The following is a 57,671-nucleotide window of genomic DNA, read 5'->3' as shown; positions in this document are numbered from 1 at the left end:
TTGGAACACTCGCCGGAGGAAGCTGATTGACCATTGAATGTAGCGCTTTGTTCAGTTGACGGGCGGGAATGGGATGCGTCCGTTCTCGATGCGCTACCGCATTCGCGGTCCATCGAAGTGCGCGCCGGCTTTGTATGCATTGGCTGCGGGGTGCCGGCATGCTTTCACCCGGGGCGCAAATCGCGCCCTGCTAGGTTTGTCGCCGACCACCATCCGAATTGCCCTGCTGTAGCCCCTACCTCGGGCGTGTTTCGATTTTTACAGTAGACATGACGCCTCCACAAAGCACACGCGAACTTCAACAGTAGGGATATGGCTTATCGTGCACTTGCAACGGGTGACTTATCCCAAGACCTTACGAAGGAAGAGCAACTGCCTTATCCAGTGGTGTTCCTGGCCCCCTTCGTGGTTGTTGAACCTATACACCTCAATCTCCTTCATTGGGCGGGCACTGGATGAATCCGGAGTGCCCGAGCCGTAGGCATTGAAGCTGGCAAAGACAGTGGACGGCGGACAGATGTCGTCAGTTTGCGCTGCCGAGTACAGCGTCGGCGCCGTTGCCCACTGTCCGAGGTTGACGCCGTCGAAATAGCGAAGGACTTCAAGTACGGGCTCATACCGGTCCCGGTGTCGGGCCAGGAAGGCAGCGATTTCCGGGTAGGGGCCACGCGGCGTGATGTCGATGGCGCGCGGAAGGTCCTGGAGGAACGGGACGTCGGGCAGTGCGGCCACGACGCCGTCGAGCCGGCCGGTCACGAGCCCGGAGACAGCCACTACAATGCCGCCGCCCTGGCTGAGGCCGGCAAGGACGACTCGGGCCGGATCCACCTCGGGGTGGGATTGCGCTGCCTCCACTGCTCGGAAGGCATCCGTATACACACGTCGGTAGTAGTAGTCTTCGCGGCTCCCGATGCCCCGTGTCATGAGGCCGGCATACCCCACGCCGCCGGCAGTCGGATGGGAATCGGCGGTTTCACCGACAGCGAAGCCGTAGCCCTGACCGCGGGTGTCCATAATGAAATGGGCATACCCGGCCTGGGCCCACCTTGTTTCCTGGTTCACCAGTCCGCGCCCGCCGGAGTAGCCGACATATTGGATCACGACAGGCAGCCTGGAACCTGGCTCCCTGGTGGCGGGGAGGTGCAGCCAGCCCTTGATGGCGTCCCCGCCGAATCCTGCGAACGTCACTTCAAAACTGTCGATAACGGAAAGGTAGTTCTCCACCGGCTCAAACCGGGCGTCCAAGGGGTAAGTTCTGGCCTTCGCGATCGTGGCATCCCAGAATTCGCGCAGGTCTTCGGGCATGGTCACGTCGGAGGTGTAGCTGCGCAGTTGGGTCAGCGGGAGATCAAAGAGGGGCATGTGCGTTCTTTTCTATCGTTTTTTGAAATGATTGGCTCAGTGCAGCCTTGAGGCAGTCATGTCAGACTCTTGGCGGGCCTCCATGTAAGTGGATTTCCCTTTTATCCCCCCCGTCGCCGCGGCGTCCAGTAGCAGCTGGTGAGTGGGCTGCTGCCGCATGCCGCCCCGCTACATGTACTCAGGCTCCATCAACGGCCGGCGGACCCGGAGCTTTGTGAAAAAGGCTGTCTATTCGCGGGAACGTTCAACTAACGGGAACTGACGCAGCATCACTTCTTAAGCAGTTGGCCAATCCGGTAGGGAATGAGTTTTTTCAGTAAAAGTGAAGTCATGGTCCGACGGATTCCTGGGCAGTTGCTGATTTCCTGGCCCACCCGAAATAGATCTTCCGCGTTCTGGGCCACTACGCGGATCAGGAGGTCAGCGTCGCCCGCCATCGCGTGAACCTCGATGACTTCTGGGATGCCATTAAGGGCTCGTACTGCGACGTCTAGCGAGGACTGCTCTACTTCAGCCGTTACGAGAGCCATCATCGGCAGCCCCAGCACTTCCGGCGTTATCCTAGTGCTGTTAGGGAGAAGGCAATCACCTGACAGCCTCCGTTCTAGGCGGCTCTGCACAGTGCCTCGAGCCAGTCCCAATCTTCTCGCGAGGAAAAGCATCGGAACGCGAGGGTCATCATCAAGGGCGAGGAACACGGCCTTGTCAGTGCCATCAAATACGTGCATACCACTCCATTTAGTGATCAGCCGGACAGCTGGGGAACGACCAGTGGTTATCCGGAAACATAGTGCCCTTACGGGCCAAGTAGAAGGTAGGTTCCAACGCCGGTAGGAAAAAGCACGCCTCACCGCCGCCAGCCGGAGCCGGGTTAATGTGCCAACTCGGACTATCATTCCGACTTATTAACGGCTCATGCAGCCCTGCGGTCTTTGGGCCGCCGACACGGCTAAACCGGCCCTGGGAGAGACCGGGCCCGGTATCAATCAAGGATCTAGGGCTTTTGCCCCGTCTTTTCCTTTCATCAAGGCCGAACTGGTCATTCGGTAGGACATTTTCCCGTCCAATTGGCGGGGTTCTACCCAGACTTCAAAGCCTTCAGCGGCATTAAAGAGTGCTCTGGTGTCCGCCCCGTCAGCTGCCAGCCATATCAATGAGGAGTCAGGCATTGCGTCATCTACTCTGCCTGACCTGATCAGAATTCCATTTTTGTGGACCTCTACCATGGCACCGACAAGAAGATTCCACTCGTCGTGGCGTTGTTTGGTCATTTCTCATTTCCGCAGATAGCGACGGCGTAATCGGGACGTCGAGGTGATGCCAAAGGATCTAAAGAGACGGCTGCGCTGATCCCTGGCCGGGCTCAGCTAGGTCATTCCCTTGTCACCCCTTTAGGCTGGTAGGCAGCAATCTGCTGCTGCGATGAAGGTCTGTTAGTCCAAGGACCCTGGGCGATACTTCCCGTGGCTCTTGGTGGGAAGGCAACAGCCGGGCGCGAACCGCTTTGACGTTGCGACCCGAAGCGTCGGTCAGCATTCCTGGTTTGAACGAGTGCTCTGCTTTTCATGTTCGGTATGGTTTTCTATGGAAGGCTATTGAAGGCATCGGCGACGGCCTGATTGTGTGACATCGAATAGTCGTACGGGTTGGTTATGTCTGCCTCGCTGGAGCGCGGATGATATCCGAGGGGTCCAGTTGGTTGACAGGTGTCCACTGGGGACTGGTTGCTTCCGGCACCTTCTTATAGCGCTGCGGCGGGTTTTTTGACGGAGTTTCGGATCTTTGCGCGGAGCTCGCGTTCAAAATTGTCGATGTCCCGGAGCTTGTCGAGGACTGCCGCGGAGATTTCGGAAGGGACTACTGCAACTCCGTCACCGTCTGCCGAGATAAGGTCGCCCGGGTTGACGACGACGCCTCCGCAGGCCACTGGGACATTGACCGCCCCTGGCCCGTATTTGGCCGGTCCCGCCGGTGACACGCCTCGGGCCCATAAGGGCAGAGCCATCTCCTCAATGTCAGCCCGGTCCCTCGTTAGTCCGTCGATGATGACACCTGCGATGCCTGTAGCAAGGCAGATTTCAGCGAGGAGATCGCCGAATACTGCCCGTGTTGTTCCCCCCAAGGCGTTGATCACCAGAATATCGCCGGGTTCAGCGTCGTCGAGCGCACGGTGTATAGCAAGGTTGTCACCGTCACGTGTCAGTACAGTCAGTGCAGGTCCCACGCAACGGCCACTGGTCCACTGCGCTGCGATTCCGGAGTCCATGAGATTGAGGCGGTTCATGGCATCGCCGACGTTAGCTGTTGGATATTGCTTGAGAGTTTGGAGAACCTCCAAGGGGCTGGTGGCCGGGCGCGGACCCACCGTCAAGGAGCTGGTAGGGGCGTCGATAAACATAGATCCCTCTCGGACATTCATCTCATTGAAATTTTGATACCAATTGGTAATCAGTTCTTATTTTGCCTCCGCATCGAGCTACAAGCAATAGCCAAGGGCAAGTTGCTTCCGGACGCGACTGATTGCCCATAACATGCGCAGCCGCCGCACGTCCTCAAATGGGATCTCGGAGCCTGAGCACCAGGCGCTGGGGTTATGGTTAGCGGCGCCATTTGGAACGGACACAGGCCCCTGTGCCGAACTGACGATCCTCGGCATGCTGTATGCAAGTGCGTTGGCACTGGGGTCGAGGAACAAGTAGATGACCGCGAAGAGACACTTCTTACTTCGGTGAGCGAGCCGGGCAGGGAATCAAGGAGTGGCGCCGGCCCTTGCCGCTCTCATGTTTCTGGCGTTCCGAAAGCCACACTTGTTTTCATGGTTAGCCAGGTTGCCTTAGATGGCTGATCCCATAGTCGCCGGAGGACGAGGGGAGCAACGATGATGGCGAATTCTTTTGAAAGGAGTACCGAGGGCTGGACCTCAACCCCGACGGGTGAGGCCGCGGGCCCATCGGTAGCGTTACTGCGGGTGAGCGGCCCTCTGGTAGGAACGGAGGGAACCGCTAACTGCGGCCGCGACTAGAACGGTGATCTGACTGGCTGACATTCCGTCGGCCTCATGGAGGTCAAGAATCTCTCGAGGATCCGTAAGCACGTTACACAGGAAGAGCGCGCGCCGCATCGGCACGTCGGCAAGTTTCTGATCGTCCAACAAGTTGGCCAAGGGACGTTCCCAGATCTGGAGTGAGGTCTGTATGACCGGGTCCTTTCGGTCCAATCGCTCCAAATAGCCTGAACGGGAGCGAAGCCGGACGAGAACTTTCCCGTGTTCAAGGACCAGATCGACCCAACGGGATAGCACCGCTTCAAACAGTTTGGGACCTGACAATGGTGAAGTCGCCGAGAATTCCTCGAGCTCCTCCATGAGTTGATGAAGATAAGCGGAGAGCAGCTCATCCAATGACGCGTAATAGCGGTAAGCACTTGTTACGGCCACTTCGGCCCTAGCCGCAATGCTCTGCAGAGACAATGGCCCGGGGTTCTCCCGCACCTCCTCGGCCACGGCTCGCAAGAGCTGCTGCTTGTTTCTTCGGGTATCGCTACGCACAAATGGGTCCTTCAAGCGGGGCCGGAACTGGTCAATAGCCTTCGCGGAACTCCGTGACAGGGCAGCTCCGCCGGGTTTGCTGTCGAACGGGCTAACCCTCCGACGCAGCGGCCTGCAGTCGAACACCGGAACTCTCCATGCTCTCAATCTTGGCACGTGGAGTTCCCGGACGAAGCTGACTGAAGCGTGAAGGACTAATTCATGCCCGTTTATGATTTAGGAACAGTTTAGCAATTGACACTTCAGTTTCAACGACCCTCCCACTACCCTGCGGGTCCCGCCACATCCCAGTCCACAATTGAGCCGGCCGTTGTCATGAACGAAACCTGCAGTGTTCAGGCCTGTCCCTTCTCTGTGCATAGGGACCGGACACCATGACCAATGTCGTGTGAGACGGAACGTCCCTTTCAGGCACGGTGTTCAGTGCCGCAGAACGGTGTTGTCTCGCGCACGACCGCGTGAGTACCGTCACAGCTGCAGGGCCAGGCAGCCCCGTGCGGCAGGACCCGCCGCGGTTTCGGGTCGAGCTGGGCAGAAGAAAGGGTGCGAACGTTGCGTACAGATGAGTTAAGCCATTTCCCAAGTCAGCAGGACTCCGAATTAAGAGGGAACGGCGGCATTATCCAGTTGGTTAGTCCTGGAGGTGATCTGGTAGCCGATCCGGACTTTGCCCAGTGGGTTGAAGACGTCTCTGACGAGCAGGTTTCTTCGTTGTACGAAGACATGGTTGTCATCCGCAGGATCGATACTGAAGCCACCTACCTTCAGCGGCAAGGAGAACTTGCCTTGTGGCCGCCTCTTCTCGGGCAGGAGGCTGCGCAGATTGGATCAGCGCGGGCACTGCGCAGCGACGATTTCGTCTTCCCCAGCTACCGCGAGAATGGCGTCGCGTATTGCAGGGGAGTTGATTACGGGGACATCGTCCGGGTGTGGCGTGGTAACGCCCACTCGGGGTGGGATCCCTATGAACTGAACATGGCAACACCTCAGGTCATCATCGGCGCCCAAACCCTGCACGCCACCGGCTACGCCATGGGCATCAAGAACGACGGCGCCACCTCTGTCGCCGTTACCTACTTCGGCGACGGCGCGACAAGTCAGGGCGATGTCAACGAGGCACTAGTGTTCGCTGCCAGCTACCAAGTGCCTTTGATCTTCTTCTGTCAGAACAACCAGTGGGCGATTTCGGAACCGGTGGGGCTTCAGTCCCAGATTCCCATCGCGTCCCGTGCAAAGGGGTTCGGCATCCCATCACTCCGGGTTGACGGCAACGACGTCCTGGCAGTTATGGCCGCCACACGTGTCGCTCTGCACCGTGCTCGAACCGGCGGCGGCCCGACATTTATCGAGGCAGTCACATATCGCATGGGCCCCCACACCACCGCAGATGACCCAAGCCGTTACCGGGATGCAAACGAACTCGAGATCTGGGCGGCCAAAGACCCGATTGCCCGGGTGAGAGCACTTTTGGAGAACAAAGGGATTTTCACCCCGGAGCTGGAGGCTTCCATCGCCGCCAAGGCTGACGCCGTCGCCAAGGAAATGCGAGAGGCGTGCATCAACATGCCGGACCCATCACCCATGGACGTTTTTGCCCACGTATACAGCGCGCCAAACACCACATTGGAAACGCAAAAGGAACACTACGTCCGTTACCTCGACACGTTCGCGGGCGAGCGGAGTGAGGGGATAAGCCGATGAGCACCATGACCTTTGGCCGAGCCATCAACGCCGGGCTGCGCAGAGCCATGGAGGACGATCCAAAGGTTGTACTCATGGGAGAGGACATCGGCAAACTGGGCGGTGTCTTTCGAGTCACCGATGGATTGCAGAAAGACTTCGGACCTCATCGGGTCATCGATACCCCCCTTGCGGAAGCCGGAATCATGGGCAGCGCCGTTGGCCTCGCCTACCGGGGTTACCGACCAGTTGTTGAAATTCAATTTGACGGGTTCATTTACCCAGCATTCGACCAGATCGTGTGCCAGGTAGCCAAGCTGCACTATCGGACGCAGGGCAAAGTCAGGATGCCGATCACCATCCGGGTTCCCTTCGGCGGGGGGATTGGCTCGCCGGAACATCATTCCGAATCCCCGGAGGCGTACTTCACTCATACGTCGGGCCTGCGGGTGGTCAGCGTGTCCAACCCCCAGGACGCCTATACGATGCTTCGGCAGGCCGTTGCATCGGATGACCCCGTACTCTATTTCGAGCCCAAACGCCGGTATCACGTCAAATGCGAAGTCGACGAAAACATTGGACTTGGAGAAGCACTTCCACTTGGCAGTGCCAGCGTGCGCAACGCCGGCAGCGACGTCACCCTGGTCACGTATGGCCCCCTCGTAAAAACGGCTATGGACGCAGCATTAGCTGCAGCCGACGACGGAATTTCAGTTGAAGTCATAGACCTCCGCTCACTTGCACCGATCGATTTCGCACGCGTTGAGGCTTCGGTGCGGAAGACCGGACGGCTGGTTATTACTCATGAAGCCTCGCGGTCAGGGGGCCTGGGAGCCGAGATCGCCGCGACCATCACCGAACGCTGCTTCAATCACCTTGAGTCAGCGCCGGTCCGGATAACAGGCTTCGACATTCCTTACCCGCCATCAAAGCTGGAATCACACCATCTGCCCGATCTGGACAGGATTCTTGACGGCGTTGACAGGGCCCTTGACCGACCGAACTCTCTGACTGGACTGGGGGGACGAACGCGATGACTATAAAGGAATTTAGGCTCCCGGACCTGGGTGAAGGGCTGACTGAATCGGAGATCCTCCACTGGAAGGTTGCCGTCGGCGATGTCGTCGAACTTAATCAGGTGATCGCCGAGGTCGAGACGGCTAAGGCGGTAGTGGAACTCCCTTCGCCTTACGCCGGAATCATCGCCGTACTCCACGAGCAACCGGGCACGGTTGTTGAGGTTGGGACTCCCATCGTGTCATTCATGCTCCCGGGAGATTCTGACGAAGGTCCGCCATCACGCACTGACGATGACGGACCAGCAAAACGGATCCCGACTCTCGTTGGCTATGGGGCCGAAATTGACAGGGCCGGGCGGCCAACACGCAAACCCCGGAAGTCCTTTCACCCACACTCGAATGCCCCGACCGCTTCTATTACCCCCGAAACCCCAGCTCCGACTTCCGGGGGTTCGGCCAGCCCAGCAGAACGACCCCGCTCCACCCCGCCGGTCCGGAAGCTCGCACGAGATTTAGGCGTGGATCTTGCGTCGATGGTTGGCACCGGGCCGCAGGGCCTGATCACCCGGGCTGACATCGATGCCGCGGCGAAATACGCCGGCCGGCAAGCAGCGGACAGTCAAACAGCCGATATCGAGGCTACGCGGGAAAAGGGACGGGAAACCAGAACGCCCATCAAAGGCGTACGCAAGCACACTGCCTCTGCGATGGTGTCGAGCGCATTTACCGCGCCGCATGTCACTGAGTTCCTGACTATTGATGTCACGACCAGCATGGAGTTGCTGGCGAAGTTGAAGTCCAGCCGTGAGTTTGCAGGCTACAAGCTCACACCGTTGACGCTTGTTGCGAAAGCCGTGCTCGTCGCGTTGCGCCGCAATCCCTCGTTGAACTCCCGATGGGACGAAGCGCGCCAGGAGATCGTCCAGTTCAATTACGTCAACCTGGGCATCGCCGCCGCAACACCACGCGGGCTCACCGTGCCGAACATCAAGGACGCAGACCGCATGGGACTTTTGGAACTCTCCGCTGCCTTGAATCAACTCGCCCAGGCGGCCCGGTCAGGCAAAACGGCTCAGACCGAGCTCTCGGGAGGCACCATCTCCATCACGAACATAGGAGTCTTCGGCATCGACGCCGGGACACCCATTCTGAACCCCGGAGAGGCGGCAATTTTGGCAGTCGGCTCCGTCAGGCGCCAACCATGGGAGCACGTCGGCGCTGTCGCCCTTCGGAGTGTCATGACCTTGAGCCTCTCCTTTGACCATCGGCTAGTCGATGGCGAACAGGGCTCACGATTCCTTTCCGACGTCGGCGCCATTATGTCCGATCCGGCAGTGCTCATCACGATGGTCTAGCCCGCCGCGTACTGGACTGCGGCCGGCACTGATTGCGCTGGACCCCGCGTCGTTCTCCGCACCTGCTGCTCACAGGGCAGGAAGACCATGCACCTTGAAATGGAAAGCTTATGCACACGATAAAGAGCCTGGTGGACACTACCAGCGAGGTCTTTGAAGCCAACAGCGTCGCCCAACGGGCGCTGGCAGGAGAGCTTCAAAAGCGTCTGGCCCAAACGGCGTTGGGTGGGCCGGAGAAGTCGCGTGAACGCCACGTGGGCCGGGGCAAGCTGTTGCCGCGGGAGCGGATCGACCAGTTGCTGGATGAGGGCAGTCCGTTTTTGGAGATCGCTCCGCTTGCGGCGAACGGAATGTATAACGATGAGTCGCCCGGCGCCGGGGTGATTGCCGGCGTTGGACTGGTCCATGGCCGGCAGGTGCTGGTGATCTCCAATGACGCCACCGTTAAGGGCGGCACGTACTACCCGATGACGGTGAAGAAGCACCTCCGGGCCCAGGAGATCGCCCTGGAGAACCGTTTGCCGTGCATCTATCTGGTGGATTCGGGCGGGGCTTTCCTGCCAAAGCAGGACGAGGTTTTCCCGGACAAGGACCACTTCGGGCGAATCTTCTTTAACCAGGCCAGGCTCTCGGCCGCCAAGATCCCGCAGATCGCGTCGGTGATGGGCTCGTGCACGGCAGGGGGTGCCTACGTCCCGGCCATGAGCGACGAAACGGTCATTGTCCGCAACCAGGGGACGATCTTCCTGGGTGGTCCGCCCCTGGTGAAGGCTGCTATCGGCGAAGTCGTCACGGCCGAGGAGCTGGGCGGCGGCGAGGTCCACTCGAGGATTTCCGGCGTCACGGACCATTTGGCCGAGAACGACGAACACGCGCTGCAGATCATCCGCGACATCGTGGCCACACTGCCCCGGCCGGCGGCCCCTGCCTGGGAGGTGGAAACCGCCGTCGAACCCGCTGCCGACCCCGCCGGGCTCTACGGGGCGGTGCCCACGGACGTCAACGCGCAGTATGACGTCCACGAGGTCATAGCCCGCCTTGTTGACGGCAGCAGGTTCCACGAGTTCAAGAAGGAATACGGGACGACGCTGGTCACGGGCTTCGCTAGGCTGCACGGGCACCCCGTGGGGATCGTGGCGAACAACGGGGTGCTGTTCAGTGAGTCTTCGCTCAAGGGCGCCCATTTCATCGAACTCTGCGACCAGCGCGGCATCCCCCTTGTGTTTTTGCAGAACATCTCGGGATTCATGGTGGGCAAGGACTCCGAGCAGGGCGGTATCGCCAAGAACGGCGCCAAGATGGTCACTGCGGTGGCAACGGCTCGGGTGCCCAAGCTGACGGTAGTGATTGGGGGGTCCTTCGGGGCGGGCAACTACTCGATGTGCGGGCGGGCGTACTCGCCGCGGTTTTTGTGGATGTGGCCGGCGTCGCGGATCTCGGTGATGGGCGGGAACCAGGCCTCCAGTGTGTTGGCCACCGTAAAGCGGGACCAGTACGAGGCGGCCGGGCAGGACTGGTCCGTCGAGGACGAGGAAGCGTTTAAGGCCCCGATCCGGCAGCAGTATGAGGACCAGGGCAGCCCGTATTACTCCACCGCCCGCCTCTGGGATGACGGCGTGATCGACCCGGCCGATACCCGTACCGTGCTGGGGCTGGCGCTCGACGTCGTCTCCCGCGCCCCGCTGCCGGAGACCTCCTTCGGCCTTTTCAGGATGTGAGCCCAGCGATGACTGAAGCACCCCAACTGACTCAGCCGGCCGTGAAGCCGGCACTGTTCGGTATCGTCCTGGTGGCGAACCGGGGCGAGATCGCCTGCCGGGTGATCCGGACCCTGCGTGCCCTGGGGATACGTTCGGTCGCCGTGTACAGCGATGCCGACGCCGGTGCCCGGCACGTGCGCGAAGCCGACGTCGCGGTCCGGATCGGTCCGGCCGCGGCGGCAGAGAGCTACCTGAAGATCGAGGCCATCATCCGGGCGTGCCGGGAGACCGGCGCCCAGGCTGTGCACCCCGGCTACGGGTTCCTGAGTGAGAACGTCGACTTCGCGCGTGCCCTCGAAGCCGCGGGAATCGCGTTCATCGGCCCGGGGGTGGAATCCCTAAACGTCATGGGTGACAAGATCCGCTCCAAAAACCACGTGGCCGGCTACGGAGTCCCCGTGGTGCCGGGCATCGCCGAGCCGGGAATGACCGACGCCCAACTGGTCGAGGCCGCGGACGCCGTCGGGTTCCCGCTGCTCATCAAACCCTCCGCCGGCGGCGGAGGGAAAGGGATGCACATCGTGGAACGGCACGGGGATCTGGCGGCCACCCTGGCCACCGCACGGCGCGTTGCCGCGAGTGCGTTCGGGGACGACACGCTGTTCCTGGAGCGGCTGATCCGGACGCCACGGCACATCGAGGTCCAGGTCCTGGCGGACAACCACGGCAACGTGATCCATCTGGGCGAGCGTGAGTGTTCACTGCAACGCCGGCACCAAAAGGTCATCGAGGAGGCACCCTCTCCGCTGCTGGAATCCCTCCCCGACGGCGCCGCGGTGCGCGAACGGATCGGCGAAGCGGCGTGCCAGGCAGCCCGCAGCGTGAACTACAGCGGCGCCGGGACGGTGGAGTTCCTGGTTTCCGACGAGGCTCCGGACGAGTTCTTCTTCATGGAGATGAACACCCGCCTCCAGGTCGAACACCCCGTCACCGAAATGGTCACCGGCGTCGACCTCGTCGAATGGCAGGTCCGGATCGCCGCCGGCGAGCTGCTCACCGTGGCCCAGGCCGACGTCGAACTAACCGGCCACGCCGTCGAAGCCCGCGTCTACGCCGAAATCCCCGAACGGAACTTCCTTCCCTCCACCGGCACCGTCCTGCTGCTGGACGAAAAACCGACTGGGGAGGCAGGCAGCCGCGTCCGGGTGGACTCTGCCCTGCTGCAAGGACTTGAAATTTCCTCCAACTACGATCCCATGGTGTCGAAGGTCATCGCCTGGGGCGAGGACCGCAAAGCGGCGATCCAAACCTTGAATGAGGCCTTAGCGGACTACACCTTGCTGGGCGTAGACACCAACGTCGAATACCTGAGACTGCTGATGAATGACCACGACGTCTGCGCAGGGCGCCTCGACACGGGTCTGATCGAACGGAAAATGCCCGGCTTCACCTTTAGGCACGTCGACGAAGCTGAATTGGCAGCCGCTGCCATCTACATCTGGTCATTCACCCCAGTAGCTTCAGGATCGGGACCGAACAGGAACAGCGCGTGGGGCAACACTGACGGCTGGCGACTCGGCAAACGGGCGCCATGGCGGGTGACCATAAAGACACCCTCCGGCGAATTGGCATCCGTACAGATAACCGGTACCGGGCCATCATCTCCGGTCCAGGTGCGCGTCAACGCAGGCCCCGAACGGACGGCCTCGATGACGACACTGGCAGATGCCAGGCTTCAGCTCACCCTGGACGGTGACGCCTCCACCTACTCGATGATGCCCGGACCCGGTCCCGGCGAGCCCCAAAGTACCTCATCGGGCCGGGCCCGAGCTTTGGAAGCAACCATTGTCCGTCCTGGCCAAATATTCCTTGGCAACGGGGGGTGGGGGTGCCGTTTGGAGATCCTCAGCCGGGAATCGCTGCTGGCACATGTGCTTGCCGCAATAGAGCGGGACGAAGGCAGAGCCGATCCGCAGGTCCGGGCGCCCATGCCCGGAACCGTGGTGTCGGTAGCCGTGACCAACGGAGCAATCGTCACCGAAGGCCAGCTGCTGCTGGCAGTGGAAGCCATGAAGATGGAGCACCAACTTGTGGCACCACTGGCCGGCACCGTCCACCTCACAATCCGCAGCGGTGACCTCGTCAAAGCCGACGAAGTGGTGGCAACAATTCATCCCCTCGATGCCGTTCCGGCCGAGGAACAACCGTCGAATCTGCCAGAGAACCAGACACAACGAACAGACCCCAATAGTGAAACGGAGCAACACCATGCCTGATTTTGAGCTCAGCGAGGAGTACCGGGAACTCAGCAAGACAGTCGGAGAGTTCGCGGACGAGGTCGTGGCCCCGGTCGCCGCCAAGCACGATGAGGAACACAGCTTCCCCTACGAAGTGGTGTCCCAGATGGCCGAGATGGGCCTCTTCGGGTTGCCGTTCCCGGAGGAGTTCGGCGGGATGGGCGGGGACTACTTTGCGCTTGCGCTGGCGTTGGAGCAGTTGGCCCGGGTAGACCAGTCGGTGGCCATCACTTTGGAGGCAGGGGTCTCGCTCGGCGCCATGCCCGTATACCGGTTCGGCACCGAGGCACAGAAGGAGGAATGGCTGCCGCTGCTGTCATCGGGGCAGGCTCTGGCCGGCTTCGGGCTGACGGAACCGGAAGCCGGGTCCGACGCGGGCGGAACCAAGACCCACGCACGGCGTGAGGGTGGAGAGTGGGTCATCAACGGGAACAAGGAGTTCATCACCAATTCCGGGACGGACATCACCCGCCTGGTCACTGTCACCGCCGTCACCGGCCAGAAGGAACGCAAGGACGGCAGCGTCAAAAAGGAGATCTCCACTATCCTGGTACCCACCGACACTCCCGGGTTCAAGGCGGAGAAGGCCTACAACAAGGTGGGCTGGAACGCCTCGGACACCCACCCGCTGACGCTGAAGGACGTCCGGGTCCCGGAGGAAAACCTCCTTGGTGAGGAGGGGCGCGGCTACGCAAATTTCCTCTCCATCCTGGACGAGGGCCGGATCGCCATCGCCGCACTGGCCACGGGGGCGGCGCAGGGCTGCGTTGACCTGTCGGTGAAATACGCCAAGGAACGCAGCGCCTTTGGGCACCACATCGGCAAGTATCAGGCCATCGCGTTCAAGATCGCCCGCATGCAGGCCCGGGCGCATACCGCCCGGCTGGCGTACTACGATGCGGCTTCGAGGATGCTGGCGGGCAAGCCGTTCAAGACGGAGGCGGCCATCGCTAAGATGATCGCAGGCGAGGCGGCGATGGACAATGCGCGGGATGCCACCCAGGTGTTCGGCGGCTATGGCTTCATCAACGAATTCGCCGTGGCGCGCCACTACCGCGACTCCAAGATCCTTGAAGTGGGGGAGGGCACCACGGAGGTCCAGCTGATGCTCATCGCCCGCGAACTCGGCTTGTAGCTGAGGAATGACCACACTCATGGATGAAAGGATCTAAAACCCCGCCGCTGTCCGTTGCCCCAGCAAGCGCATCATTGAACAGCGTGGGCTGTACTTCGATGAACTCGAAGAAGGCGTCGTCTACGCGCACCGGCCCGGGAGGACAGTCACGGAAACGGACAACGTACTGTTCACGACCATGACCATGAACACCCAGGCCCTTCATCTGGATGCGGCATGGAGCGCAGGGCAGCCCTTTGGCCAGCGCCTTATGAATTCTATGTTTACCCTGGCCGCGGTCGTCGGTCAGTCCGTGCCCCAGCTGACGCAAGGCACCATCATCGCCCAACTCGGGCTGACAGACATCGCTTTCCCTCACCCGCTCTACCACGGTGACACGCTCTACACGGAGACGGTTATCCGCGAAAAGCGGCTCTCTGCGTCCCGACCCGGGCAGGGAATCGTGACGATGAAACACGTGGGCCGCAACCAGGACGGGAAGGTCGTTGCCGTCGCGACGAGGAGCAGCCTGATGTGGACCAGAAAAGCGCATATCTTGCAGCAGAGCGAGTAGCATGTCGACAAATCTCCTACCGGGTCCGGCTCTGCTGTTTTGCCCGGCGGACCGGCCCGAACGCTACCAGAAAGCAGCCGAACGGGCAGACGCCGTGATCCTGGACTTGGAGGATGCCGTGGCCCCGGGAGATAAAGAACTCGCCCGCCTGGCTATCCTGAGGCAGGCACCGGGCTCCGCGCTCGACCAAACCGTACGATTGTCCGGGTAAATCCATCGGGACCGGAAGAACTCACCAGGGACCTCGAGTGCCTGGCTCAGACGCCGTACAGTACGGTCATGCTGGCTAAGGCTGAGCAGGCTTCGCGGCTCCGAAGTCTGGAGGGTTACGCCGTCATCGCCCTTTGCGAGACGGCTGCCGGCATTGTCAATGCATGCGAGATTGCGGCTGAGCCTAACGTCGTGGCCTTGATGTGGGGAGCCGAAGATCTGGTTGCATCACTGGGTGGAACGTCAAGCAGGACTGGTCGGGGCCGATATCGTGCCGTCGCCATGCACGCACGGTCATCGGTGCTTCTTGCCGCCGGTGCGGCCGGCAAGGAAGTCATCGATTCCGTCTTTGTTGACATCGCGGACCTCCGTGGATTGGCCTTGGAGGCCGCTGACGCCGTCGCCTCCGGGTTCGGGTCAAAGGCATGTATTCACCCAAGTCAGGTGAGGATCGTACGTGACGCCTATGCACCCACTCCAGAGGAAGTCTTGGCCGCATCGAAGCTGCTCAGGGCAGCAGCGGAGGCAGGCAATGGCGTCCTCAGCTTCAACGGAAAGATGGTTGACGGGCCGATCCTCAAGCATGCTCAGGCAACACTCATCAGGGCAAAGATCATGAAGTAGGCATGGCCCTCGTCGAGTGAACGAGGGCCATGCCTTTCGCGGACAGACCACGCTGGTGCTTCGCTTCTCCCAGTTAGGGGGGCGCAGGGAGAAGACAACCCCGAGGGCTCCGCCTCCGTCGGGGTTGTCAGCGTGCGTTCACTAGCGGGTGACTGAGCCTGTCAGTGAAGCCACGGGGCGCAGAAACAGGGGTTTGGTCAGGAACCAGGCGGCGACCATCACGGTCAGGGAAGCGCCGAAGATCCAGAATCCGGTCCAGTTGTCCTCGTTGCTTGATGCGTACATGTGGTTAAGGTTGCGCAAAGCGCCTGTGGCGAGTACCAGGGCCACATGAACGACGACGAACCCGGCGAAGTAGATCATGACCGGAAAGTGGAGAGCCCGGGCGACTTCTATGGGGTATATCCGATTGAGGTTGCTGAGTTGTTTTGGCCACAGTGGGGACATCCGCAGTCCGGTGAGAAAAGCCAAGGGGGCCGCGATGAAGACGGTGGCGAAATAGGCGAGCAACTGCAGTGCGTTGTAGTTCACCCAGCCGTCATCCGTCGGCCAATCCAAGGCCAGGTACTGCAGCCCCGCTGACAGTGCATTGGGAACGATGTCCCAACTTGTGGGAACGATTCGCTGCCAATGCCCCGTCGAGAACAACAGGATGACGAAGATGATGCCGTTCAGTATCCAAAAAACATCCAAGCTCAGGTGAAGCCACAGGTCGAGACTGATTTTAGTTGGCGTCCTCTTGGTCCGAAAAAAGCCCCTGTTGTTCCTGGTCCAGTTCCCTTTGGGCCGGGTATCGGTCCGTATCTGCCACCCGGTCCTGATGATCAGCACCAGAAAAAAGGTGTTGAGAAAATGCTGCCAACCGAGCCACGCGGGGAAGCCAGTGGGCGATCCTTCTGGAGGCGTTGTGTGCCCTGGGAATTCTTGAAGGAACGAAGCGGTGCCATCAAGGGCCGTGAACCATTTCGCTGCCAGGACGGCGGCAAGGAGCATTAGCAGGGCCGATGCCGCGGTCAAGGCCAGTCTTGTCCATCTTGTCTTCGGCGTTTGCCGATTTTTCGCTGCGCTTGACATGGCCTAGCTTCTCCCTTGTGACCGTGACCGGATGGCCTCCATCAGCTGCGGTACGACGGTAAAGACGTCCCCAACGATTCCAAAGTCAGCCACATCGAAAATTGGTGCGTCCTCGTCGGAGTTGATGGCCACGATTGTTTTTGCCGTCTGCATCCCTGCCCTGTGTTGTATCGCCCCGGAGATTCCAAGGGCGACGTAAAGTTCCGGGGTCACGCTGACTCCGGTCTGCCCGACTTGGGAGCTTTGAGCAACGTAGCCGGCGTCAACGGCCGCACGAGAGGCGCCCACCGCTGCATCGAGCACGTCGGCGAGTTCCTCAACCAAGGCGAAGTTTTCCTTGGAACCCAGGCCCCGACCGCCGGACACAACCTTGTCAGCCGTGCGCAGATCGGGACGGTGCGAGGCGACGACGGGTGTGGATCCTTCGATGACAGCGGATCCTTCCACACTGAGGGTCAAGTGCTGCACAGTAACGTCAGCAGCCACTTCAGGGGCCCTGCCTTCCAGGGCCCCGCGCTGCACTGTGATGATGGGCAGCCCCCTTTCAGCAGTGGATTCCACGGAATACAAGCCGCCGAAGACTGAATGGGTGGCCAGGATCCGTTCGCCATCGACTCGAACTGCGACAGCGTTGGCAAGGAGGGCGCCTTCGGTGCGTGCGACCAGACGTGCGGCTACTTCGCGACCGTCAATTGAGCTGGAGGTCAGCACAGCGGAGGGCCGGAACTGTTGAACAGCCTGCCAGAGAGCTTCAACCTGGGGCGTCAGGAGCAGGGTCGGTTCCGGTACGGTTTGGCCAAGGAAAACGTGCTGCGCTCCGAGGGAGCCCAGCTCCGCGGCTATCCCGGTTGCTTCAAGGGGTGTGGCCAGAACCGCAACGGGGGTGCCCAGTGTGGAAGCCAAGCCGAGCAATTCACCGGCATTTTGGGAGATCTTCCCTGCGGTGGAAAGCTCAACAAGTACTAGTACGTTTGACATTCTTATCCTCCTTTAGAGCAGTCGGCCGGCGGCAAGGTATTCCGCAAGCTCAACACCGGCAGTACCACTGTCAATGATCTTCTTGCCTGCCTGACGGGCCGGGCGCGCTGCAACCGAAACGACCACTGAGCGTGCTGCGGCTGAACGTTCCGCGGGGTCCAGGTCCAGGTCCGCCAGGGACAAGGTCTTCACGGGTTTTCGCTTTGCCGTCAATATGCCTTTGAAATTGGGAAAGCGCGCCTCCGGTGAACACTCAGTCACAGTGATAACTGCAGGCAAGGAAGTGCGGACACTGAGCGTGCCTGATTCAACCTCACGCTGACCTGTGACCGAATCGCCGTGAATGTCCACGGCGCTGATCGAACCGAGAAGAGGAAGTGCAAGGCGTTCAGCCACCATGGCTGGAACCGATCCAGAGCGCCCATCGGTCGACTCGTTTCCGGCCAGGACGAGATCAAACGCAGTCGTTTTCAGAGCGGCCGAAAGCGCTCTCGATGACCATGCGGCATCCGCGCCCGAAAGGTCATCGTCCAGCACATGAATGGCGGAGTCAGCTCCCATGGACAAGGCCTTTCGAAGGGCTTGACTGGCGCCCTGTGGCCCCATGGACAAGGCCACCACTTCAGTTCCTTTGTGGGAATCCTTGTACTGGAGAGCCACTTCCAGGCCGCGCTCGTTGACTTCGTCGATCACGCCTTCGGTTGAGGTTCTGTCGAGAAGGCCGGTTGCAGAATCAAGGTACCTGTCCTCGGACGTATCTGGCACCTGCTTGACGAGAACGATGATCTTCATTGAACAACTCCTTGAGGAACTGGGCCTGTCACGGCAGGCACGTAATGAAACAGCTGGGGGCCTGGGTTGCCCGTCACGCTAGTAATCCGCTTTCCAACAGGCAACAGAGGCGAACGCAGCCAGTCACCGTGCGCGAAATTCAGGGTTCGATGATGGCTTGGTTGAGCATCGTGTTAGGTCGGCGCCAACTAGCCGGATACAAGCAGGGGTCCTGAGCGGGCAAGATCAAGACGCCTGAAAGCCAGTTCCTCAGCGGCCCTTAGGGCTGTGCTGCCGACACGTATCGAACCGACGGGGCACCGGATTAAGCCCTAGCAATGCGGCCCACTTGTTCCACGAGCTCCGTCATTGAGGGCCGGTGCCCGCGGTGAAAGACTATTCCTTCGGGCAGTCCTCGGATTAACGGTTTGTTTTTGGTCACATCGACGGTGATTCGGCCGCCTGCCATGGGTGCATTGCGGATGTGCAGATCGCCGTAGGACTTGGGCAGCGCGGGATCCATCCATACGCCGCCGAGGGAAACGTGCGCGTCATACTGCATCAGGCTCGTTATGAGCAGGATCGGCGCTGTGGCCGCCCAGGCTTGCGGTGAGCATGCCGTTGGGTAGGGGACCGGTGCCTTGAATTGCTCACGGCCGAAACCACAGAATAATTCCGGCAATCGGCCATCGGAGAATTCCGCTGCCTCCAGCAGGGCGGTAGAGATCCGTTGCGCCTCGGCCACAAAGCCGTAGCGTATGAGTCCTTGGGCGATGATTGCGTTGTCATGGGGCCAGACCGAGCCATTGTGGTAGCTGGCCGGGTTATAGGCACCCATGTTGCTGGCGAGGGTGCGCACACCCCAGCCGCTGAACATCTCGGAGGACATCAGCCGTTCGGCCACCAGGGGCGCCTTGTCCTCGTCCACGAGACCGACCCATAGGCAGTGGCCCATATTAGAGGCGCACGCGTCGACCTGCCGCTTCTTCCCATCCAGGGCGATGGCGTAGTATCCGCGGTCAGGCATCCAGAACTGCTCGTTGAACCGTTTCTTGAACTTCGCCCCGCGGTCGGCGAGTTCGTCTCCCAAGGCCATGTCGCCGTCGTCGTACGCCATCCATGCGCGGGACATGTGCGCCTGGTAAACGTAGGCCTGTACTTCGCAGAGCGCGATTGGGGGCTCGGCCAGTGTGCCGTCGGCGAAGTTGATGCCGTCCCAGGAGTCTTTCCAGCCCTGATTGATGAGCCCCCGAGGGTTGAGGCGGTTGTACTCGACGAACCCGTCGCCGTCCTTGTCTCCGTAGTCGCGGATCCAGTCCAATGCCCGGTCCGCGTGAGGGAGCAGGGCGGCGATGGTTTCCTTGGCGAAACCCCACCGGCTAACTGTGCCCAAGACGCAAACGAAAAGGGGGGTGGCGTCGACGCTTCCGTAGTAGACGGACTTGCCGCCCAGGGAAAGCCCACTGGAGACATCGAGCCTTACTTCATGCAAGATCTTGCCCGGTTCCTCCTCGCTCACCGCGTCCACCACCGTACCTTGGCGGTCCGCCAGCGTCTGAAGTGTACCCAAGGCCAGGGAGGGATCCACGGGTGCGGCCATGTGCGAGGCCAGAAGGGAGTCCCGGCCGAACAGGGTCATGAACCAGGGCGCCCCTGCGGCCACCACTACACGGTCTGGATGGTTTGGATCTTCGATGCGAAGGGCACCGAGGTCGTCATAGCTCCGTCGCAGCGTCCGTTCAATGGAGCGGTTTCCCATGCGGACCACGGGAATTTTCGCCACCCATTCCTGTCGGCGGCGGTCACTGGCGGACATGCCTTCTGCATCTAGGCGAATGAACGACGGTGGCGGCGGACTTGTCGCCTCCATGCTCGGCACCGCAGTGACGACGGAGTTCCACTGGCCATGCGGAGCAACCGTGACTCGATAGCTTAGGCCCTCCGATGTGACCTCGGCTCCCGGTGCTTGGATGAGGATGCCCTTCCGAACGTCCTGCCAGGCAGCCATGATGGTCAGTGTGTCGCCGTCTACGTGGCTCGTTTGGTCCCAACGCCGCTGAATTCGTGCCTCCTTGACTTCGAAAAGATCGGCGAAGTCAGCTTCGACCGTCAGGGAGATCACACATTCGGCAGGCTCCTTCGAGAAATTGCGAAGAGTGACCTGCTCTTGAATGCCGGCGCCCACTTCGCGCAGGCGCTCGACGATCAGCGGACTGTCCGCGTGGCCATCCAAACGAGGCACCCGGCCGGCAAACAGGGCCCGATACGGCTCCTTCGTCTCCGCGGCCAGTGGCTCAATGGGCTGGCCATTGATGGTCACGATCCAGAGGGACAGGATCCGAGTGTCCTGAAAAAAGACTCCGTGCGGATGTTCGGGGCGGATATCTCCGTTCGGGTCAGAAATGCAGAACGACGATCCTTCCACCAAAGTGACTGTTCCGGCACTAAGGGGACCAGCCGCCGTGTCAGCATTCCATCCAGCCATCCGGTCCCCTTTATGAGACTGACTCAAGTGCGCACCGGCGCCTGGGAAACACCGCTGCCTGCAAATTGGGCAGCTTCAGGAGGCGCCATTTCTGCTATGGACGCTACTCTTGCTCGTTAGGGGGCGCCAGTGCCGCTTAATCGGGCGGAGATCACCGCCGGCCGCTACCGCGAAATCGGTGGATACTTCTTGTGTCCCCAGATTTCAACACACGCGCTGCTCGACGGCAACAAGCCGGCTGCGTGGACGCTGATGACGTGTCCGTAGTCCCGCCACATCAATAACCGCGTTCCCTCAGTGGGGGAGTGCGGTTGTGGTTGTACGCCCAGCATGGGCATTTGCTTGGAGGTGTGAGTCCTCTAAGATTTTCCGGCCTACGTGACCGACCGGCTAGGTCGAACTACATGAAACCCGGTTCCGCTTCGTTTCACTCGGCCCCAGGGTCCCCAACGCTGCCATTGAATTTTGGCAATCCGGGGAAGGCCGTCGCTACGGGAGTCATCTCTGGGCCTTGCTTGTGTGCCACATCTGCGGCAATATAAGAACAAATTACCAATTGGTATGAGATTTACAATCGGCGCGGTCATGAGAGGCATCCATGTTCCATGACGCACCGCTGAATCGCATGTCGGCTTCTCGATGTACCAGACCACTTTCAACGCGTCTTATCCACTAGGACTAGCCCATGATTCAGAACAGAGGCACCTCGAATGGTCACTTCCGTTGGGGAATCCTGGGCACGGGCCTTATCGCCGGTATCCAGACCAAAGACCTGATCGCCAACGGTTTCACTGTGCAGGCCGTTGGATCCCGAACGCCGGAAGCAAGCCTGGCTTTCAGCGCAAGATTCAACATTCCCACGGCCCACGACAGCTATGAAGCGCTGGTGGCAGACCCAGAAGTTGACGTCATCTACGTGGCGACGCCGCACACGTTCCACCATGCCCATGCCCTTCTCGCATTGAATGCCGGAAAACACGTTTTGGTCGAGAAGCCCTTCACTGTCAACGCCCGCGAAGCACGTGAAATCGTCGACCTGGCCAAAGCCACGGGCTTTGTGGCACTGGAAGCCATGTGGAGCCGCTTCCTCCCCCACATGATCCGACTCCGGGAGATCCTCCAAGAAGGCACCATCGGCGAAGTCCGGAAGATTATCGCCAGCCACAACCAAAACGCGTCCCAAGATCCGTCCCACAGGATGAACGACCATTCTCTGGGCGGCGGAGCCCTGCTTGACCTCGGCATCTACCCCGTCTCGTTCGCTTTCGACATATTCGGGCCTCCTGAAGTTATCCGAGCCAGTTCATCTCTAACGCCAGCAGGTGTAGACCGCCAGACCGCGGCCATCTTCGAGTACTCGGAGGGACAGCAGGCCATAATTGACTGCTCCCTGGATTCCACTGGAACCAATAGCGCCACAGTAATTGGCACTACTGGATGGATTGATATCGAGTCCACTTGGTACAACGCCACGACGTTCACGGTATTTGCCACGGACAAAGGCGTCTTGGAGCGTTTCTCTAGACCGGTCAGGGGCCGCGGAATGCAGTTCCAGGCTGCCGAACTGGAACGTTTGATCTTGGCCGGCGGATCCGCAGCGGCCACCATCCTCCCTCCAGGTGAAACCGTTGCCGTGATGCTGGCCATGGACAGCATTAGAAGGCAAATTGGCCTCCGTTACGAAGCCGATACAGCGCCATCGAATCCGGGCTAGCAAACATGGACGAGAGAATCAGGCATCTTTCGAGGGAAGAAGCAGTTCGAAACAGACCGGCCAGACTTGCAGCGGCACGGCACTCCTCAAGTCCCGGTGCCTCCCGGCACCTTGACCAGAAGGGTCCGCGTTTCGAACTCGAATCGACCCACTGAGTTGGGACTGTGAGCCGCACTCAGGCTGGAAACAAGACGAATGAACGTCACTCTCTTGCGGAAACCCCTATAGACAAACTTGCAAATGAGTTGGGCGTTGCAACTGGCGAACAAGTGCAAATTATCGTGCGGAGATACTTCTCCCGAACTGAAGATACAGAGGAAACTATGACCCGTCCCGTCCACGCGGTACAGCTTTATACGCTGCGAAGCAGTCTCAAAGAAGATCTCGGCGGCACCCTGAAACGCGTTGCAGAGATAGGCTACGAAGCCGTCGAGCTGTACCGGATTGAGGAATACTTTGACGCATACAAATCAGCGTTGGAGAAGACTGGGCTGAGGGCAGTCAGTGCCCATGCCAGCCTGATCGAAGGCGAGGCCCGGGCTGCCATCCAAGCCGCGGTTGGCTTGGGTGTCAGAACGCTCATCGAGCCTCGTATCGCGGCCTCCCGGTGGACAAGTCGGGCAGACATTGAAGACGCAGCCGCTCAACTGAGTGCTGTGGCCGACCAAGCGCGGCAATCCGGCGTCACTGTCGGATACCACAACCATCACGAAGAGTTCGCCGTAGACATCGACGGCACCACGGGACTCGAGATTTTTGCGAATGCCGTGTCCGAAGACGTCGTCCTCGAGGTAGACACCTTCTGGGCAGAAGTCGGCGGCGTTTCGGCGCCGGCACTCCTGAGCAGACTCGGTGACCGGGTCAAGTTTCTCCATGTCAAGGATGGCCTCTACTCAACGAATCTGACGTCGCAAACTGCTCTGGGTGAGGGACAGATGCCCTTGGCTGCCATTCTTGCTGCGGCTCCTAACGCGGCCCGCATTGCAGAACTCGACGACTTTGCCGGTGACATGTTCACGGCCGTAGAAGAGAGCTTCAAGTTCCTCTCGGAGGTGGACCGTTGAGCACCGGACGGGCGGGCGTAGGAATCATTGGCGCCGGAATGATCAGTGGCATGTATCTGGACAACATGAGACAGTTTCCAGACCTTGAACTGAAAGCCATCGCCGATCTGGACCTGGGCCGGGCCGCAGAGAAGGCGCAAGCGTACGGAATGCGCGCGCAATCGGTGGAGGATCTCCTGAGTTCAGATGACATCGAAATCGTCATCAACCTGACAATTCCCGCCGTCCACTTCGAAGTGTCCATGCAGATTCTGGCCAGCGGCAAGCACGTCTGGAGCGAGAAGCCCATAACCCTCAGCCGGGAGGACGCCGCCACACTGCTGCAGGAGGCATTTGATGACTGCTTCGAGCGAAGGATCGACGTCCTTGACGTTGCCGCCGCCATCTCGCGTAGGCCTGGCCTGCGAGCGGTGTGCCGCGATAACCCCGACGGCTGCAAAAACTTGGGCAACAACAATCACGATGAACGGCAGGACGGTTGAGTTGTTGGCTATTTCCTTAAACCAACCGAATGAGTATGGGCCCAGAAAGCCGCCGACGTTGTTCACACTGTTGATCAGCGCGATGCCGCCCGCAGCGGCTGCGCCGGTGAGGTACGAAGTCGGCATCGTCCAGAATTGTGGCTGGGCTGCGAGTGCACCGCTCAGGGCTACGGAAATCATGGCTATCTGCATCACGATGTTTCCGTTGAAGACCAACACCGCCGCAAAGCCGAGCACAGAGATGAGTAGCGGAATCAGGATGTTGCGGAGGCTACCCGGTCTGCGGCTTGCCCACCGCCCTGTCAGATAGATGCCGGCTGCGGCGCATACGAAGGGAACCGCCGAGACAAGCCCGACCTGCAGCGGGCCCACCCCTTTCGTCGCGTCGGACACGATGCTGGGCATCCAATACACCAGCGCCGTGGCACCAAAGCCCAGGAATAGGTAGGTCACGGAGTAGAGCCAGACTTTTCTGTCTACAAGTGACTGGCGGAAGGAGTGTGGGGCTGTAGAGTCGCTTGCCTTGTGGGGTGACAAAGCCTCGTTCAACCAGCGCTGCTCGTCCGAAGAAAGCCACTTGGCGTCGGCCGGGCGGTCCGCAAGTCGCCGAAGGATGATCGGGGCCACGATAACGGCGGCAAAACCTTCGATAAGGAAGACCCACCTCCAGCCTTCCAACCCGATGAGGTCATGAGTCGCTTCGAGCAACCATCCGGTCAGAGGGCTCCCGAGCGCCATTGCGATGGGCACGGAGAGGTAAAAAGCGCTGAGGGCACGGGCTCTGTACTGGCGAGGGAACCACTGTGCCAAATAAAGAAAGACGGCCGGTGCCATGCCGGCCTCGGCAATGCCCAGCACCACCCTCATGACATACAGGTGTTCTGGAATTTGAATCAGGGATCCTGCCATCACGACGACACCCCAAGATGCCATGATTCGTGCAATCCAGCGTCTTGGGCCGAATTTGTGGGCCAGTTTATTACTTGGGATCTCGAAAAAGATCAAACCGATGAAGATGAGACCGCTCGCCAAGCCGAAGGCGACGTCAGTTAGGCCGATGTCGACAGACATCTCCTGCTTGACCATGCCAATGTTGACACGGTCGATGTAGGCCACAAAGTAGCCCAGGATGAGAACGGGTATGAGACGTAACGTGATCTTGCGGATCACTGCGCGTTCGACGTCGGCGGCGCTGCCGGAGACGACTGGTTTAGCCATAGGTGTTATCCAAAGGGGGGTGGGCTGGGCCCTAAGGCCTTCAGCATTTTCGGAACAAGAATTATTGAGAACTAGAGCCCAAATGGGAATAAGTTACCGATCCCGAGTGTGGCATGCGCCACTGGGCGACGTCAATATGTCGGTCCCATCGCGGGTAGCACCGCGGGCCAGGTTTAGGCGGTCGCTGCTGCCACCGCACGGATCAAGATGGGCCGCCCAAAGCCAGCACCGCGGGCCAGTAGCGAAAGCATTGTCAATTGCTAAGCTATTCCTAATTGGGTGATAGACGGTCACAAGTGCGTAGTTCACATCTCACTTCTTTCAAGAAAAACCCGGGGGATATAGCAAGGGACGGCCTGCGGATCGGAGGCAGTTGGATGACGGCAACCGATCGAGCTGTGCGCCCGAAAGCTAAAATTTCTCAGTTTGAAGGGCTAACAGGCGCGTAGCGATACCCGACGAAACAAGCAGCAGCTGCTTCGGAGCTGTCGCCCAACAGGTCAGGGAGAACCCCGAGCCGCTATCCCTGCAGAGCGTTGCAACCAGGGCGGAAGTGGCGGTTACGAGTACCTACCGCTACTTCTATTTGGATGAGCTTCTCTCCGCGTACCTCATCCAGATCATTGAGGAGCTGGAGGAATTCTCGAGAGCCTGTCTACTGTCCGGATCGAGCTGGGGCCACCGGCCTCGGCATGCAGACAAAGTCAGCCTTCCCGGTGTTGTCTCGAGATGTTGGTGTGGCTTCGGTGCTGGTCACGTCCCCAACTACAGATGACCCAGTCCAGCCAACAAGTGCTCCCCGCAGTGCTGCGAGGAGCCGGCTAGTGGTCTGCTGCTGGCTGAAGCCTGCGGTGTCAACGAGATCTACAATTTCGCGGGGATCAAAGAACAGATTCCACAGGAACATTGCTTCTTCACCCGAGGCTTCAATATCGAGTTCCGTGCATGCCTCACTCAGTGGTCGCGCCAACGCCTCTGCCTGGACCGTGAGATAGAAGGTCGCCTGACGAAGGCGTGCGATGTACCCCTCGCCCGAACGGGAGTAGGGCATGCCTCGGCCGTGTTTGAGGACAAGTGCGACCCACTGCGCGCTGACAGCTTCGAGAAGTGTAAGACCGCTGGAGGTCTGTTCAAGGCTGTAGACCAGCAGCTTGTGCCCCACGCTGTAGTTGAATTCGGCAAGCACGTCATCAACTGACGCAAAATGCCGGTAGGCCGTCGCTGTAGATATGTTGGCATGCTTTGCGATATCCGCCATGTTGATGGGCCCGCGTTTGGACGCAAAAAGTGCGCCCGCGGCTTCCACCAGTTCCCTCCGGTTACGCTTGGTGTCACTCCGCATTGGACGGACCCCTTTTGTCGGCAATGTCTGCCCAAATGAACGGGCCAGGATGGAACAACGCGAATCCGTCTGGGTTGCATGTCCTCCCGTGCGCCGGCCCGTCAGGGTTGGACGTGATTACTTCGCCCTCCCCTCTCCCGAGGGCCAGGATGCTGCGAGGCGTTTCGCTACTCACCTTGCGGGGCCTTCCTGATAATTGGAGTGGATACGGACCGGCAGATCCGCCGCCTCCTGCGGTCTTTGACGGACGCTTCGAGTGGCGTGTGCTTTGCCACGGTTGCTTCCAGCTCACTCGGCAGAATACAGGGTCAGGCTCGGCGTCCGGCAAAGGGGCCTGTCCCAACTCGGACAGGCCCCTTTATGTCAGCGTCAAGTTATGCCATTGAATGCCGCAGACCCCTGAGGATCGTTTTGACCGACCACGCTCCGGCCTTTGCGAGACGATGCTCTTCTTGTCAGGTTGGTCGTTTCGCCCACTGAATCCGCGTTCTATATCTCAACGGCTGGGTACTTTCTTCGGCTCTACTCGGGCCATCTGGCCATCTTGTGGACATAGACGAGACTCGGCCGCCGGGTTCGCGCCCGCGGCAGGGCCTCATCAGGGCAGGGCTCTGGAGCCAAATAGGACCCACCTCCTGCTTCAACGTAGGTCAGTCGATTCCTATAGAATGGGGTCCGCAAAGTACTGATCGCCGTCCGCTCACGAACGGAAGATGGGTTTGATTGTCACGCCAGTTCCATCAATGGATAGCACGAAGACGCCGTTGACCAGCGAAAACGCTGCTCCAAGGAGACCCACCTCCTAACTCAACAATGAGCGGCGCAAATTGCAGCCTCATTCTTGGCGGCCTGGTGCTACTGGCAAGGAGCTTTAGGCTTGCCAGGGGAGTCGCGGCAATCGTGGCCCTTGGTGGCCTGGCGGCCTTTGTCATGATGGTGGGGCCGGACGCAAGCGTCCTGAGGGCAGCGGTCATGGGTGCTATCGGCCTCACAGCGCTAAGTAGCGGCCGGCAGGGCAGGAGCCTGGGCTTTCTGTGCCTCGCGGTCACTGGGCTGCTCACCCTGGATCCCTCACTTGGTACGAGTGTGGGGTTCCTCTTGTCCGTCCTCGCTACCCTGGGAATTGTCCTGTTGGCACGGCCTATCGCTTCCTGGGCTCCGTCTTGGGTACCTTCCTGGCTAGCGTCCGCCGTCGCTGTCCCCTTGGCGGCGCAGCTTCTGTGCAGCCCGGTCATCGTAGCCTTGCAACCGCAGTTCTCCAGCTACTCATTGCTGACGAATATCGCAGTTGCTCCGTTTGTCGCACCCGTGACGATCCTGGGAACCATTGCTGTCCCCCTTGTCCCGCTGCTTCCCTGGCTTGCAATTGTTCCGATAGCCGTTGCCGGGGCCAGCGCGGGAATGGTGGCGGCAATCGCCAGGTTCTTCGCCGGGCTTCCCGGAGCGTCCTTGCCGTGGCCGGAAGGTCCCGCTGGAATCGCCACCATGAGTCTCTGGTCTGTTGGGACAGTCCTGCTTGTGTGGCTGGTCTTGCATCCGACGCGGGTGGTCTCCGCCGTACTGTGGTTGCACGGCCGCTTGGTGCTCCTCATAGCCGCAGGGGAGTCGTCTCTTCGTCGCCGATGGACCCGCTGAACGTGGGAGACTGGAATTCTGCAAAACCCTTCTGGAAGGAAGCAACATTGGCTGCTGCCCAGGTCTCCAAGGCTAAAACTTCCGCGGCGAACACCGCCAGCTGGCGGGACGTTACCCCATCCGCGGTAGTGCTCATCACCGGCCCTGAGGAATACCTCGGAATCCGGGCCATGGATCGGATCCGATCGCAAGTGCGTGCCGCAGCGCCGGAAGTGGAAAACAGCAAGCTCAATGCCGGAAGCTACGAGTCCGGTTCCCTCGCAATGGCGGTCACGCCGTCACTGTTCGATGAGGCAAAACTCATCGAGATCGAGGGCCTCGAGTCCATGACCGATGCCTTCCTTGCCGATGCCTTGAAATACGTAGCCCACCCGGAGAACGACGTCGTGTTGGTCCTTCGCCACGGTGGCGGGGTGCGCGGAAAGAAACTCCTGGACGCCATCAAGTCCTCCGGATGGCCGGTGGTGGACTGCCAACCCTTGAAAAAGGACGCCGAGAAAACAGCATTCGTCGTCTCGGAATTCAAGGCAGGCGGCCGCCGCATCGAAGCGGAAGCCGTCCAAGCCCTCGTCAATGCAGTCGGAGCCAGCCTCTCCGAACTCGCTGCGGCATGCAACCAGCTCATCGCGGACGCCACCACCACGGTGGACGCAGCCACCGTCGAACGCTACTACGGTGGCCGCGTGGAAGCCACGGCATTCAAGGTTGCTGACGCCGCCATGGCCGGCAACGGGCCGCAAGCGCTGTCCAGCCTCAGGCATGCCCTCGCCACCGGGGTTGACCCGGTGCCACTGGTAGCCGCCCTCGCCGCGAAGCTCCGCACCCTGGCCAAGGTAGCCGGCGCCCAGGGATCGTCGGCACAGATCGCCAAGCAGCTTGGCATGCAGCCATGGCTCGTGGAACAGGCCCAACGCGACGTTCGCCGTTGGACTCCCGAAGGCCTGATCCGTTCCATCCAGGTCACGGCTGAAGCGGACGCCCAAGTGAAGGGCCTCTCGCGGGATCCTGTGTACGCGGTGGAGCACGCTGTCACCGTCATTGCCACCTCGGCCCGCGGACGCTAGGTCCGCGCGACACCCAGACTGTCGGGCGCTACGCGCAATGCTTGGCGACGCCCGAATACCTGGGTCGATAGGCATTTTCCGCGTCGTCAGTAAGCCCCGCCCGTCCGCCGGCGTGCCTCGAATCTTAAAGACGCGAGGCCGGCACCCAAATGGGTGCCGGCCTCACGTTCAGCTCAGTCGAACTGGATAAACCTTAGAGTGCGTTGACCTTTTTGGAGATCGCCGACTTGCGGTTTGCAGCGTTGTTCTTGTGAATAACGCCCTTGCTGACAGCCTTATCCAGCTTACGGCTAGCAGCAACAAGAGCCTTTGCAGCGGCATCCTTGTCCGTGGACTCAACGGCGGTGGCAACGGCGCGGATGGCCGTCTTCAGCTCAGACTTGACGGCGTTGTTACGCAGGCGAGCCTTCTCGTTGGTGAGGATGCGCTTCTTCTGGGACTTGATATTAGCCACGTGTGTGAACTCTCTTTTTAATGCGGAAAATGGTCTAGAGGGTTTTCAGGTTGGCCATCGACTGAGCGGCGTGGGGATGCCTATGGCAGCCAACCATGAGTGGCCGTCGACCTGCACGGACACACAGCCATAAATATTATCAGACTCGGCCCTTTTCCGGGGATTTCGGGTCTACGCCGAATCGTGTTGCCCGTTGAGCCGACGCGCCACAACTTGGAAAGCGCGCTTGTCGAGGACAGCACCCTCGCGCCGGACGTCCGCCGGATTGATGCGAACCACCCGGTCTACCTTGACCTCGCTGGGCCGGCCTTGGGGGTCCCAGGAACCAGTTCCGATGTCGACGTAGTCATCTGAACGGCGGCCGTTGTCGTGGTCTTTGCTGGTCAGCATCAGCCCGAGCAGCCACGCCCCGTCGTGACCGATCAACAGGACCGGGCGATCCTTGCCTTGGGAATAATCCTCTTCGTACGGAACCCAGGACCACACGATCTCTCCGGGGTCCGGTTTGCCGTCCGGATCGGGGGAGTACCGCGGAGCCACGGCGCCGCGGAAGTCGCCCGGGTAGGGGCGGGAGAGCTGCCCGACGCCGGTGCTTGCGCTCCGGGCTTGGCCCGCCTTCGCCGGGGCCCCGGCCTTCGGGGACCGGTGAGGGGGTGTGCCAGCCGGGGATCCGATGATCCGTCGGAGGTAGCCCAGGGAGCCTCTGAGTAGTCTGCCAAGCAAATGTGTATCGGGTGCAATGGAACTACCGTACTTTCCCTTGCCGTGCCGGGTCGCACAAAACGCCTCGCACACAAGTCGTGCACATACGTCTCCCACATTGCGACGGCGCCCGATCACAGTGCACAAGCCGCGTCATGTTCATGGGAGACTATTAGTTCAGATATGCGGCTTCGGCCGGAATGGTCCAGACCAGTCCGGAGTCCGGCCGTGTGAGTATCGACAGTAAGGACCCTGCGTGTCTCCCATGGCCCGCACCGCACCGGTGCCCGCCGCGACAGATCCGGCCATCATCCGGAACTTCTGCATCATCGCCCACATCGACCACGGTAAATCCACCCTGGCCGACCGCATGTTGCAGTACACCGGCGTCGTTAAGTCCCGCGACATGAAGGCCCAGTATCTGGACCGCATGGATATCGAACGCGAACGTGGCATCACCATCAAGTCCCAGGCTGTGCGCATGCCTTGGGAACTCGACGGCACCAGCTACGCCCTGAACATGATCGATACCCCCGGCCACGTTGACTTCACCTATGAGGTTTCCCGTTCCCTTGCGGCCTGTGAAGGCGCGGTCCTCTTGGTGGATGCCGCCCAGGGCATCGAGGCCCAGACCTTGGCCAACCTCTACCTGGCGATGGAAAACAACCTCACCATCATTCCGGTGCTCAACAAGATCGACCTCCCGGCCGCCCAGCCCGAAAAGTATGCCGCGGAACTCGCCAACCTGATCGGCGGCGATCCCGAGGACGTGCTGCGCGTGTCCGGCAAGACCGGCGTCGGCGTGGAGGCCCTCCTGGACAAGATCGTCCGCGATCTTCCAGCCCCTGTCGGCGACCCGGACGCTCCGGCCCGCGCCATGATCTTCGACTCCGTGTATGACACCTACCGCGGTGTGGTCACCTACGTCCGTGTCGTGGACGGCATGCTGCACCCACGCGAGCGGATCCAGATGATGTCCACCCGCGCCACCCACGAGCTCCTGGAAATCGGTGTCAGCTCTCCGGAACCCACTCCCTCCAAAGGGCTGGGCGTCGGCGAGGTAGGCTACCTGATCACCGGCGTGAAGGACGTCCGCCAGTCGAAGGTCGGCGACACCGTGACCAACCTGGCCAAGCCCGCTTCGGAATCCCTGGCCGGTTACGCCGATGCCAAGCCCATGGTCTTCTCCGGCTTGTACCCCTTGGACGGCACGGACTATCCCGTTCTGCGGGATGCCCTCGAGAAGCTGATGCTCAACGACGCCGCGCTCGTCTACGAGCCGGAGACGTCCGCCGCCCTGGGCTTCGGTTTCCGCGTGGGCTTCCTGGGCCTGCTGCACTTGGAAATCACCCGTGAACGCCTCGAGCGAGAATACAACCTCGACCTCATCTCCACCGCTCCCAACGTTGAGTACGAGGTCACGCTTGAGGACAAACGCGTCCTGCACGTCACCAACCCCAGCGAATACCCCACGGGCAAAATCGCCGAGGTGCGCGAACCAATGGTGTCTGCCACCATCCTGGCTCCCAATGAGTTTGTGGGCGCCATCATGGAGCTGTGCCAGAGCCGCCGCGGGGTCATGGGCGGCATGGACTACCTCTCGGAAGACCGGGTGGAAATCCGGTATCGCCTGCCGCTGGCCGAGATCGTCTTCGACTTCTTCGACATCCTCAAGTCCAAGACCCGCGGCTATGGATCGCTGGACTGGAAGGCCGACGGCGAGCAGGTTGCCGACCTGGTCAAGGTGGACATCATGCTCCAGGGTGAGCAGGTTGACGCTTTCAGCGCTATCACCCACCGGGACAAGGCCTACGCCTACGGCGTCATGATGACAGGCAAGCTGCGCGAGCTCATTCCCCGCCAGCAGTTCGAGGTCCCCATCCAGGCCGCCATCGGCTCCCGGATCATCGCCCGCGAGAGTATCCGCGCCATCCGCAAGGACGTCCTTGCCAAGTGCTACGGCGGTGACATCACCCGTAAGCGCAAACTTCTGGAAAAGCAGAAGGAAGGCAAGAAGCGCATGAAGATGGTGGGCCGCGTGGAAGTTCCACAGGAAGCATTCATCGCAGCGCTGACCACCGACGAATCCAAGGACAAGGCCAAGAAGTAATGCGGCTGTCCGCCCGGAACACTGCGGTACAGGCGGGCACAGAACGGCCCCGGAGGGAGTTCCGTGCCTAGCGTTCTTCCCCTCGGGGATCCTGCACCTGCGGACGGCATCTTGCCTCCGCAGGTGCTCGACGGTGTCGATTCGCGCAAGTTTGGACTGTACGTCCACATACCTTTCTGTGCCGTGCGTTGCGGATACTGCGATTTCAACACCTACACCGCCACTGAGCTTGGCGGCGGCGCCTCCCAGGACGCCTACGCGTCCACTGCCATTTCGGAAGTGGAGTTCGCCGTCCGGGCCATGGAAGCCTCCGGGCTGCCGCAGCGGCCCCTGAGCACGGTGTTCTTCGGCGGCGGCACGCCGACCCTCCTGCCTGCTGAAGATCTCGCACGCATCCTGACGGCCGCCGTCGGGCACTGGGGACTGGAAGCCGGAGCCGAAGTCACCACTGAAGCGAATCCCGACTCCGTGACGCCGGAGTCCCTCCAGCTGCTCGCGGATGCCGGCTTTACGCGGATTTCCTTCGGCATGCAGTCGGCAGTCCCTCACGTGCTCAAGGTCCTGGACCGTACGCACACACCCAGCCGCGTCCCCTTGGTGGTCCAATGGGCGCGCGACGCCGGTCTTGCCGTGAGCCTCGACCTCATCTACGGCACTCCCGGCGAGTCGATGGCTGATTGGCAGATCTCCCTGGAGACTGCCTTGTCCTACAGTCCGGACCACATCAGCGCCTACGCGCTGATTGTGGAAGAAGGCACCAAGCTGGCGGCACAGATCCGGCGCGGCGAGGTTCCCGGGATCGACGACGACGACCACGCCGCGAAGTACGAACTCGCCGATCAGCTGATCAGCGCCGCCGGTCTGGACTGGTACGAGGTCAGCAATTGGTCCCGTACACCCGAACAGGCGTGCAAACACAACCTTGCCTACTGGCGGGGAGACGACTGGTGGGGCATCGGACCCGGTGCGCATTCCCACATGGGCGGCGTCCGCTGGTGGAACGTCAAGCACCCCACCGCCTATGCCAACAGGCTCGGTAGCGGGGCCTCGCCGGCCGCTGGACGGGAAACGCTCGACGCCGGAACCCGGGAAGTGGAACGCATCATGCTGGAGGCGCGCCTCGGCACCGGGCTTCAAGTCGACGCGCTCGACAAGGTGGGCCGCCACGCCGTTGCAGGCCTCATTGCCGACGGCCTGGTTGAACCCGCAGCGGCCTTCCAGGGACGGCTGGTCCTGACCCTCAAGGGCCGGCTACTCGCCGATGCCGTGGTCCGCCGGATCCTTCCGGACTAGCGGCAAGCGTCAGCGCCCGGAGCGGGAGGCTACATAGGCATCCGCCGCGAGGACCGGCTACTTGATCCAGCGCAGGTTGAAGCGGTAGCGGTGCGGCTGACCGTGGTTGACGCGGATTCCGGCCGACACCGAGAAGCAGGTCACTGCGACCCAAATCGCCGTGGCCAAAACCGCGAACAGGTTTCCCACCACCGGGAGCAGGACCAGGATGTTTGCGAGCACGGCGGCAATCGTCGGAGGCAAAGTGAAGTTGAGCGCTTCCTTGGATTCCTGGGCCGTGAACGGGCCACGCTCGCGGAAGATCAGGTAGATCAGGAGCGAAGGCACGCAGCCGAGGATTCCTCCAAAGTGCGCCAGGGTTGCCCACTGCCGGTCTTCCGAGGCGGTCAAGGGCAGCGCGTTGGCAGGAACGCCGTGGTACTGGGACTGGCCCGAGGTGCCGTCCCGATCGTCAGGAGCGTTGTCTGCCACAGTTTCTTCCTTCGAGTGTCTATCGGTGCAGTGTTGCTGTCCCAGAATACTTGCTTGGCACGCAGTCAGCCGACCAACTGCTGTCCCCTACGCAGGTAATTCATCACGGAACGGTCAGGAAATCGATCACTTCCTCCACGCGACCCAGCAGAGACGCCTCCAAATCGGCGTAGCTGTGGACGGCGCCCAGCAGCTTCTGCCAACCCAGTCCGATGTCCTCGGCCGTTTCATGCGGCCAGCCGAACGCCTTCAGGATCCCGGTCTTCCAATCCGTGCCCCGCGCGATGGTCGGCCATTGCTCGATCCCCAACACCTTGGGCCGGATTGCCTGCCAGACGTCCACGTAGGGGTGTCCCACGATCAAGACGTTTCCTGCAGCGCCCGGCAGCGTCATGGCGTCGGCAGCAATCCACGACTCCTTCGAATCCGGGACCAAGTGGTCCACAAGGATCCCGAGACGGCGGCCCGGGCCAGGGGAGAATGCGGCTATTGCCGCCTTGAGATCGTCCACGCCATGCAACGGCTCGACGACGATACCCTCCACCCGGAGATCATCTCCCCACACCTTTTCCACAAGTTCGGCGTCGTGCTTACCTTCCACCCATATCCGGCTCGCCTTGGCGACTTGGGCCCGCTGGCCGGCGACTCGGACGGATCCTGATGCTGTCCTGCCTGCTGGCGCCGCCCCCTTGGCGGCGGCCGGGCGTGGGGCAGGCGGCAGGAGCTTCACGGCTTGTCCCTCTAGCAGGAATCCGAAGCCAAGCCGGAACGACTTGGCTTTTCCCCGCCGATCCTCCAGCACCACAATGTGCATGCCTCCGGACTTCTCCACCCTGGTCACGGCCCCGACCCAGCCGGACTGGACGTCTTCGAGAACCATTCCGCGTTCAACAGGAACCTCAGGCAGTTGCCGTTTGGCAGGCGAGGAGAGGTCTTGCGGGCCCCAATTGTCGTAAGACACGGTCTTCACACCACTTTGCGCTAGGGGATCGGTCACGGTCCGTGGCATTGCGCAGGACCGCGCGGGAATCATGTTCGCCGCGAGCGGTACCAATGCTAACAACGAGGTGGCTCATACTAGACTTGTTAGCACTTGGGCATGTTGAGTGCTAACTGTTGAAATGTTGATTGGAGGTGGGCAGTGAGCGAACCACGCAAGCTTGAAGTGTTACGCGCCATCGTGGAGGACTACGTTCACTCCCGCGAGCCGGTCGGTTCCAAAGCCTTGGTCGAACGGCACCATCTGGGAGTGTCGAGCGCAACCATCCGCAATGACATGGCCCTCTTGGAAGAAGAAGGCCTCATTGCCGCACCGCACACGAGCGCCGGCCGCATTCCCACGGACAAGGGTTATCGCCTGTTCGTCGACCGTATTTCCGAGGTCAAACCACTTTCGGCCGCCGAGCGCCGGGCCATCCACTCCTTGCTTGAGGGACCTGACGACGTCGAGGACATCCTTGAGCGCACCGTCCGGCTCCTCTCGCAACTGACCAACCAGGTCGCCGTCGTGCAGTATCCGCACCTGAGCCGCGCGCGCGTCCGGCACATTGAGTTTGTCCTTTTGGCACCGCGCCAGGTCCTGGTGGTGTTGATCGCCGATTCGGGCAAGGTGGAACAGGGCGTTGTGCACGCAGCGACGGACACCACCGACGACGAACTCATGGCCTTGCGGGCGCGATTCCTTGGAAGCATCGCCGGCTCCCAGCTCGACCTCATGCCGCAAGTGCTGCCATCGGTGGTTGCCCTGTGCCCGCCGGGGCTTCGGAACCTTGCCGGCGCCCTTGCCCACGGCCTGGAAAGGCTTGCCGAGCGGAGCCGCGACGAACGCATGGTCATGGCAGGCACGGCAAACCTGGCCCGCTCCAACGTGGACTTCCCGCTGAGCATCGGTCCGGTCCTCGAAGCGCTTGAGGAACAGGTGGTCATGTTGCGGCTTTTGTCCGACATGGCGGAAGACCCCCGGGGCGTCACGGTGAGCATCGGCCGCGAAAACCCCTACGACGGCCTCTCCGAGGCTTCGGTGGTTGCCACGGGCTACGGTCCGGGCAGCAGTGCCAAGATCGGCATTCTTGGACCCACCCGCATGGACTATCCCAACACCATGGCGGCCGTCCGTGCCGTCGCACGCTACCTTTCCCGCATTCTGGGCGGCTGACGGCCTCGGCTGGAAACCGCCCCGCAAGAAACGCAGTGGAACCGTAAACAAGGAAGAGATACCGACTTTGAGCAGTCACTATGACGTTCTGGGCGTCTCGCCGGAAGCAACCGGCGAGGAGATCAAGAAGGCCTACCGCAAACTCGCACGTAAGCTGCACCCCGATGTGAACCCCGGGGCCGGCGCTGCAGAGGAATTCAAGGCGGTGACCCACGCTTACGAGGTCCTCTCCGACCCACAGAAGCGCCGCGTCTACGACGCCACCGGCAATGAGAACGGGACCGACAACGGTTTCGGCGGCGGCTACGCGGGCCAGGGATTCGCCTTCCAGGACATCTTCGACACCTTCTTCGGCGGAGGAGGTGGCGGCATGCAAGGCCCAGCATCACGCATGCGCCGCGGGCAGGACGCCTTGATCAGTGTCCGCATCGACTTGCGCGAAGCCGTCTTCGGTGTCAACAAAAAGCTCGAAGTGGACACTGCAGTCATCTGTCCCACGTGCGAAGGCTCATGCTGCCGACCGGGCACCCACCCGGAACGCTGCGACATCTGTGGCGGCTCGGGCCAGGTCCAGCGGGCCGTGCGCTCGATCCTCGGCCAGGTCATGACCGCCGCGCCGTGTGGATCGTGCGAAGGTTTCGGCTCGATCATCAAGGATCCTTGCAATGAGTGCAACGGCCAGGGCCGCATCCGTAGCCGCCGTTCGCTGACCGTCAAGGTGCCTGGCGGCGTCGCTACCGGGACCCGCATCCAGCTGTCGTCGCAAGGCGAAGCAGGCCCCGCAGGCGGGCCTCCCGGCGACCTCTACGTGGAGATCCGGGTCAACAGCGATTCCACCTACATCCGGGAAGGCGACGACCTCCACGCCACGCTGAGCGTCCCCATGACCGCCGCGGCACTGGGTACCGAGCTCCAGCTTGAGACTTTCGACGGTCCCCAGGAAATCGACGTCAAGTCCGGCACGCAGTCCGGCGAAGTCATCACCCTGCGCGGGCTGGGCGTCACCCATCTCCGCGGCTACGGCAGGGGAGACCTCAAGGTGCATCTGCACGTTGAGACGCCCGGCAAGCTCGACGCCGCACAGGAAGACCTGCTTCGCCAACTGGCCAAGTTGCGCGGGGAGCAGTTCACCGAAGGCAAGCTTGTGGCCAGTGGAGGTATGTTCGCGAAGCTGCGGGACAAGCTCGGTAACCTGTAGCGGTGAGCAACCCCGTATTCTTCACAGCTGCCGGATCGCTTGACGGGCTCGGCCCTGGCGACTCTTTCATGCTTGACGGCGCCGAAGCCAGGCATGCTGTCACCGTCAAGCGCCTGGAAATCGGCGAAGCCGTCGATATCGCCGACGGTGCCGGCAAACGGCTCACGGGCACGGTGGCCGAATCCGGGCAGGGAACCCTGACGGTCGTTGCCTCCGCCGTCCAGGAGGAACACCAGCCAGCCGTACGGCTCGTGTTGGTCCAGGCCCTCGCGAAGGGCGACCGGGACGAGCTCGCCGTCGAAACGGCTACGGAACTCGGGATCGACGCCGTCGTGCCCTGGCAGGCGGAACGTTCCATCGTGCGCTGGAAGGGTGACCGGGCGGCAAAAGCCCACGCGAAATGGCAATCTGTCGCCACGGCAGCCGCCAAGCAGGCGCGGCGCGCGTGGATTCCCGAGGTGCGTGCCGCCGTCGACGGCTCCGGCCTGGCTGCGGCCGTTGCCGCCGCCGATCTGGCGATCATCCTGCACGAGGACGCGAAACGTCCGCTACGGGAGGTCCTGGAGAAGTGGCACGGCGGGGTTTCCGACGCCGATGCCGGGGCTGGGCGGGAAGTGCTGCTCATTGTCGGCCCGGAGGGCGGCATTTCACCGCGCGAAGTGACGAAGCTCAGCGATGTCGGCGCCGTCACCGCGCTCTTGGGCCACCACGTGCTTCGCTCGTCGACGGCGGGTCCTGCCGCCGTCGTGCTCGCCAGTGACATCCTGGGGCGCTGGTAGCCCGCAGCACGTCCTAGATCAGCGGACGTCCTCAGCGAACGGTGAAAGTACGGGTATCAGTCGCGATGTCCGCGTCGTTGGGTCCCATCAAGGAGACCCGCAATTCGTATCGGCCCGCTCCGAGCCCCACTGTGAAGCTGAAGGTTCCACCCTGTCCCGGAACGGTCGAGGCAGTGACCTGCCCGGCGAGGTACGAGGACTTGTCGCCGTTTGAGTTCTCGCGAAGGATTTGCCAATGCAGCTTCTTCGAGGGGTCCGTGCTTCGGCCGTTGAACTTGACCGGACCGGAAGGCAAGGTCAGGTCCTCCTGCGGGTCGATGATCCACACCGGCGCCACCATGGAGGCGTCGCGGACCATCGGATCGCCGAGTTTGACCTGGCCGAATGCCATGTAGTCCGTGTGCCCGTCAACCAGGATGGTCACCTTGATCTGCTGTCCTGAATCGATCAGGCCCGAACTTGCGGCCGCAGCGGTAGCGGTATAGACGAGTTCCTGGACCGCCCGCTGTGCCATCCCGGCATCGAGATTGGAGTTGAACGCGTCGCGGGAAACATCGACCGTGACCACGTTCTTACCGGAAATCGAGGTCGCCAGGCTGCCAGGGTTCTGCCAGGGAGTGAAGAAATCGTGATCCAGAGGCTTCTGGGACATCATGATCCGCAGCGCCGTGGTGATGGGGTTCTCGTTGCCTGGGTTGTCACGGAATTCGCGGTACAGGAAGGTGTCCGTGTCGCTGCGCCCGATCCAGTACACGGGGATCTTGTTGGAGGCCTGGGTCGTTTCGAGCGGAGCATTGCTGTCGGGGGCCGTCTGCAGGGCAGCGGTCGGGGTGGGGACCGGCGTCGTGGATCCCTGTCCAGTGCGATCGGCAATGCATCCCGACAGGAACAAGGCAGCCGTCAAGGCGGTCACAAGCATCGCGGAACGTTTCCGGATGCGTGTGCCGTGAGGGGTGACGGCTGGCCTGGTGATTTTGGATTCCTGATCGTGTTCGGCCGCTGTAGCGCGGGGGAGTCATGCGCCCGGCGGCCGGGCACAGGGGCATTTTTGCCCATGAATCAGCTTGTCATAGTCTCCGGGGCCCCGGCTGGCGTTTCGATACCCGGGCGGACAACTGCAATCCGATTGATACGAGGTCGATGCCGAGTTGATACCAAAGCGGCACGAATCCGCCGTCCGCAGCCCCGCCGGGCACGGTCCGGACCCATCGCGGAGACTGGCTGGCGTAGGATTGAAAGCAATCCGAGGCCCACGATCCTGCGCCCATCCAGCAGACGGACATCGGAGAAAATCGATGGACATCACCAAGCCGGAGGAGCACAGGCCGCGAGGCCAGCACTATGACAGAATCATTGAACGGGCGGCCCAAGGCCGGCAGCGTTGAGACAGGTCCGGCCGAGTTTCCCCACTCTGTCCCGGGCGCCCGGACGGAAGTTGTCATCTTCGACAACTCGGATCAGATGGTTCAGACCCTTGGCAGCCATGACGAGGCCTTGCGCTACATCGAAGCCCAGTTCCCCGGCGTCGACTTCCACGTGCGCGGCAACGAGCTCTCCTTCAGCGGACCGTCAAGCGACGTTCCCAGGATCATGCGGCTTCTGGAGGAAGTCCGTGGCCTGGTCGGCAAGGGGACAGTCATCACCCCGGACGTGCTCCAGCAGCTTGTTTCCTTGTTGCGGAGCCAATCGCTGCAAAACCCCGTGGAAATCCTGACCCACAACATCCTTTCGAGCCGCGGGCGCACCATTCGGCCCAAGACGCTCAACCAGAAGAACTATGTCGATGCCATTGACGACAACACCGTCATCTTCGGGATCGGCCCTGCGGGCACCGGCAAGACGTACCTGGCGATGGCCAAAGCCGTCCAGGCACTGCAGCTCAAGGAAGTCAGCCGCATCATCCTCACGAGGCCCGCCGTCGAGGCAGGTGAGCGCCTCGGGTTCCTGCCGGGAACGTTGAGCGACAAGATCGACCCCTACCTGCGTCCTTTGTACGATGCTTTGCACGACATGATGGATCCGGAATCGATTCCGCGGCTCATGGCTGCCGGGACCATTGAGGTAGCACCGCTTGCGTACATGCGCGGCCGCACGCTCAACGACGCGTTCATCATCCTCGATGAGGCGCAAAACACCACGGCGGAACAGATGAAGATGTTCCTGACCCGTTTGGGCTTCGGATCCAAGATGGTTGTCACGGGGGATATCACCCAGGTGGATTTGCCCTTCGGCGCCACTTCCGGGCTGCGCATCGTCCAGGAGATCCTCAGCGGGATCGACGGCGTGAACTTCACGATGCTGGACGCTTCCGACGTCGTCAGGCACCGGCTCGTCGCTGACATTGTGTCCGCCTACAGCAAGTGGGACGAAAAGCACCGGGTGCGTGCCCAGCACACGCCCATCCATGACAAACGGGGAGAACACCGATGAGCATCGAGGTCAACAACGAGTCCGGCGTCCAGGTGGACGAGGCACAATTGGTGACGCTTTCGCGCTTCATCTTCGAGCGGCTCTACATTCACCCGCAGGCCGAACTTTCCATCCTCCTGGTGGATGAGCCCGCCATGGAAAAGCTCCACATCGAGCTCATGGACGAACCCGGCGCCACGGACGTCCTGTCTGTTCCGATGGATGAGCTGACTCCAGGTACTCCCGGCAAGCCGGCTCCACAGGGCATGCTGGGCGACATCGCCATCTGCCCGCAGGTAGCCGAGGTTCAAGCGCGCAACGCCGGTCATTCAACGCAGGATGAAATGCTCCTGCTCTGCACGCACGGAATCCTTCACCTCCTCGGTTTCGACCACGCGGAGCCGGAGGAAAAGGAAGAGATGTTCGGCCTGCAGCGTGAGCTGCTGTCCGCGTTCCTCGGCAAGGACGCCCCCATGGAGACCATGCTGTGACCTCGCTCATCCTGGTCGGGATGGCGTTGGTATTCCTCAGTTTCGTCGCCCTGCTGACCGCGGCTGAAGCTGCCTTCACCTTCCTGCCGCGGCACGACGCGGAGCAAGCCATCGTCAAGAGCAGGGGAAATTCGCTTCGCAGTATCCTCGCCCAGCCCGTTGCGCACATTCGCGCACTGCGGTTCTGGCGTGTCTGGTTCGAGATGGCGGCAGCAGTGGCCGTCGCCGTCGTCATGCACAGCCTCCTAGAGAACGTTTGGCTTGCCGGATTGGCGGCTACAGGCATCATGGCCGTCATTGGATTCGTTCTGGTGGGCGTCTCGCCCCGTCAACTCGGACGCGCCCACTCGGGCGGGGTGGTTCGCTACTCGGCACCACTCATCAGGTTCCTGTGCTGGATCCTGGGTCCCATCCCTGGTTGGCTCGTGGCGATCGGCAGTACGGTAGCGCCCGGCGCGCCCAGCGGCGACGAAGCATTCTTCAGCGAGGAAGAATTCCGTGAACTCGTGGACAGGGCCACGGAATCCGACATGATCGAGGACAGCGAGGCCGAACTGATCCAATCGGTCTTCGACTTCGGCGACACCTTGGTGCGCTCGGTGATGGTTCCTCGAACGGACATTGTGAGCATCGAGTCCGGATCCAGCCTGGAGCAGGCCATGGCCTTGTTCCTCCGTTCCGGGTACTCAAGGATCCCCGTCATCGGCGAGAACGCGGACCAGATCCGCGGCATTCTCTATTTGAAGGACGTCGCTGCCGCATTGCACCGCCCCGAACAACCATCAGTACGCCAAGACGTTGACGCCATAGCCCGCGAGGCACGCTTCGTTCCCGAATCGAAGCCTGTCAGCGACCTCCTGAGCGAGCTTCAGCAAGAGTCCACGCACGTCGCCGTCGTCATTGACGAATACGGCGGCACGGCCGGACTGGTGACGCTGGAGGACCTGATTGAGGAAATCGTCGGGGAGATCGTCGATGAGTACGATTCGAACGATGCCGAGGTCACTGACCTTGGTGACGGCACGTACCGCGTCAGTTCGCGGATGAGCATCGACGACCTCGGCGAACTTTTCCACATTGACCTCGACGACGACGAAGTGGACACCGTAGGCGGCCTCCTGGCCAAGACCCTGGGCAAGGTGCCCATCGTCGGCAGCGCGGTGCACGTGGATGGGATCTCCTTGAAAGCCGATAGGCTGGAAGGCCGGCGAAACCGGGTCAGCCATATCATTGCGGCAGCCATTCCAAAAGAAGACACTGACCTTGAAGACCTTCTCGACGAGGCCGACACAACGCAACAGGGAGTTCCACGTGAGCAAGCACAATAAGAAGTTCGACGCCGATCAGGACTTCGGCGGCTTCCACGCAGGATTCTCGGTTCTTGTGGGGCGTCCCAACGCCGGCAAGTCCACCCTCACCAACGCTTTGGTCGGCCAGAAGGTGGCCATCACCTCGGCAAAACCGCAGACCACCAGGCACACGATCCGCGGCATTGTCCATCGGGACGACGCGCAGCTGATCCTCGTCGACACTCCGGGCCTCCACCGCCCGCGCACCCTCCTTGGCAAGAGGCTCAACGATCTCGTCGCGGACACCCTCTCCGAAGTGGACGCCATTGGCTTTTGCTTGCCCGCCAACGAGAAGATCGGACCGGGCGACAAGTACATCGCAGCCCAGCTCGCCGCGGTGGGACGCAAGCCCATCATCGCCCTGGTCACCAAGACCGACCTTGTTGACCGCCAGGCCCTGACCGAGCAACTCCTGGCTGTAGCCGCGTTGGGCCGCGAAGTCCTCGGCGAGCAAGGCTGGGCCGATATCGTTCCGGTTTCAGCGACCGACGGTTTCCAGGTCAATACGGTCGCCGACGTCCTCATCGGCCACATGCCGCCTTCTCCGCCGCTCTACCCGGACGGTGAACTCACCGATGAACCGGAGGCCGTCATGGTCGCCGAACTTATCCGGGAAGCAGCACTGGAAGGCGTCCGCGACGAGCTTCCGCACTCCCTGGCCGTGGTGGTGGAGGAAATCCTGCCCCGCGAGGGCCGCTCCGAAGACAACCCGCTCCTCGACGTGCGGGTCAATTTGTACGTTGAGCGCCCGTCCCAGAAGGCCATCATCATCGGCAAGGCCGGAAGCCGGCTGCGCGAAGTCGGAACGAACGCCCGCAAGGGCATTGAGGCCCTCCTGGGAACCAAGATCTACCTCGACCTGCACGTGAAAGTGGCCAAGGACTGGCAGCGCGACCCGAAGCAACTCGTGAAGCTGGGGTTCTAACCGCTGGGGAATTTCCCAGTTTGGGCCCGTAAAATGGTCCGAATCCCATTTTCCGAGGAAAGGTTGAGCGAGTCGTGCGACGTCGCGATGCACGCGTACAAGAGCCCGGCACCCTTGGTGCCCGCGGCGCTGCACGCCACGGGGAAGCTCCCGGCACCCCCCGCCACATGAATGCTCCGAAGGGCCTCCCGCTCTGGCTCAAGGTCACTGCCGTGACGGTGTCAGTGCTGTTGGTTGCCGGTATCGCTTTCGCCGCCTACTGGGTCATCCGCTTGCAATCGAACATCAGCAAAGCACCGTTGTCGGCGGGCGCCACGAGAACCGAAGCCGCGGCCAACGATGCAACGGACCGCCTGCAGATCCTCATCCTCGGGTCCGACACGAGGGACGGCAAGAACTCGCAATACGGTTCAACGCAGGATTCCACCGGTTACGGCCAGTCAGACGTCATGATGCTGCTGGACATTTCAGCGGACAACAAGAGAGTGAGCCTCACGAGCTTTCCCCGTGACCTCCTGGTGAATGTCCCGTCATGCACTGATCCCAAGACCAATACCGTGTATCAACCCCACTCGAACGTCATGATCAACTCGGCCATGGCAGAAGCCGGGATCGGTTGCGCCGTGGACACAGTCAACAAGCTCACGGGACTGCAAATCGACCACTTCATGATGGCTGACTTCAACGCAGTCAAGGAGCTGTCCAACGCCGTAGGCGGAGTCAACGTGTGCGTGAGCGACGCCGTCTACGACCCCGATTCCGGACTCCGGCTCCCCAAGGGAACATCGAGCGTCCAAGGGGAACAAGCCCTGGCCTTCCTCCGTACCCGCCACGGTTTTGGCGATGGAAGCGACCTCGGCCGTATCCAGGCGCAGCAGGGTTTCCTCTCCTCGCTGACCCGGAAGATCAAGTCTGATGGCACGCTGGGCAATCCGCAGAGCCTGCTGTCCATTGCCGATGCCGTGACAAAGAACCTGACCGTGGACGAAGGCCTGGCGTCCGTCCAGTCGCTCCTGACCATCGGGAGCCGCCTCAAGGACGTTGACTTGTCCAAGGTCGCGTTCGTGTCGGTTCCCACCCAGCCCGCCGCCGTCGATCCCAACAGGCTCGAATTGGTTCAACCGCAGGCCACCCAGCTGTTCGCAGCCATGCGCGCGAACCTCGACCTGACCACCCCGGGGGCTACGGCCGCTCCCTCGGCCAGTCCCTCGCCTGCGGCCTCGGGGGCACCGTCCGGCAGCGCGGCGCCAGCGCCGAGCGCTCCGCCTGTTCCCGCCTATGACAAGGCCCTTCAGACAGTGACCGTTGCCGACGGAACAGGCATCGCATCCCGCGGCCAGGAGATCGCAGCCGCCCTGGTTGGCGGCGGATTCACGAAAGCCGCACACTTCCTCGCGGCTGCCGTTCCCAAGACCGTTGTGTATTACGGGGCAGGCTATGCCGACGTTGCGCCGGATGTCGCGAATCTCCTGGGGATCCCGGCCTCGCAAGTCGAACCATCCAACGGCATCGTGGGAGTCCAGGTCTATATCGGCAGTGACTTCGATTCGGGAACCAAGTACGGAGTTGCCTCCGTACCGGCCGACGTCGTCAAGCAGACCGCAGGCGACGTGAAATGCCAGGCGGTCAACCCGGCACTCGTCGCGAGGTAGCTGCTGCTGCCTACCAGATGCTGACGCGGTCCTCAGGCGACAGCCACATTCCATCCCCGGCTTCCACCGCGAACGCCTCATGGAACGAATCCAGGTTCTTGGCGATGGCATTCGTTCGGAACTCGTTGGGGGAGTGCGGGTCCGTAGCGACGCGCCGGATGGCCTCCTCGGGACGGATGACTTGGCGCCAGCCGGCAGCCCAGGACATGAAGAAGCGCTGCTGTCCGGTGAGGCCTTCAAGGACCGGCGGCTCAGCACCGTCAAGGCTCAAGAGGTAGGCCTTGTAGGCAATGGTCAGGCCGCCGAGATCGCCGATGTTTTCGCCGAGCGTGAGCTTCCCGTTGACCTTGTGCTCAGGGGCGGCGTAGGGGGCAAGGGCGTCGAATTGGGCTACGAGCTTTGCCGCCAGTCCTTCGAAGGCCTTTCGGTCCTCCTCGCTCCACCAATTCCGCAGCGCTCCGCTTCCATCGAACTGGGAGCCCTGGTCGTCGAAGCCGTGGCCGATTTCGTGACCGATGATGGCGCCGATGCCTCCATAGTTGACCGCGTCGTCAGCTTCCGCCGTGAAGAAGGGTGGCTGCAGGATCGCGGCGGGGAAGACAATCTCATTCAGCATCGGGTGGTAGTACGCGTTGACGGTCTGCGGGGTCATGAGCCACTTGTCGAGATCGACCGGCTTGCCGACCTCATCGAGGTGACGGTCGACGTCGGCGTTGTGTGCCCGCTCGACGTTGCCCAAAAGGTCGCTCGGGTCAATCTCGACGGCGGAATAGTCGATCCACTTGTCCGGAAAACCGATCTTGGGCCGGAAGGCCTCAAGTTTTTTCAGCGCTTCCGCCTTGGTGTCTTCGCCCATCCAGTCGAGGGCCGTGATGCTCTCGCGGTAGGCCTCGATCAGCTTGGCAACCAGCGTCTGCATCCTGGCCTTGTAGCCTTCGGGGAAGTGGCGTTCCACGTAGATCTGGCCTACCGCCTCCCCAAGGGCGGCTTCGACGACGGCGACGCCCCGCTTCCACCGGTCCTTGTTCTGTGGAGTGCCGCTCAGGGTGGTGCCGTAGAAATCGAAGTTTGCGTCCACGAACGCCGACGAAAGATAAGGGGCGGCGGCATTGAGCACGCGCAGGGCCAGCCACTCCTGCCACGTGGCAAGGGACTCGGACTCGACAAGGGCGGACGCACCGGTGAAGAAGTCCGGGGTGCTGACCACCAGCTCGGTGTACTTGTCCGCTTCAATGCGGGCCGAATCGAACCATGCGTCAAGGTGTGGAAACAGTTCGCGGCCCTCTTCCGCGGTCTTGAGGTTGTAGGTCTTCTGCGGATCGCGCAGGGTGACGTTGTCCCAGTGGTGCGAAGCAAGGGCCTTCTCAAGGGCGACGACGCGCGCCGCGGCAGTGTCGGCGTCGGGAATGCCCGCCAGGCCGAAGAGTTTGGCGACGTATTTCGCATAGGCGCTGACGATGCCTTCGAACTTCTCGTCCCGGTAATACGATTCGTCGGGAAGGCCCAGGCCGCCCTGGCCGATGTACAACAGGATCCGGTCCGGGTTCCCGGCGTCGGGAGCGGGATAGATCGAGAAGAGGCCGGAAACATCCGAGCGGAACAGGCGCCCCGTCAGGGCCACCACTTCGGCCGGCGACGCCGTGGCACAGACCTCCGCGAGCCGGGCGCGGATAGGCTCCATGCCCTTGGCCTCGGTGGCTTCCTCATCCATGAAGCTGTTGTAGAGCCCGCCTACTTTGCGCTCGATGCCGCTGGCGTCTTCGCCCTTTGCTGCAGCTTCCTCGATGATCGCTTTGACTGCTAGTTCCGCGCCGTCGCGGAGCGCGGTGAAGGTTCCCTCGAGCGGTCGGTCGTCCGGGATGACCGTCGACTTCAGCCACGCCCCGTTGACGTGCTGGTAAAGGTCGTCCTGCGGCCTGACGCTTTCATCGATGTTGGACAGTGTGATCCCCGACTGTGGCACAAGAACTCCTTCGGACGACGAGCGGAACCGGCTCACTACCGTTCACGCGTCTGCATAGTGGACGTTGCTTCTGGTATTGCATTGTCATCATACGCACCCGTGTTACTGTGAAATGGTGCGTGCAGGAATGCTTCTCCTTAGCTGCCGCGGCGGGGCCTCGTAGGCGATCATTCGCTAGGCCAACCCTCGCTGCGGAGTTAGCTATGCCCGGCCAATCTTCCATCAAAGATTAAGAGAAAAGGCCCCAAGTCATGCGCAACGCACAAAAGCCCTCCGGAATGCCCATTCATCGGTACCTGCCTTTCCAGGAACAGATCAATGTCGAGCTGCCGGACCGCACCTGGCCGGACAAGGTCATCACCAAGGCTCCCCGCTGGTGCGCAGTGGACCTCCGTGACGGCAACCAGGCACTGATCGACCCCATGAGCCCGGCCCGCAAGCTGAAAATGTTCCAACTGCTGGTCAAGATGGGCTACAAGGAAATCGAAGTCGGCTTCCCGTCCGCTTCGCAGACAGACTTCGACTTCGTGCGGCAGCTCATCGAAGGCGGCCACATCCCGGATGACGTTTCCATCCAGGTCCTGACCCAGGCGCGCGAGCACCTGATCGAACGCACCTACGAATCCCTCGTCGGCGCCAAGCAGGCCATCGTCCACCTGTACAACTCCACGTCGGTCCTGCAACGGCGCGTCGTGTTCAACCAGGACGAGGACGGGATCCTGGACATCGCCCTCCAGGGTGCCCGCTTGTGCAAGAAATACGAGGAAACCCTCACGGACACACACATCACGTACGAGTACTCGCCGGAGTCCTTCACCGGAACCGAGCTCGAGTACGCAGCACGTGTTTGCAACGCGATCGCCGACGTTTTCGAAGCGTCCGCGGACAAGCAGGTCATCATCAACCTGCCCGCCACCGTGGAAATGGCCACGCCCAATGTCTACGCCGACTCCATCGAATGGATGCACCGGAATCTGCACCCGCGTGAAGGCATCATCATCTCCCTCCACCCGCACAACGATCGCGGCACGGGTGTTGCCGCCGCTGAGTTGGGCTACCTGGCCGGCGCCGACCGCATCGAAGGCTGCTTGTTCGGCAACGGCGAGCGTACCGGCAACGTGGACCTGGTCACCCTAGGCCTGAACATGTTCGTCCAAGGCGTGGATCCGATGATCGATTTCTCGGACATTGACGAAGTCCGCCGGACGGTCGAGTACTGCAACCAGTTGCCCGTTCCCGAGCGTTCCCCGTACGGTGGCGACCTGGTGTTCACGGCATTCTCCGGTTCGCACCAGGACGCCATCAAGAAGGGCTTCGAAGCCCTCGAGAAGGACGCCGCCGCCGCTGGCAAGGCCGTGGATGACTTCACCTGGCAGGTTCCGTACCTGCCGATCGATCCCAAGGACCTGGGCCGTAGCTACGAGGCCGTCATCCGCGTCAACTCGCAGTCCGGCAAGGGCGGGGTGGCGTACCTGCTCAAGAACGAGCACAGCCTCGACCTGCCGCGTCGCGCACAAATCGAATTCTCCGGCGTCATCCAGCACCGCACCGACACTGTGGGCGGCGAGGTCAGCGGTGCCCAGTTGTGGGCCATGTTCCAGGACGAGTACCTGCCGGCCAGCACGGCCGATGGCCAGTGGGGACGCTACTCGCTGGGTTCCATCCGCACCGAGACCGATGAGTCCGGCGAATTGACCCTGCATGCGGCCCTGCGCATTGACGGCACGATGGTCCAGCGGACCGGCACGGGCAACGGCCCGATCGCGGCCATGCTGGACATCCTGCGTCAAGACGGCGTGGACGTCCGCGTCCTGGACTACTCCGAACATGCCCTTTCCGAAGGTGGCAGCGCCACTGCCGCAGCATACGTTGAATGCGCCGTGGGCGAGCGGGTCCTCTGGGGAGTCGGTATCGATCCCAACACGAGCACCGCGGCACTCAAGGCAGTCATCTCTGCCGTCAACCGGGCCATCAGGTCCGTCCGGGCATAGCCATTTGCCGTGCGGCGTCGTCAACACGGCGCCGCACGGCTTCGCCGGCCCCGAGAAGGTCCGGTGTGGTGCGAAGATTAACTGTGGCCAATCCTTCGTCGTTTGCAGCGCGGTCCTATCGGGACGATGCCGTAGTGCTGCGCACCCACAAGTTGGGCGAAGCGGACCGCATCATCACTTTGCTGACAAAGCACCACGGACAAGTAAGGGCAGTTGCCAAGGGCGTACGGCGGACCAGCAGTCGGTTCGGTGCCCGGCTGGAGCCGTTCATGGTTGCCGACCTGCAACTCGTTTCCGGCCGCACTCTTGACATCGTCACCCAGGCTGTCGCGAAGGGCGCCTATGGGAGCTCGATCGCTGCCGACTACTCCCGGTACACCGTTGCCGCCGCCATGACGGAAACGGCAGAAAAGCTGACCGACGCCGACGCCGATTCGGGAACCGCCCAGTACAACCTGCTTGTCGGGGCACTTGCCGCGTTGAGCCGTTCCGACCACCCGCCGGAGCTCATTCTGGACTCCTACTTGCTCCGCGCTTTGGCGACCGGCGGCTGGGCGCCCAGTTTCACGGATTGCGCCCGCTGCGGGGCGAGGGGTCCGCACACAGCCTTCTCCGCTCCCTTGGGCGGAATGATCTGCAACGATTGCCGGCCGCCAGGCTCGCCGGCACCCGCTCCCGAGACCGTCGTCTTGCTGGGTGCGCTGCTGACGGGGGACTGGGCTACGGCGGATGTGTCCGAATCCTTGCATCGCCGCGAGGCCGCCGGATTGGTGGCGAGTTACCTCCAATGGCACCTTGAACGAGCATTGAAGTCCCTCAAACATGTGGAGCGAAGCTGAAAGTGGCACTGGGAAAAAAGAAGACGGCAACGGCGCGGACCACCCCGGTGAGGGCCCCCTACCACCACCCTTCGGGCGCCAGGCCGCCGGCCATACCTGCAGAACTGATACCGCGGCACGTGGCCATTGTCATGGACGGCAACGGCCGCTGGGCGAACCAACGTGGACTCCCGCGCATTGAGGGTCACAAAGCCGGGGAGCCGGCCCTGCTGGATGTGATGGCGGGCGCGATCGAACTGGGCATCAAGTACGTCAGCGTCTACGCTTTCTCCACCGAAAACTGGCGCCGTTCTCCTGAAGAAGTGCGCTTCCTCATGGGATTTAACAAGGATGTGCTACGTCGGCAGCGCAATCAGCTTGATGAATGGGGCGTGCGGATCCGCTGGGCGGGACGGCGGCCCAGGCTCTGGGGCTCGGTCATCAAGGAGCTGGAAGAAGCCGAGGAGTACACGCGCGGCAACGACACGTGCACCCTGACCATGTGTGTGAACTACGGCGGCCGCGCTGAAATCGCCGACGCCGTAGCCGCGATTGCCCAGGATGTCGCTGATGGCCGCCTCAAGCCCGGCTCCGTCACCGAGAAGACCATCCAGAAGTACCTCGATGAGCCGGATCTTCCGGATGTGGACCTGTTCCTGCGAAGCTCCGGCGAGCAGCGCCTCTCGAACTTCCTCTTGTGGCAATCCGCCTATGCGGAATTCGTCTTCATGGACACCCTGTGGCCCGACGTCGACCGCAGGACTTTGTGGGACGCCGTCGAGATCTATGCCAAAAGGGACCGCCGCTACGGAGGCGCGGTCGACGCTGCGGCACCCCGCTGAACGCGGCACCGACTCAGCGCGAGCGCGCCGTAAACCGTTCAGTCCGGATAGGATGCCAACCAGATGGCCACGTCCCGGTAGGCCTGCTGCCGGACGGTACGCCGTGACAGGAATACATCGTGAAGGGCACCTGGATAGCGGAAAACCGCCGTCCGGCGCCCGAGGCCCAGCGCCCGGCGGGCAGTCTGCTCGACGTCGATCACGGCGTCGACGCGCATGAGCTCCGCGGTCCACTCGGCCTGGATCCGAGTCCGGCCGGAAAGCAGCACGAGCACCGGAGCGTCGATATTGAGTTTGCGTTCGACGGCGGCGTGCCCGGCCAGGACTGCCTTTGTCCACCCTGCACGGATCGGGAAGGAAGCCCGGGGCCTCCATTCCGGATCCAGGGTCCATTCGCCGTGGGCCAGATTGCTGACGCTTTCCCAGTAGGCCGGCATCTCAGGGAAACGGAAGGGCCGTTTGGGATCGGTACGCGCAAACGGTTCCACCAGACGCATCGCCATGCTGCGGATCAGGCTGCTGCCCTGGAGTTCCAGCCACGGCGAATTCAACGTCAGGGTGGCAATACGGCCAGGATTCCGGTCAGCCCACAGCGCCGCGATCAGTCCGCCCAGAGAGTGGGCCAGGAGGTGGACGGTGGGTACCTCCGCGCTACCCGTCAGTTCGGCAACATCCTGCTGGATGGCACGAAGGGCGGCGTCAAGGTCTTCGTCATAGACCGAGAGATCGGTGGTGTAGCCGGGAGTCTGGCCCGGCCGCAGGCTCCGCCCGAACTTGCGCAGGTCAAGGGCATAGAAATGGAAACCCGAGGCGCCGAGGAACTCGGCCAGTTCTGTCTGCATGAAGTAGTCTGCCCAGCCGTGGAGGTACAGCACCACCCTCGGCGGCCCGTGGGTGACGGGCACGTCGCGCCGGCGCCGTCGTCGAGTGAATGCCGTCAAGGCATCCAAGAGTCCGTGCGGCGCCGTCTGCGTGGCGAGCGGGCGGACGTGCCGGACGAGGGTGGCGCAGACCGGACCCTCCTCGTCCGGTGGAAGTTCCAGCTCCAAGGCCTCGAAACCACCGCCCAGGAAGTCATGTTGCCAGACCGGCACCCCCAGTTCAGTGGTCATGGCGTTTCCCCCGCTTGTCCAAGTTCGTAGCCTGCCGGAGGTTCCGTCCGCGGCTCGTTGGTGATGTACCCGTGAATCCAACGCGCTAGCCTGTCGTAGGCATCGGCGCGCACCGGGCCGGCCGACAGGAAGACATCATGGAGGCCGCCGTCCACCCGTTCCAGGGTGACGGTCCGGCCAAGGGTCATGGCTCGGACGGCCATGGTGTTGACGTCCAGCACGGCGTCCGAATGCCGCATGGACTCCTGCCAGACCATGCCGTTGGCGCTCGCTCCGGAAATCAAGACCAGGATCGGGATGTCTATTCTCAGCCCCCGGGCTACCCTCGTGTGGCCGCTGAGGACCGCGCTGAGCCAACCGGCGCGCATGGGGAAAGCCAAAGGCGGGCGGTATTTATCGTCGAGGAGCCACTCGCCTTCGGCCGAGCTGCTGATGCTGCGGTAATAGAAGCCGCGTTCGGGCAAGCGCAGGATGGTCGTGGGCCGGAAGCGTGCCAGCGGCTTCACCATGGTCTGGGCGGCGCGGCGAACCACGGAACTTCCGTGCATTTCAAGCCACGGGCTATTGAGGACGAGGTACTGGACGGAGCCGGGGTGGCTGCTGACCCACAAAGCGGCCACGAGGCCTCCGGTGGAATGCCCCATCAGGGTCAACGAGCCGGGCTCCTGCCCATGCCCATCCGAAGAGCGGATCATATCGATGGCTTTGCTGATTTCGGCGTCGTAATCGTTCAGGTGCTCAACGTAACCGCCAGGCCTGTCCGCTTGCAGGCTGCGGCCATGGTTGTGCATGTCCAACGCGTAGAAATGGAAGCCTTGTCCCGTCCAGAACTCCGCCAAGGCGACGTTGAAAAAGTAGTCGCTCCATCCGTGCAGGAACAGGACCGAACGGTTGGCGGACGGGGGAAAGCCACCCGGGCTGTCCGCGCCCTGGCGCGGGACATGCCGGACCAGCGTTGCGCGCCGGACGACGCCATCAGGTCCGGCCGCCTCGAAGGCGCAACTCTCGAAGTCCGCACCGAGGATATCGGTCTGCCACTCCATGGGAACAGCTTAGACACTCGCCGCGGCATCGCGCCCGGCTGCACGTCCGGAGAACAGGCAGCCGCCAAGGAACGTCCCTTCCAATGCCCGGTAGCCATGGATTCCTCCTCCGCCGAAACCGGCGGCCTCACCCGCCGCATACATGCCGGGGACAGGAACTCCGGAATCGTCAAGCACGCGCGAACGGAGGTCCGTTTGAAGTCCGCCGAGGCTCTTACGGGTCAGGACGGAGAGCCGGACAGCCAGGAGCGGGCCGTGCTCCGGGTCGGTGAGCCGGTGCGGAGGCGCCACTCGCATGATCTTGTCGGTGGCGAAACGCCGCGCCGCGCGGATCGCAGCGAGCTGCGGGTCCTTGCCCAGTCCGCTTGCCACTTGCACGTCCCGATCGTGGATGACTGAATCGAGCTGGGCGGGATCTATCAGCGCTGAACCCGTGAGCGCGTTCATTTTCGCGGCGAGCTCGGTGGCCGTCGCGGCGTGCAGGAAGTCCACGCCACGGTCCAGGAAGAGGCGCAATGGTGAATCGCTGCCTGGGTTGAGCCTGGAAACAAGGAGCCTGATGTCCTTGTCAGTCAGGTCCGGGTTCTGTTCGGAACCTGACAGGGCGAACTCCTTCAGCGCGACGGTGCGGTTGCACACGAACCATGAATGTCCGTGTCCGCCCGCAAGGATGTGCCGGAGGGCGCCCAGAGAATCGAAGCCTGGAAACAGCGGGGCGGGCAACTGCCGGCCCCTCGCGTCAATCCACAGCGCCGACGGACCGGGGAGTATGCGGATACCGTGCGAAGGCCACACTGGGGAGTGGTTGTGGATACCTTCGGGGTAGTGCCACATGCGGTCGCCATTGATGAGCCTGCCGCCTGCGGCTGCGGCGGCGGCCAGAAACGCGCCGTCAACGGAGGCGGGTACACCGCTCAGCATATGTTCCGGCGCACCGCCGTCGGGCCATTGCCTCCGCACTAAAGTGTGGTTCCCGCCGATGCCGCCGGTCGTCACGATGATGGCTCCGGCGGTCGCCTCAAAGCGCCCGACGACGGTCCGGGACGATGCTTCGCCGCGTCCGGCGCCGGACGCCCCAAGGATCTCGCCGCCGACCCCGGTGACGCCGCCCGCCGTCGTCGTCATTTCCGTGGCGCGATGCCGGAAGTGGAGGGATATCCTTCCGCGGGCCACGCCTTCGTTCACTTTTGCCAGGAAAGGCTGCACGACGCCGGGTCCCGTGCCCCAGGTGACGTGGAACCGCGGGACCGTGTTGCCGTGGCCTTGGGGACCGTAGCCGCCGCGCTCAGCCCACTGCACCAACGGAAAGAGCCGCACGCCGAGCGATCTCAGCCAGCGGCGTTTCTCGCCGGCGGCAAAATCCACGTAGGCCTCCGCCCACAACCTGGCCCACGAGTCCTCCGGCCGGTCAAAGGCCGCGGACGCCAGCCAGTCGCCCAAGGCGAGTTCGGCACTGTCCTTGACGCCCAGCCTCCGCTGCTCGGGAGAGTTGACCAGGAACAAGCCACCGAAGGACCAGTGAGCCTGGCCGCCGACGGACGCGGACGGTTCCTGGTCCAGGACGGCAACCCGTTTGCCGTCGGCGTAGGCTTGGGCAGCGGCGACCAGTCCCGACAATCCTGCGCCAATAACGATGACATCGGCTTCGATGATTGCCTGGGAGTGAACTCCATCACGTGGATTGCTCGGCATTCGTACATGCTACCGCCCGGTAACCCGCTTGGTTTGGTGCGCGACCCGTAAACCGGAAAACTAGGAGCATGCGCGTTTACCCCACATTCTTCAAGCTGGCCTTCTCCTGGATGGATGCCGAAAGAGCCCACAAGATCGGCTTCCAGGCGATCCGCTTCGCACACCGCTCAGGCGCAGGACGCGTTTTGGCCAAAATGACGGCCCCGCACCCCTCATTGCGCACGGAGGCTTTCGGGCTGACGTTCCCGTCGCCCTTTGGCCTTGCGGCCGGCTTCGACAAAGAAGGCCACGGAATCGAGGCCCTCGCTGAACTGGGGTTCGGCCACGTCGAAGTGGGAACAATCACCGGCCAGGCGCAGCCCGGCAATGAGAAGCCACGGCTTTTCCGTTTGATCGAGGACAAGGCCGTCATCAACCGCATGGGCTTCAACAACGACGGCGCGGCGGCCGTGGCCCCGCGGCTCAAGGCCGCTCGGGCGGCATTGCAGCGGACGCATTCAGGGGTTCGGCCCGTGATCGGAGTCAATATCGGCAAGACCAAGGTTGTCGAGCTCGACGACGCAGTCGAGGACTATCTGGTCAGTGCCCGCAGCCTGGCACCCGCCGCCGACTACCTCGTAGTCAATGTCAGCTCGCCCAACACTCCGGGCCTGCGCCTGCTCCAGAACGTCGAAACGCTTCGCCCGCTCCTTCGCGCCGTCGGCGACGCCGCAGACGAATCCGCCGGCCGCCACGTGCCGCTGCTCGTCAAGATCGCACCGGACCTGAGTGACGAAGACATTGACGACGTCGCCCGCCTCGCCTTGGACCTCAAGCTCGACGGGATCATTGCCACAAACACCACCATCGGCCGGGAAGGCCTGGTAACCGACCCGGGCAAAGTGGATGCGTGCGGTGCCGGCGGACTCTCCGGCGCACCGCTCAAGGCGCGTTCGCTTGAGGTTCTGCGCCGGCTGAAGGCCGCGGTGGGGGAGGGCCTCGTGCTCATCGCGGTCGGCGGAGTGCAGTCCGCGGCCGACGTCCAGGAGCGGCTTGACGCCGGAGCAACCCTCGTGCAGGGTTACACGGCATTCCTTTACGAAGGTCCATTCTGGGCCGCCGGTATCAACAGGGCCTTGGCCAAACGGCGCAGTTAAGCGTCGCCGCCAGGCAGGGTCAAGCAGAAGGACCCTGGAACAGCTGTTCCAGGGTCCTTCTGCTTCGTCGGACGCTTGTCCTCGGGGATCGGGGGCCTTAAGCGGGGTACTGGCCTCGCTGTACCTGCGGCTTCGGCAGGCGCAAGCGACGGAATTGCAGGGAACGCATGCTGCCGTACCAGACGGTGCCCCGCTCGACGTCGCCGAACTTCTGCGTCAAGCCCTTGCGCAACTTGCGGGAAAGGATGAAGACATCCGCGAAGACCGCGAGGAACATGACCCAGAAGCCGATCAGGATATAGCTCAGGGCGTCGCTTCCTGAAGGAATGATGAAGGAGACGACCACGAAAAGCAGCGCACCGAACATCAGGTACTCACCCAGGCTGAAACGGGCGTCGACATAGTCGCGCGCAAAACGCTTCTGGGGTCCCTTGTCCCGCAGCGGCAGGTACTTTTCGTCCCCGGTGTCCAGGGCCTGGCGCATTTTCTGGCGCTGATCCTGCACGGCAATGCGCTCGGCTTCCTTCGAAGCCTTGCGGTCCGTCGGGACGAGGGGGCGCTTACGGGCCGCTTCCTGTTCCTTGCGCTTGGGCGTGGGAGCGCCCTTGCCAACGCCTTTCACGGCAGCGTCGGCGGCAAGCTGGTCTACTTGGTCTTGAGCGCTCGGCTCATCCTTTTTACGTCCAAACACCACTACAGAATACCCCGCAGGAACCGCGCCAAAGTCGCCGTGACGTGCCGCCCCCCGAAAGGGCCCGCCACGCCGCCCGGTCCGGTTCCCCGGCACCACTCGCGGAGGTAGTCTTTTCGCCATGACTTCAATGAATGCGGAGATCCCGCAGACCTTTTCCAGCGGCTCCGGCACAATCAATGTTGATGCGCTCAAGTCCTCGATCGATGCTTCCTTCGACGAGACCATGACCCGTTTGAAAGCCCTGGTCGCTATCCCTGGGATCGCCTGGCCCAGCTTTGACCCGGCGGAGCTGGAGCGGAGTGCCGAGGCTGTTGCTGCGTTGGTCCGCGAGTCGGGCTTCCAGGACGTCCAGATCCTGCGCTGCGACAAGGCCGACGGGAATCCCGGTGGACCTGCCATAGTTGCGCGCCGCGTCGCCGCGCCGGGCAAAGCAACGATCCTGCTTTACGCGCACCACGACGTGCAGCCGCCGGGCGATGTGACCTTGTGGGACAGCGAGCCCTTCGTCGCAGAGGAACGCGATGGCCGCCTTTATGGCCGTGGCGCAGCCGACGACAAAGCGGGAATCATGGCCCACCTGGCGTCTTACGCCGCCGTAACCCAGGTGCTGGGGGACGATTTCGGCCTTGGGGTCACCTTGTTCTTCGAGGGCGAAGAAGAAGCGGGCTCGCCGACGTTCCGCACTTTCCTCGAAACCCACCGCGAGCTCCTCGAGGCGAACGTCATTGTTGTGGCGGATTCAAGCAACTGGAAAGTCGGTGTTCCCGCGCTGACAACGAGTCTCCGCGGCTTGGTGGACGGCACCTTCGAAGTGCGGGTGCTGGATCACGCCGTGCACTCCGGCATGTTCGGTGGTCCCGTACTGGATGCGCCGACCCTTCTGTCCCGACTCATCGCGACCCTGCACGACGACGAGGGCAACGTGGCCATCGAGGGCCTGGTCTGCAATTCCCTGTTGAATAAGCGTGTTGATGCGGTTCAAGAGGGGTGTGAGTGGTGCGAGGATGGCGTATTTTTTGGGTGCCGGCGGGGCGGTCTGTCGAGTCGAAGCGATTGCCGGTCTTGGGCGGTTGGGACGGCCTG

General features: G+C 62.0%; 48 protein-coding genes and 2 pseudogenes. 29 read left to right on the top strand and 21 right to left on the bottom strand.

Features of this window, described 5'->3' with window-relative positions:
* Positions 1 to 342: 342 nt before the first annotated feature.
* From AC1DJB_RS12330 to AC1DJB_RS12310, 5 genes are all read right to left on the bottom strand, one after another.
* A complete protein-coding gene (locus AC1DJB_RS12330; RefSeq protein WP_476910315.1) occupies positions 343 to 1,362 on the bottom strand; it encodes an acetylxylan esterase in 1,020 nt (339 codons plus the stop codon).
* 269 nt (positions 1,363 to 1,631) lie between these two features.
* Positions 1,632 to 2,090: an Lrp/AsnC family transcriptional regulator gene (locus tag AC1DJB_RS12325; protein ID WP_476910314.1), complete on the bottom strand. Its 459-nt coding sequence runs from the start codon at positions 2,088 to 2,090 to the stop codon at positions 1,632 to 1,634.
* A gap of 258 nt (positions 2,091 to 2,348) precedes the next feature.
* Positions 2,349 to 2,633 (bottom strand): hypothetical protein, encoded by a 285-nt coding sequence (locus AC1DJB_RS12320; RefSeq protein WP_476910313.1) that lies wholly within the window; start codon positions 2,631 to 2,633, stop codon positions 2,349 to 2,351.
* Between the two features lie 470 nt (positions 2,634 to 3,103).
* Entirely contained in the window at positions 3,104 to 3,760 is a 657-nt protein-coding gene (locus AC1DJB_RS12315; protein WP_476910312.1) for an RraA family protein, read from the bottom strand.
* 561 nt (positions 3,761 to 4,321) lie between these two features.
* Positions 4,322 to 4,909, bottom strand: a complete 588-nt coding sequence (locus tag AC1DJB_RS12310) for a TetR/AcrR family transcriptional regulator (protein WP_476910311.1) — start codon at positions 4,907 to 4,909, stop codon at positions 4,322 to 4,324.
* 552 nt (positions 4,910 to 5,461) lie between these two features.
* Between AC1DJB_RS12310 and pdhA the strand changes: the two genes are divergently transcribed.
* The 8 genes and pseudogenes from pdhA (at position 5,462) to AC1DJB_RS12270 (ending at position 15,482) form a co-directional block, all read left to right on the top strand.
* Positions 5,462 to 6,610 carry a pyruvate dehydrogenase (acetyl-transferring) E1 component subunit alpha gene (pdhA, locus tag AC1DJB_RS12305; protein ID WP_476910389.1) on the top strand — a complete coding sequence of 383 codons (1,149 nt, stop codon included), beginning with the start codon at positions 5,462 to 5,464 and terminating at the stop codon, positions 6,608 to 6,610.
* Positions 6,607 to 7,626 carry an alpha-ketoacid dehydrogenase subunit beta gene (locus tag AC1DJB_RS12300; RefSeq protein WP_476910310.1) on the top strand — a complete coding sequence of 340 codons (1,020 nt, stop codon included), beginning with the start codon at positions 6,607 to 6,609 and terminating at the stop codon, positions 7,624 to 7,626. Before pdhA ends, AC1DJB_RS12300 begins: the two co-directional genes overlap by 4 nt.
* Positions 7,623 to 8,963: a dihydrolipoamide acetyltransferase family protein gene (locus tag AC1DJB_RS12295; protein WP_476910309.1), complete on the top strand. Its 1,341-nt coding sequence runs from the start codon at positions 7,623 to 7,625 to the stop codon at positions 8,961 to 8,963. Before AC1DJB_RS12300 ends, AC1DJB_RS12295 begins: the two co-directional genes overlap by 4 nt.
* Positions 8,964 to 9,073: 110 nt before the next feature.
* Complete coding sequence (locus AC1DJB_RS12290) at positions 9,074 to 10,681, top strand: carboxyl transferase domain-containing protein (RefSeq protein ID WP_476910308.1); 1,608 nt, start codon at positions 9,074 to 9,076, stop codon at positions 10,679 to 10,681.
* 8 nt (positions 10,682 to 10,689) lie between these two features.
* Positions 10,690 to 12,939, top strand: a complete 2,250-nt coding sequence (locus AC1DJB_RS12285) for an acetyl/propionyl/methylcrotonyl-CoA carboxylase subunit alpha (protein ID WP_476910307.1) — start codon at positions 10,690 to 10,692, stop codon at positions 12,937 to 12,939.
* Complete coding sequence (locus AC1DJB_RS12280) at positions 12,932 to 14,095, top strand: acyl-CoA dehydrogenase family protein (protein ID WP_476910306.1); 1,164 nt, start codon at positions 12,932 to 12,934, stop codon at positions 14,093 to 14,095. The genes AC1DJB_RS12285 and AC1DJB_RS12280 overlap by 8 nt, the downstream gene beginning before the upstream one ends.
* Positions 14,096 to 14,165: 70 nt before the next feature.
* Positions 14,166 to 14,648, top strand: coding sequence for a MaoC family dehydratase (locus tag AC1DJB_RS12275; protein WP_476910388.1), 483 nt, complete (start codon positions 14,166 to 14,168; stop codon positions 14,646 to 14,648).
* A gap of 1 nt (position 14,649) precedes the next feature.
* Positions 14,650 to 15,482: pseudogene (locus AC1DJB_RS12270) on the top strand (HpcH/HpaI aldolase/citrate lyase family protein).
* A 141-nt stretch (positions 15,483 to 15,623) separates the two neighbouring features.
* Here the strand turns inward: AC1DJB_RS12270 and AC1DJB_RS12265 are convergent.
* The 4 genes from AC1DJB_RS12265 to AC1DJB_RS12250 all read right to left on the bottom strand — a co-directional run bounded on the left by AC1DJB_RS12265 (position 15,624) and on the right by AC1DJB_RS12250 (position 20,790).
* Complete coding sequence (locus tag AC1DJB_RS12265; protein WP_476910305.1) at positions 15,624 to 16,556, bottom strand: cytochrome b/b6 domain-containing protein; 933 nt, start codon at positions 16,554 to 16,556, stop codon at positions 15,624 to 15,626.
* 3 nt (positions 16,557 to 16,559) lie between these two features.
* On the bottom strand, positions 16,560 to 17,534 hold the full coding sequence (locus AC1DJB_RS12260; protein WP_476910304.1) for an electron transfer flavoprotein subunit alpha/FixB family protein: 975 nt from the start codon (positions 17,532 to 17,534) through the stop codon (positions 16,560 to 16,562).
* Positions 17,535 to 17,546: 12 nt separating this feature from the next.
* The gene (locus AC1DJB_RS12255) at positions 17,547 to 18,326 is read right to left on the bottom strand and encodes an electron transfer flavoprotein subunit beta/FixA family protein (RefSeq protein WP_476910303.1); all 780 of its coding nucleotides are present in this window, start codon (positions 18,324 to 18,326) and stop codon (positions 17,547 to 17,549) included.
* A 304-nt stretch (positions 18,327 to 18,630) separates the two neighbouring features.
* Complete coding sequence (locus AC1DJB_RS12250) at positions 18,631 to 20,790, bottom strand: amylo-alpha-1,6-glucosidase (protein ID WP_476910302.1); 2,160 nt, start codon at positions 20,788 to 20,790, stop codon at positions 18,631 to 18,633.
* A 129-nt stretch (positions 20,791 to 20,919) separates the two neighbouring features.
* On the opposite strand from AC1DJB_RS12250, the gene AC1DJB_RS12245 reads away from it, so the two are divergent.
* The 4 genes and pseudogenes from AC1DJB_RS12245 to AC1DJB_RS12230 form a co-directional block, all read left to right on the top strand.
* Positions 20,920 to 21,057 carry a hypothetical protein gene (locus tag AC1DJB_RS12245; RefSeq protein ID WP_476910301.1) on the top strand — a complete coding sequence of 46 codons (138 nt, stop codon included), beginning with the start codon at positions 20,920 to 20,922 and terminating at the stop codon, positions 21,055 to 21,057.
* A 418-nt stretch (positions 21,058 to 21,475) separates the two neighbouring features.
* Positions 21,476 to 22,504 carry a Gfo/Idh/MocA family protein gene (locus tag AC1DJB_RS12240; RefSeq protein WP_476910300.1) on the top strand — a complete coding sequence of 343 codons (1,029 nt, stop codon included), beginning with the start codon at positions 21,476 to 21,478 and terminating at the stop codon, positions 22,502 to 22,504.
* Between the two features lie 323 nt (positions 22,505 to 22,827).
* Entirely contained in the window at positions 22,828 to 23,568 is a 741-nt protein-coding gene (locus AC1DJB_RS12235) for a sugar phosphate isomerase/epimerase family protein (protein WP_476910299.1), read from the top strand.
* Between the two features lie 38 nt (positions 23,569 to 23,606).
* Positions 23,607 to 23,840, top strand: a pseudogene (locus tag AC1DJB_RS12230) (Gfo/Idh/MocA family oxidoreductase); the annotation flags it as partial.
* On the opposite strand, the gene AC1DJB_RS12225 reads toward AC1DJB_RS12230, so the two are convergent.
* The gene (locus AC1DJB_RS12225) at positions 23,751 to 25,268 is read right to left on the bottom strand and encodes an MFS transporter (RefSeq protein ID WP_476910298.1); all 1,518 of its coding nucleotides are present in this window, start codon (positions 25,266 to 25,268) and stop codon (positions 23,751 to 23,753) included. The pseudogene AC1DJB_RS12230 and the gene AC1DJB_RS12225 sit on opposite strands and share 90 nt — an antisense overlap.
* A 655-nt stretch (positions 25,269 to 25,923) precedes the next feature.
* Complete coding sequence (locus tag AC1DJB_RS12220; protein ID WP_476910297.1) at positions 25,924 to 26,610, bottom strand: TetR/AcrR family transcriptional regulator; 687 nt, start codon at positions 26,608 to 26,610, stop codon at positions 25,924 to 25,926.
* 813 nt (positions 26,611 to 27,423) lie between these two features.
* Between AC1DJB_RS12220 and AC1DJB_RS12215 the strand changes: the two genes are divergently transcribed.
* Positions 27,424 to 28,245 carry a ComEC/Rec2 family competence protein gene (locus AC1DJB_RS12215; RefSeq protein ID WP_476910296.1) on the top strand — a complete coding sequence of 274 codons (822 nt, stop codon included), beginning with the start codon at positions 27,424 to 27,426 and terminating at the stop codon, positions 28,243 to 28,245.
* Between the two features lie 47 nt (positions 28,246 to 28,292).
* Entirely contained in the window at positions 28,293 to 29,309 is a 1,017-nt protein-coding gene (gene holA / locus AC1DJB_RS12210; RefSeq protein ID WP_306959812.1) for a DNA polymerase III subunit delta, read from the top strand.
* 193 nt (positions 29,310 to 29,502) lie between these two features.
* Here holA and rpsT read toward each other — a convergent pair whose 3' ends face one another.
* Together rpsT and AC1DJB_RS12200 are read right to left on the bottom strand one after the other, a co-directional pair.
* Positions 29,503 to 29,763: a 30S ribosomal protein S20 gene (gene rpsT, locus AC1DJB_RS12205; protein WP_028267110.1), complete on the bottom strand. Its 261-nt coding sequence runs from the start codon at positions 29,761 to 29,763 to the stop codon at positions 29,503 to 29,505.
* 171 nt (positions 29,764 to 29,934) lie between these two features.
* Positions 29,935 to 30,486, bottom strand: coding sequence for a type II toxin-antitoxin system PemK/MazF family toxin (locus AC1DJB_RS12200; protein WP_476910295.1), 552 nt, complete (start codon positions 30,484 to 30,486; stop codon positions 29,935 to 29,937).
* A gap of 235 nt (positions 30,487 to 30,721) precedes the next feature.
* Here AC1DJB_RS12200 and lepA point away from each other — a divergent pair, with 235 nt between their 5' ends.
* Positions 30,722 to 32,575 (top strand): translation elongation factor 4, encoded by a 1,854-nt coding sequence (gene lepA, locus AC1DJB_RS12195; RefSeq protein WP_284988999.1) that lies wholly within the window; start codon positions 30,722 to 30,724, stop codon positions 32,573 to 32,575.
* Positions 32,576 to 32,638: 63 nt separating this feature from the next.
* Entirely contained in the window at positions 32,639 to 33,868 is a 1,230-nt protein-coding gene (hemW, locus tag AC1DJB_RS12190; RefSeq protein ID WP_307053467.1) for a radical SAM family heme chaperone HemW, read from the top strand.
* A gap of 57 nt (positions 33,869 to 33,925) precedes the next feature.
* On the opposite strand, the gene AC1DJB_RS12185 is transcribed toward hemW, so the two are convergent.
* Positions 33,926 to 34,339: a DUF4870 domain-containing protein gene (locus tag AC1DJB_RS12185; protein ID WP_059390016.1), complete on the bottom strand. Its 414-nt coding sequence runs from the start codon at positions 34,337 to 34,339 to the stop codon at positions 33,926 to 33,928.
* A 103-nt stretch (positions 34,340 to 34,442) separates the two neighbouring features.
* Positions 34,443 to 35,300: a DUF3097 family protein gene (locus AC1DJB_RS12180; RefSeq protein ID WP_441438132.1), complete on the bottom strand. Its 858-nt coding sequence runs from the start codon at positions 35,298 to 35,300 to the stop codon at positions 34,443 to 34,445.
* A gap of 180 nt (positions 35,301 to 35,480) precedes the next feature.
* Here AC1DJB_RS12180 and hrcA point away from each other — a divergent pair, with 180 nt between their 5' ends.
* From hrcA to AC1DJB_RS12165, 3 genes are all read left to right on the top strand, one after another.
* Positions 35,481 to 36,494, top strand: a complete 1,014-nt coding sequence (gene hrcA / locus AC1DJB_RS12175; protein ID WP_441438133.1) for a heat-inducible transcriptional repressor HrcA — start codon at positions 35,481 to 35,483, stop codon at positions 36,492 to 36,494.
* 67 nt (positions 36,495 to 36,561) lie between these two features.
* Complete coding sequence (gene dnaJ / locus AC1DJB_RS12170; RefSeq protein WP_059390014.1) at positions 36,562 to 37,692, top strand: molecular chaperone DnaJ; 1,131 nt, start codon at positions 36,562 to 36,564, stop codon at positions 37,690 to 37,692.
* A 2-nt stretch (positions 37,693 to 37,694) separates the two neighbouring features.
* Positions 37,695 to 38,471 (top strand): 16S rRNA (uracil(1498)-N(3))-methyltransferase, encoded by a 777-nt coding sequence (locus AC1DJB_RS12165; protein ID WP_441438134.1) that lies wholly within the window; start codon positions 37,695 to 37,697, stop codon positions 38,469 to 38,471.
* Between the two features lie 31 nt (positions 38,472 to 38,502).
* On the opposite strand, the gene AC1DJB_RS12160 is transcribed toward AC1DJB_RS12165, so the two are convergent.
* On the bottom strand, positions 38,503 to 39,390 hold the full coding sequence (locus AC1DJB_RS12160) for a GerMN domain-containing protein (RefSeq protein WP_059390012.1): 888 nt from the start codon (positions 39,388 to 39,390) through the stop codon (positions 38,503 to 38,505).
* A 422-nt stretch (positions 39,391 to 39,812) separates the two neighbouring features.
* Here AC1DJB_RS12160 and AC1DJB_RS12155 point away from each other — a divergent pair, with 422 nt between their 5' ends.
* From AC1DJB_RS12155 to AC1DJB_RS12135, 5 genes are all read left to right on the top strand, one after another.
* A complete protein-coding gene (locus tag AC1DJB_RS12155) occupies positions 39,813 to 40,901 on the top strand; it encodes a PhoH family protein (protein ID WP_059390011.1) in 1,089 nt (362 codons plus the stop codon).
* Complete coding sequence (gene ybeY, locus AC1DJB_RS12150) at positions 40,898 to 41,371, top strand: rRNA maturation RNase YbeY (protein ID WP_059390010.1); 474 nt, start codon at positions 40,898 to 40,900, stop codon at positions 41,369 to 41,371. The genes AC1DJB_RS12155 and ybeY overlap by 4 nt, the downstream gene beginning before the upstream one ends.
* Entirely contained in the window at positions 41,368 to 42,699 is a 1,332-nt protein-coding gene (locus tag AC1DJB_RS12145) for a hemolysin family protein (protein WP_284989006.1), read from the top strand. The genes ybeY and AC1DJB_RS12145 overlap by 4 nt, the downstream gene beginning before the upstream one ends.
* Positions 42,683 to 43,645: a GTPase Era gene (era, locus tag AC1DJB_RS12140; RefSeq protein WP_059390009.1), complete on the top strand. Its 963-nt coding sequence runs from the start codon at positions 42,683 to 42,685 to the stop codon at positions 43,643 to 43,645. The genes AC1DJB_RS12145 and era overlap by 17 nt, the downstream gene beginning before the upstream one ends.
* 74 nt (positions 43,646 to 43,719) lie before the next feature.
* Positions 43,720 to 45,297: an LCP family protein gene (locus tag AC1DJB_RS12135; protein WP_307053462.1), complete on the top strand. Its 1,578-nt coding sequence runs from the start codon at positions 43,720 to 43,722 to the stop codon at positions 45,295 to 45,297.
* 10 nt (positions 45,298 to 45,307) lie between these two features.
* On the opposite strand, the gene AC1DJB_RS12130 is transcribed toward AC1DJB_RS12135, so the two are convergent.
* Positions 45,308 to 47,260 carry a M13 family metallopeptidase gene (locus tag AC1DJB_RS12130; protein ID WP_441438135.1) on the bottom strand — a complete coding sequence of 651 codons (1,953 nt, stop codon included), beginning with the start codon at positions 47,258 to 47,260 and terminating at the stop codon, positions 45,308 to 45,310.
* Between the two features lie 251 nt (positions 47,261 to 47,511).
* Here AC1DJB_RS12130 and leuA point away from each other — a divergent pair, with 251 nt between their 5' ends.
* The 3 genes from leuA to AC1DJB_RS12115 all read left to right on the top strand — a co-directional run bounded on the left by leuA (position 47,512) and on the right by AC1DJB_RS12115 (position 50,911).
* Entirely contained in the window at positions 47,512 to 49,251 is a 1,740-nt protein-coding gene (gene leuA / locus AC1DJB_RS12125; protein ID WP_441438136.1) for a 2-isopropylmalate synthase, read from the top strand.
* 83 nt (positions 49,252 to 49,334) lie between these two features.
* Complete coding sequence (gene recO / locus AC1DJB_RS12120; protein WP_284989013.1) at positions 49,335 to 50,090, top strand: DNA repair protein RecO; 756 nt, start codon at positions 49,335 to 49,337, stop codon at positions 50,088 to 50,090.
* 2 nt (positions 50,091 to 50,092) lie between these two features.
* Positions 50,093 to 50,911, top strand: a complete 819-nt coding sequence (locus AC1DJB_RS12115; protein WP_441438137.1) for an isoprenyl transferase — start codon at positions 50,093 to 50,095, stop codon at positions 50,909 to 50,911.
* Between the two features lie 38 nt (positions 50,912 to 50,949).
* On the opposite strand, the gene AC1DJB_RS12110 is transcribed toward AC1DJB_RS12115, so the two are convergent.
* Genes AC1DJB_RS12110 through AC1DJB_RS12100 form a run of 3 tightly spaced genes read right to left on the bottom strand, consistent with a single transcriptional unit; the run spans position 50,950 to position 54,758 of the window.
* Positions 50,950 to 52,023, bottom strand: a complete 1,074-nt coding sequence (locus AC1DJB_RS12110) for an alpha/beta hydrolase (RefSeq protein WP_307053460.1) — start codon at positions 52,021 to 52,023, stop codon at positions 50,950 to 50,952.
* Positions 52,020 to 53,066 carry an alpha/beta hydrolase gene (locus AC1DJB_RS12105; RefSeq protein WP_284989018.1) on the bottom strand — a complete coding sequence of 349 codons (1,047 nt, stop codon included), beginning with the start codon at positions 53,064 to 53,066 and terminating at the stop codon, positions 52,020 to 52,022. Before AC1DJB_RS12105 ends, AC1DJB_RS12110 begins: the two co-directional genes overlap by 4 nt.
* A 9-nt stretch (positions 53,067 to 53,075) precedes the next feature.
* Positions 53,076 to 54,758, bottom strand: a complete 1,683-nt coding sequence (locus AC1DJB_RS12100) for an FAD-binding dehydrogenase (RefSeq protein ID WP_441438138.1) — start codon at positions 54,756 to 54,758, stop codon at positions 53,076 to 53,078.
* Positions 54,759 to 54,826: 68 nt separating this feature from the next.
* On the opposite strand from AC1DJB_RS12100, the gene AC1DJB_RS12095 reads away from it, so the two are divergent.
* Complete coding sequence (locus tag AC1DJB_RS12095; RefSeq protein WP_441438139.1) at positions 54,827 to 55,894, top strand: quinone-dependent dihydroorotate dehydrogenase; 1,068 nt, start codon at positions 54,827 to 54,829, stop codon at positions 55,892 to 55,894.
* A 97-nt stretch (positions 55,895 to 55,991) separates the two neighbouring features.
* Here AC1DJB_RS12095 and AC1DJB_RS12090 read toward each other — a convergent pair whose 3' ends face one another.
* On the bottom strand, positions 55,992 to 56,585 hold the full coding sequence (locus AC1DJB_RS12090; RefSeq protein WP_476910294.1) for a DUF3043 domain-containing protein: 594 nt from the start codon (positions 56,583 to 56,585) through the stop codon (positions 55,992 to 55,994).
* Positions 56,586 to 56,706: 121 nt separating this feature from the next.
* On the opposite strand from AC1DJB_RS12090, the gene AC1DJB_RS12085 reads away from it, so the two are divergent.
* A partial coding sequence (locus tag AC1DJB_RS12085) for a M20/M25/M40 family metallo-hydrolase (RefSeq protein WP_476910293.1) occupies positions 56,707 to 57,671 on the top strand: 965 nt, incomplete at its 3' end.

Source organism: Arthrobacter sp. 01T428, from assembly GCF_056398685.1.
This window is presented reverse-complemented; position numbering and strand designations above follow the sequence as displayed.

Coding starts and splice junctions, on each gene's coding strand:
- AC1DJB_RS12265 (WP_476910305.1), bottom strand. CDS start 16,556: ATGTCAAGCGCAGCGAAAAATCGGCAAACGCCGAAGACAAGATGGACA.
- AC1DJB_RS12255 (WP_476910303.1), bottom strand. CDS start 18,326: ATGAAGATCATCGTTCTCGTCAAGCAGGTGCCAGATACGTCCGAGGAC.
- AC1DJB_RS12220 (WP_476910297.1), bottom strand. CDS start 26,610: ATGCGGAGTGACACCAAGCGTAACCGGAGGGAACTGGTGGAAGCCGCG.
- AC1DJB_RS12280 (WP_476910306.1), top strand. CDS start 12,932: ATGCCTGATTTTGAGCTCAGCGAGGAGTACCGGGAACTCAGCAAGACA.
- AC1DJB_RS12320 (WP_476910313.1), bottom strand. CDS start 2,633: ATGACCAAACAACGCCACGACGAGTGGAATCTTCTTGTCGGTGCCATG.
- AC1DJB_RS12105 (WP_284989018.1), bottom strand. CDS start 53,066: ATGGAGTGGCAGACCGATATCCTCGGTGCGGACTTCGAGAGTTGCGCC.
- AC1DJB_RS12155 (WP_059390011.1), top strand. CDS start 39,813: ATGACAGAATCATTGAACGGGCGGCCCAAGGCCGGCAGCGTTGAGACA.
- AC1DJB_RS12315 (WP_476910312.1), bottom strand. CDS start 3,760: ATGTTTATCGACGCCCCTACCAGCTCCTTGACGGTGGGTCCGCGCCCG.
- AC1DJB_RS12235 (WP_476910299.1), top strand. CDS start 22,828: ATGACCCGTCCCGTCCACGCGGTACAGCTTTATACGCTGCGAAGCAGT.
- AC1DJB_RS12325 (WP_476910314.1), bottom strand. CDS start 2,090: ATGCACGTATTTGATGGCACTGACAAGGCCGTGTTCCTCGCCCTTGAT.
- AC1DJB_RS12225 (WP_476910298.1), bottom strand. CDS start 25,268: ATGGCTAAACCAGTCGTCTCCGGCAGCGCCGCCGACGTCGAACGCGCA.
- AC1DJB_RS12300 (WP_476910310.1), top strand. CDS start 6,607: ATGAGCACCATGACCTTTGGCCGAGCCATCAACGCCGGGCTGCGCAGA.
- AC1DJB_RS12095 (WP_441438139.1), top strand. CDS start 54,827: ATGCGCGTTTACCCCACATTCTTCAAGCTGGCCTTCTCCTGGATGGAT.
- AC1DJB_RS12295 (WP_476910309.1), top strand. CDS start 7,623: ATGACTATAAAGGAATTTAGGCTCCCGGACCTGGGTGAAGGGCTGACT.
- leuA (WP_441438136.1), top strand. CDS start 47,512: ATGCGCAACGCACAAAAGCCCTCCGGAATGCCCATTCATCGGTACCTG.
- AC1DJB_RS12290 (WP_476910308.1), top strand. CDS start 9,074: ATGCACACGATAAAGAGCCTGGTGGACACTACCAGCGAGGTCTTTGAA.
- AC1DJB_RS12215 (WP_476910296.1), top strand. CDS start 27,424: ATGAGCGGCGCAAATTGCAGCCTCATTCTTGGCGGCCTGGTGCTACTG.
- AC1DJB_RS12330 (WP_476910315.1), bottom strand. CDS start 1,362: ATGCCCCTCTTTGATCTCCCGCTGACCCAACTGCGCAGCTACACCTCC.
- AC1DJB_RS12260 (WP_476910304.1), bottom strand. CDS start 17,534: ATGTCAAACGTACTAGTACTTGTTGAGCTTTCCACCGCAGGGAAGATC.
- AC1DJB_RS12285 (WP_476910307.1), top strand. CDS start 10,690: ATGACTGAAGCACCCCAACTGACTCAGCCGGCCGTGAAGCCGGCACTG.
- AC1DJB_RS12240 (WP_476910300.1), top strand. CDS start 21,476: ATGATTCAGAACAGAGGCACCTCGAATGGTCACTTCCGTTGGGGAATC.
- AC1DJB_RS12160 (WP_059390012.1), bottom strand. CDS start 39,390: ATGCTTGTGACCGCCTTGACGGCTGCCTTGTTCCTGTCGGGATGCATT.
- ybeY (WP_059390010.1), top strand. CDS start 40,898: ATGAGCATCGAGGTCAACAACGAGTCCGGCGTCCAGGTGGACGAGGCA.
- AC1DJB_RS12100 (WP_441438138.1), bottom strand. CDS start 54,758: ATGCCGAGCAATCCACGTGATGGAGTTCACTCCCAGGCAATCATCGAA.
- AC1DJB_RS12110 (WP_307053460.1), bottom strand. CDS start 52,023: ATGACCACTGAACTGGGGGTGCCGGTCTGGCAACATGACTTCCTGGGC.
- AC1DJB_RS12250 (WP_476910302.1), bottom strand. CDS start 20,790: ATGGCTGGATGGAATGCTGACACGGCGGCTGGTCCCCTTAGTGCCGGA.